Below are 57,206 nucleotides of genomic sequence, written 5' to 3'. Positions count from 1 at the left end.
ATTGCCTGTTCGGCATCTGCGGCAAATTTTAGGTCGGTACGGTTGATGCGCGCACTTTGGCGGGCGAGGAAAGCATTGGCGATTTCGTTGACGTCGGCGCCACGCTCGCGCAGGGCCGGCAGTTTCAACGCGATCACGTGCAGACGGTAATAAAGGTCTTCACGGAACTGGCCGATTTTCGCCAGGCTCTTCAGGTCGCGGTGGGTCGCGGCGATCAAACGCACATCGACCTTCTGCGACTGCACCGAACCAACGCGGCGAATCTCGCCTTCCTGCAATACACGCAGCAGGCGAGCCTGGGCTTCCAGCGGCAATTCGCCGATCTCATCGAGGAATAGCGTGCCACCGTCCGCCGCTTCCACCAGACCGGCACGCCCGGCGCTGGCGCCAGTGAACGCGCCTTTCTCGTGGCCGAACAGTTCGGACTCGATCAGGCTTTCCGGGATGGCCGCGCAGTTCACCGAGATCATCGGCGCCTTGGCGCGTTTCGACAGGTTGTGCAGGGCGCGGGCAACCAGCTCTTTACCGGTGCCGGACTCGCCCTGAATCAGAACATTGGAATCGGTCGGCGCCACTTTGCGGATCTTGCTGTACAGGTCCTGCATCGGTGGACAGGAGCCGATGATGCCGATTTCGCCGTTGCTGTTGTCGACGGCGGCTTTGCCGCTGCCATTGGCGGTTTTACCGGTAACAACTTCACCGGCAGCAGGCGCCGACTGACGGTCTCGCAGAATCCGCGCGACAGCCTGAAGCATTTCATCGTGGTCGAAAGGCTTGGCGATGTAGTCCACCGCGCCCATCTTCATCGAGTCGACCGCCGAGCGCAGGCTGGCGTAACTGGTCATGATCAGCACCGGCGTGCCCTGGCCAAGCTTGATCAGCTCGGTACCCGGCGCACCCGGCAGGCGCAGATCGCTGACGATCAGATCGAACGTAGGAATGGTGAAGCGTTCTTGTGCTTCCTGCACTGAACCGGCTTCGCTGACCTGGTACTGGTTACGTTCCAGCAGGCGGCGCAAGGCGGAGCGGATAATTGTTTCGTCTTCGACGATCAAAATGTGCGGCATTGATTCGATACTCTCGACGGTCTCAGTTCACAGCGGACGTCGCTTCGACATGACGCGGTAAGGTCACCCGGATACGGGTGCCGCGTTGGCTTTGTACATCAGCCGGGCTGTCGATGGTGATTTGTCCATAATGCTCTTCAACGATGGAATAGACCAGTGCAAGGCCCAGACCGGTGCCTTCGCCAGGATCCTTGGTGGTGAAGAAGGGTTCGAACAATCGATCCATGATGTTCTTCGGAATACCACTGCCTTCGTCCTCGACGATCAGATCGACCGTGTGTTCGCCGGCTTCGCTCTTGACCCGCACCGCACTGCCCGCAGGCGACGCGTCACGGGCGTTGGAGAGCAGATTGATGAGGACCTGGGCGAGTCGCTGTGGATCACCTTCGACCCAGTGATCCGGATCGCACAGGTTGTAGAACTGCACTTCGAAATTGCGTCGGTTCAGGGCCAGCAGGCCGATGGCGTCCTGGGCCACTTCCGCCAGACAAACGGGCTCGTCGCTGTGCTGATGGCTGCCGGCATGGGCAAAACTCATCAGCGACTGAACGATGCGAGACACGCGTTTGGTCTGCTCGAGGATCTGCCCGCTGATTTCCGTCAGCTCGCCATCGTCTTCGCGTTCTTCGCGCAGGTTCTGCGCCAGACAGGCGATGCCGGTGATCGGGTTACCGATTTCGTGGGCCACACCGGCCGCGAGACGACCGATGCTCGCCAGGCGCTCGGAGTGCACCAGTTTGTCTTCGAGCATCTGGGTTTCAGTCAGATCTTCCACCAGCAACACCAAACCACTGTTACCCGGCGCCAACGGCTCGTCGATTGCGGCTTTGTGCAGGTTCAGCCAGCGGGTCTGGCCATCGAGTGCCAGGTGCTGTTTGTGCAAATGCTCGTCAGGCAAGTTGATGAAGCCTTGCAGCAATTCTTTCCACGGATTGCCGATGGTGCTCAGGCGGGAACCGACCACCCGTTGCGCGGCGATCCCGGTCAGCTCCTCCATGGCCTTGTTCCACATCAGGATCTCTTGATCCTTGGCCAGCGAGCAGACGCCCATCGGCAATTCCTGCAGGGTCTGGCGGTGGTAGCGGCGCAGGGCGTCGAGCTCGGCGGCCAGACCTGTGAGGCGCGAGTGGTAATCCTCGAGGCGGCTTTCGATGAAGTGAATGTCTTCGGTGACATAGTTTTCGCCGCCGGCCTTGTACGGCAGGAAGGTTTCGACCATGTCCTGCGCCACACTCGGGCCCATCAGGCCCGAAAGGTTGGCTTCGATACGGTCGCGCAGACGGCGCAAGGCGTAAGGGCGGCGTTCATCGAATGGCAGATAAAGGTCACGCAGCGCCTGTTCGACTTCTTTCTGAGCAGCCTTGGCACCCAGTGGTTTGGCCAGTTGCGTGGCGAATTCCTGTGGCGAGGCAGCGTGCAGTTCCCGGCGTTGCGGGCGGCGCACGTTATCCACCGCGCAGGCTTCGGCGGCGCTGGCTTCTTCGGGACTGGCGTTGGTGAACAGCGAGATCAGGGTGAACATCAATACGTTGGCGGCCAGTGACGCGATGGCAGCCATGTGCCAGCTGGTGTCGTCCAACACGTAGATCATGTTCAGCAGCGGAATGTAGAAACCCTGCAGATTGCCGACCAGCGGCAACAGCATGGTGATCACCCAGACCAGAATCCCCGCCAGCAAACCGGCAATGAAGCCGCGACGGTTGGCGGTCGGCCAGTACAGCACCGACAGCACGCCCGGCAGGAATTGCAGGGTCGCTACGAAGGCCACGATGCCCAGGTTGGCCAGATCCTGCCCGGCGCCGAGCAGCAGATAGAAGCAGAAACCAGCCATGATGATCGCGACGATCAGCGCCCGGCGCGTCCACTTCAGCCAGCGGTAGATATTGCCTTCGGCCGGTGGCTGATAAAGCGGCAGCACCAGGTGGTTAAGGGCCATGCCCGACAACGCTAGGGTGGTGACGATGATCAAGCCGCTGGCCGCCGACAGGCCACCAACGTAGGCGAGCAATGCCAAAGGCTTGCTGTTGGCGGCAATGCCGATGCCGAGGGTGAAGTATTCCGGATCGGTCGTGGCGCCAAGCTTGAGGCCGGCCCACAGGATCAGCGGCACCGCCAGACTCATCAACAACAGGAACAGCGGCAGGCCCCAACTGGCACTCACCAGTGAGCGCGGGTTGAGGTTCTCGGTAAAGGTCATGTGATACATGTGCGGCATCACGATCGCCGAGGCGAAGAACACCAGCAGCAACGTGCGCCACGGGCCTTCCTGCAACGGCGTGTGTAACGCGGCGAGGGCGGTCTGGTTTTGCAGCAGCCAGAGTTCCAGCTGTTGCGGGCCGTCGAACACGCCATAGAGGGCGTACAGGCCAACGCCGCCGAGGGCGATCAGTTTGATCACCGACTCAAAGGCAATCGCGAACACCAGCCCTTCGTGTTTCTCGCGGGTGGCGATGTGGCGCGAGCCAAAGAAGATCGTGAACAGAATGATCAGCGCACAGAATGCCAGCGCCACGCGGCTTTGAATCGGTTCACCGGTGAGAATGCCGATGGAGTCGGCCACTGCCTGAATCTGTAATGCCAGCAGCGGCAAGACGCCGATCAGCATGAAAATCGTGGTCAGTGCCCCGGCCCAAGTGCTGCGAAAACGAAACGCAAACAGATCCGCCAGCGACGACAGTTGATAGGTGCGGGTGATTTTCAGAATCGGATAGAGCAACACCGGCGCCAGCAGAAATGCGCCGGATACGCCGAGATAACTGGAAAGAAAGCCGTAGCCGTACTGGTAGGCCAGGCCCACCGTACCGTAGAACGCCCAGGCACTGGCATAGACCCCCAGCGACAGGGTGTAGGTCAACGGATGGCGAATGATCGCCCGCGGGATCATGCCCCGTTCGCTGATCCAGGCTACGCCGAACAGCACCGCCAGGTAGGCGGCGCTGACCAGGATCATCTGGGTCAGGCTAAAGCTCATCGGCATCTTTTTGGCTCTGCAGGATGAAGGTCACGACAATCAGGATCAGCCAGAGCAGATAGGGGCGATACCAGGCGCCCGTAGCGTCGATCCACCAATCCATGATGGCGGGAGAAAACAGATAGATCCCCACGACCAAAAGCAGGACCAAGCGATAGATGTACATCCCGGCCTCTCTTTTTTATGCGCGTGCCCGAAAACGTGCGGCGATGGTAACGGATGGCGGCGCGACTGCAAGTGTCGTCATAGCAGTTGCGCTTCGGGCAGGGTCAGTGTGCGCGGGATCTTGCTGGCATCCCAATGGGCGCTGCCCCAGTTGAGCAGTTCCTGCGGCGACGCATGTGCCAGTTCGGCGCCGGGGTTTTGCCCCAGTGCGCGCAAGGCCCGCAGCAGCAACGGCGTGGCTTGGTCGGCTTCCAGCGGCGGCGAGCGGTAGGACTTGCCGAGCTTGTTGCCGTCCGGCTGGGTGATCAACGGCAGGTGCAGATAACGCGGCTGACGCAGGCCCAACAGTTCTTGCAGATAGAGCTGGCGTGGCGTGGAGTCGAGCAGGTCGGCGCCGCGTACGATGTCGGTAATGCCTTGCCAGGCATCGTCGAGCACCACGGCCAATTGATAGGCATAGAGGCCGTCGCGACGGCGAATCACGAAATCGCCGACATCACGGCCCAGATGCTGTCGGTATTCGCCCTGCACCCGGTCGATGAAGTGGTATTCCAGCTCCGGCACGCGCAGGCGGATCGCCGCGTCCTGCTGGTCGTGTCCGGCATTGCGGCACAGCCCCGGATAAATCCCGTCATAGGGCTCCAGCTGTTTGCGCGAGCAGGTGCAGGCGTAGGCCAGGCCATGATTGAACAGGCTGTTGAGCACTTCGGCATACGCGTCGTGCCGATCACTTTGGCGCACCATCTCGCCGTCCCATTCGAAACCGTAGCTTTCCAGGGCCTTGAGGATCGCCGCTTGCGCACCGGGTTCTTCACGGGGCGGATCGAGATCTTCCATGCGCACCAGCCAACGTCCGCCAACCGAACGTGCATCAAGATAAGAGGCGAGGGCGGCAACCAGCGAACCGAAGTGCAGGTGGCCACTTGGGGTTGGGGCGAAACGGCCGATGTAGGCGGGTGATGTCTTGGCAGTCATTGGGCGAAACTACTTTTCAGGGCGTGCGCAGGTCAACTTGTAGGAGTGAGCCTGCTCGAGATAGCAGTGTGACAATCAACATCATTATTGACTGATCTACCGTGATCGCGAGCAGGCTCACTCCTACACAGGCAAAAGGCAGAAACAAAAACGGAGCGTTCGCACGCTCCGTTTTTCGTTCAGGTCGAGATTACTTGCCGACCTGCTTTTCCTTGATTTCAGCGAGGTTCTTGCAGTCGACGCACATGTCGGCTGTCGGGCGGGCTTCGAGGCGCTTGACGCCGATCTCGATGCCGCAGGATTCGCACCAGCCGTAATCTTCGTTCTGGATCAGATCAAGCGTCTTGTCGATCTTCTTGATCAGCTTGCGCTCGCGATCACGGGCGCGAAGCTCCAGAGCGAATTCTTCTTCCTGGCTGGCACGGTCGGCCGGGTCAGGGAAGTTGGCCGCTTCGTCTTTCATGTGGTCGACAGTACGGTCGACTTCCTGCATCAAGTCCTGCTTCCACTTGTTCAGGATCTTGGTGAAGTGGGCGCGCATCGGAGCGCCCATGTACTCTTCGTCTTTGGCCTGAACATAAGGTTCGAAACCGCTGACGGTCGGATTAGCCTGTTGCTTTGCTTGGGTGGGCATGAAATGGACCGCCTCTACTCTTGTAATCCATTGCGCAGGATTGCTCCATCACCGACACCTGCCGGCCCTGCGGCTGCAAGCGGGCGAACTTACCAGATCAATTCGGCCTGCGCTACTCCCGGATGTCGAGGCCCCGGCGGGTGGCGCTTGCAAATGTTTGGCAAGCCGTGTCTGGCGGTGTGGGAGACCTGTTCAATCACTGATTTTAGTCAATCCTGGAGGGTACGCGTGTGTCATTACATTCCAGAGTTCTTGAGGCTGTGACCGCTACGGGTTCTCGCTCGTTCCGGCAGATGGGTAGAATCGTTTCTTTTCCCCCGTCGAAGGAAGGCCAATGGCTCAGCCCTACAGTGCGCGCAGTCGTGCGATCGAACCGTTCCATGTGATGGCGCTGCTGGCGCGGGCCAACGAGCTGCAGGCTGAAGGCCACGATGTGATCCACCTGGAAATCGGCGAGCCAGACTTCACCACGGCCGAGCCGATCATTCGTGCCGGGCAAGCGGCGCTGACGGCGGGCAAGACCCGTTACACCGCGGCGCGCGGTATTCCTGAACTGCGCGAGGCGATTTCCGGGTTTTATCAATCGCGCTATGGCCTGAATATCGACCCACGGCGGATTCTGATCACTCCGGGCGGCTCCGGCGCTTTGTTGCTCGCCAGCGCGTTGTTGGTCGATCCCGGCAAACACTGGCTGTTGGCAGACCCGGGCTATCCGTGCAACCGGCACTTCTTGCGCCTGGTCGAAGGCGCGGCGCAGCTGGTTCCTGTAGGGCCTGACGTGCGTTATCAACTGACCCCAGATCTGGTCGAGCGCCATTGGGATCACGACAGCGTCGGTGCATTGGTGGCCTCGCCGGCCAACCCGACCGGCACGATCCTGACCCGAGATGAGCTGGCCGGGTTATCCACAGCCATCAAGGCGCGGCACGGACATCTGGTGGTGGACGAGATCTATCACGGCCTGACTTATGGCACCGACGCGGCGAGTGTGCTGGAAGTCGATGACAGCGCTTTTGTCCTCAACAGTTTCTCCAAATACTTCGGCATGACGGGTTGGCGTCTCGGCTGGCTGGTAGCCCCGGATGCGGCGGTCAGTGAGCTGGAGAAGCTCGCGCAGAACCTCTACATCAGCGCGCCGAGCATGGCCCAGTACGCCGCGCTGGCCTGTTTCGAGCCGGCCACCATTGCGATTCTCGAAGAGCGCCGCGCCGAGTTCGGACGTCGTCGTGACTTTCTCCTTCCGGCATTGCGCGAGTTGGGGTTCAACATCGCCGTTGAGCCAGAAGGTGCTTTCTATTTGTATGCAGATATCAGCCGGTTCGGCGGTGATGCCTTCGCGTTCTGTCGTCATTTCCTCGAAACCGAGCACGTTGCGTTTACCCCGGGGCTTGATTTCGGTCGCTATCAGGCCAGTCACCATGTGCGTTTTGCCTACACGCAAAACCTCCCGCGCCTACAGGAAGCAGTCGAGCGAATCGCCCGTGGCTTGAAGAGTTGGCAAGGCTGATGCGCTTTTATCCTCCTCTGGAAGAGGCGCGGCTGATTCGACGTTACAAGCGTTTTCTCGCCGATATCGAAACCGTTGGCGGCGAGATGCTGACCATTCACTGCCCGAACACTGGTTCGATGCTCAACTGTCAGGTCGAGGGTGGGCAGGTCTGGTTCAGTCGCTCCAACGACCCGAAGCGCAAGTTGCCCGGCACCTGGGAAATCGGCGAAACCCCACAGGGTCGGTTGTTTTGCGTGAACACGGGGCGCGCCAACGGGCTGGTGGAAGAAGCCTTGCAGGCCGGTGTCATCACCGAGTTGAACGGGTTTACCGCGTTGAAGCGCGAAGTGGCTTACGGACAGGAAAAAAGCCGCATCGATTTCCGCCTCGAATACCCCAGCGGCCCCGCTTATGTAGAAGTGAAAAGCGTCACCTTGGGCTTCGATGGCACGGCAGTGGCGGCGTTTCCCGATGCCGTGACCCAGCGCGGTGCCAAGCATCTGCGTGAGCTGGCGCATCTGGCGCGGGACGGGATTCGCGCGGTGCAGTTGTATTGCGTCAATCTCACCGGGATTGAAGCGGTGCGTCCTGCGGTGGAAATCGATTCGTCCTACGCCGATGCCCTGCGCGAAGCGGTGGCCTGTGGCGTTGAAGTCCTGGCTTACGGCGTTCGGCTCAACCATGAAGAGATGGTGATCGACCGGCGACTCGACGTATTGCTCAACGGTTAAACATCGATCCACACGCCCTGTGCATCTTCGCGGCAATCTATAGTCGTCAGCGCCTGCCCGGCGCAGGGCCCGGACACGCACTCGCCATCCTCGATCAGAAACAGTGCGCCGTGGGTGGCGCACTGGATCAGGCTGTTGCTCGGGTCGAGAAACTGGTCCGGGTGCCATTCCAGACCCACACCGCGATGCGGGCAGCGATTCAGGTAGACATACGCCTGACCGTTGCGGCGCACGGCAAACAGTTTTTTACCGTCAATATCAAAACCGCGACTGCCGGCCTCGGCCAGATCGGCGCCCGCGCACAGAAACTTCATGGCTATCCTCTAATGTCGGCTCGTGTCCGGATATGTCCGAGCTTGACGTTTAAATGCAAACAATTATCAAATGGCGGCCTTCACCCGCAGGCGCCTGCCAGATGCCGAGGATACTTGGCCTGTCATCCTGACGCCCGGGAAACCTTGATCAAGGAAGCTGTGTATGCGCCTGAGTACCCGCGTCGCTGTGCTCTGTGTCGGACTTTTCGCCAGCCACATGACGGCAGCGGCCGACCTGCCGCAACGCTGGGTCAGTGCTGGCGGTGCGCTGTCGGAGTGGGTCAGTGCGTTGGGCGGCGAGTCAAAACTGGTCGGCGTCGATACCACCAGTCAGCATCCCGATTCTTTGAAGGCGCTGCCGAGCATCGGTTATCAGCGCAGCCTTTCCGCCGAGGGCATTCTCAGTCTGCGTCCGGACATCCTCATCGGCACAGAAGAAGTCGGTCCGCCCCCCGTGCTTGCCCAAGTGAAGGCGGCCAAGGTTCAGGTGGAGTTGTTCTCGGCTCAGCCGGATCTGCCAACGCTGGAAAAAAACGTCACTCATCTTGGGCAGTTGCTCGGCGCTGAAGAGCGGGCCACTCAGTTGCTGCAAAGTTATCAACAGCAACTCGACGCGCAGAAAGCGCGGGTGACTGAAGCGCAGTCCAAGCAGAAATCGCCGGGCGTGCTGCTGTTGCTGGGAAATGCCGGGGGCAAACCGCTGATCGCCGGCAAGGACACCGCCGCCGATTGGCTGCTGCAACAGGCGGGCGGGCATAACCTGGCGACTCACACCGGCTACAAACCGTTTTCCGTGGAATCTCTTGCGAGTCTTGATCCTGAAGTGCTGGTGTTTGCCGATCGTGCGTTGACCGGTGATGCGGCCAAGGCTGCACTGTTCAAGGAAAACCCGATTCTCAATTCAAGCCGTGCGGCCAAGGACGGACGTGTGCTTGAGCTCGATCCGACCTTGTTGGTCGGCGGGCTCGGGCCGCGACTGCCGGCGGCGTTGAAAACCCTGTCTGACGGTTTCTACCCAACCAAGAGTGGCCAATGACCACACTGCTCAAACCTCGTGGCCTGTTCATCGGCCTGACACTCCTGTGTCTGCTGGCAATCTGGTTGTCGCTGGCGCTGGGGCCGGTCAGCCTGCCGTTGTTCGATACGTTGCGTGCGGCGTTGCGCCTGATTGGCGTACCGCTGGCTCCGGAAGGGCTGGAGCAGGCTGAGCTGATTCTCGGGCAGATTCGTCTGCCGCGAACGTTGCTCGGGTTGGCGGTCGGCGGTGTACTGGCTTTGTCCGGTGTGGCGATGCAGGGATTGTTTCGTAATCCTTTGGCGGATCCGGGGCTGGTCGGGGTTTCCAGTGGCGCGGCGTTGGGCGCGGCGATTGCGATTGTCGGCGGCTCGTTTTTTGGCGGTTTACCGGAATGGTTCGGGCCTTATCTGTTATCGGTGTGCGCGTTCCTCGGTGGGCTAGGGGTGACGGCGCTGGTTTATCGCCTCGGCCGGCACAACGGGCAAACCCATGTCGCGACCATGTTGCTGGCGGGGATCGCGCTGACCGCTCTGGCCAGTTCGGCGGTCGGACTGTTCACTTATCTGGCGGACGACGCGACCCTGCGCACGCTGACCTTCTGGAACCTCGGCAGTCTCAATGGCGCCAGTTATGCGCGGTTGTGGCCATTGCTGATCATCAGCGCCGGCGTTGCCTTGTGGTTGCCGCGCCGGGCGAAAGCGCTGAATGCCTTGCTGCTCGGCGAGTCCGAGGCCGGGCATTTGGGGGTTGATGTCGAACGGCTCAAGCGTGAATTGGTGTTTTGTACGGCGCTGGGTGTCGGCGCGGCAGTGGCTGCAGCGGGGATGATCGGCTTCGTTGGGCTGGTGGTGCCGCATCTGGTGCGCTTGCTCGCAGGCCCCGATCATCGAGTATTGCTGCCGGCCTCGGTGTTGGCCGGGGCTAGTCTGTTGTTGCTGGCTGATCTGGTGGCGCGTCTGGCACTGGCACCGGCGGAATTGCCGATCGGGATCGTCACGGCGTTTATCGGCGCGCCGTTCTTCCTTTATTTGCTGCTGCGAGGGCGTGCCTGATGTTGCGTGCGCAAAATCTGCATATCCGTCGCGGCCGCAAGACTGTTCTCAGCGAGGTCACCCTGCAACTCGAACCGGGCGAAGTGCTCGGCGTGCTGGGGCCGAACGGCGCCGGTAAAAGTACTTTGCTTGGTGCCTTATGCGGTGAACTGGCGCCAAGTGAAGGCGAGGTCTCGCTTGATGGCCAGTCGTTGGCACATTGGACGGGCACGCAACGCGCTCGACGATTGGCCGTGTTACCGCAGGTTTCGACCCTGGATTTCGCCTTTCGCGTTGAAGAAGTGGTCGGCATGGGGCGTTTGCCTTATCAAAGCGGTCGAGTGCGTGATGACGAGATTGTCGTCGCAGCATTGGCGGCGGCGGATGCCGGGCATCTGAGCGGGCGCAGCTATCTGGCATTGTCGGGCGGTGAGCGCCAGCGCGTGCATCTGGCGCGGGTGCTGGCGCAACTCTGGCCGGGGCAGGTCGGGCAGACATTGCTGCTGGATGAGCCGACGTCGATGCTTGATCCGCTGCATCAACACACGACTTTGCAGGCCGTACGCGAGTTTGCCGATCGCGGCGCGGCAGTGATGGTGATCCTGCATGATCTGAATCTGGCTGCGCGTTATTGTGATCGCGTGTTGCTGCTTGAGGGCGGGCGACCGGTTGCGCTGGACACGCCGCAGCAAGTGTTGCGGCCGGACACGCTCAAAGCCGTGTTCGGTCTCGAAGTATTGGTGCAGCCGCACCCGGAGCGTGGGCATCCGCTGATCATCGCCCGCTGACTTTCTCATTGAGGTGATTGCATGCGAGGAATGTGGCTGTTGGCGGTGTTGTTGCTCGCGGGGTGTCAGCATGTTGCCGCGCCACCGCCAGTCAGTGGCGAGATTCGTGACCTGCACAGCGGTCAGGTGCTGACCGCGCAGCAACTGCTCACACGTCTTGCTGAACTGCAGCGGCTGATCATCGGCGAGCAGCATGACAACGCCGATCACCACGCCGCGCAGTTATGGCTTTTGCAGTCTCTTGGCAAACAGCGGCCGCAAGGCAGCCTGTTGTTGGAAATGCTCACGCCTGATCAGCAGCCGAAGGTTGATGCGCTAAGCCAGTCTGCGTCTCAGCCCGACAACCTTCCTGACGCATTGGCCTGGCAGAAAGGTTGGGACTGGAGTCTCTATGGGCCGATTGTTCGCTTCGCCCTCACACAGCCGTATCCGTTGCTGGCGGCGAATCTGGATAACAACGAAATCCGCAGCTTTTATCGCAATCCATCCGTTATGCCGGGGGAGCGCAGCAATGCTCAATCGGTGAAAACTGTTTTGCTGGAGCAGATCAGCGATTCCCACTGTGGCCTGCTGCCTGAGTCGCAGATGCCGGCGATGCTGGCGGTTCAGCAACAACGCGATCGGCGCATGGCCGAGCGTTTATTGGCTGCGTCCACACCGTCGTTGCTGCTGGCGGGTGCCTGGCATGCACGCAAGGATGTCGGGGTGCCGCTGCATGTTGTGGATCTGGGCGCTACCCAGGCTCCTGCAGTGCTGATGCTGGCGGAGCAGGGCGCCGAGGTTACGGCGGCAATGGCCGATTACGTCTGGTACACCCCGGCCATGCCCAAGCGTGATTACTGCGAAGAAATGCGCAAACAGTTCGGCAAGTGACTTTTCCACAGGCAAAAAAAGACCCGGTTAAAACCGGGTCAAATAACCGTGATTAGCCTGATGAGGAGATAATCTGAGAGTCCGAACCAAGGGCTTTTCAGAATATCGACTGATCTCGCGACCAGTTGTGATAATCATAGCGATTCTCATTACCGAGTCAACCTCTGTTTTTTCATTTGCCTGATTTAATCTCGGGATTGGCCGGAATGCCCCGGAAAACGGGGACTTAAAACTGGGTTTTGACCGCAGTCAGTTGAGTGATCTGGCCGTTGAGCTGGCTGATGCGCCGCGCCATGCTTTCGATCAGGCTGTGGGCGATCTTCGGATTGCTGCGGGTCATGCTCAAAAACTGATCACCGGGAATCAGCATCACCGTGCTCGAATCACGAGCAATTACTGTGGCATTTCGTGGCTCCCCGGTGAACACCGCCATGGCTCCAAAAATCTCATCCTTGGGCACTTCGCCGACCTTATGTCCATCGACAAAGGCTTCGGCATGCCCGTCGATGATGACAAACACGTGATCGGCGGCATCGCCCTGGTGGATCAGCACTTCACCGGCCTCGACCCGTTTGAAACCGTTGGTACTGCGAAACTCCCGCGGTTTCAGTTCGGCCACGGCGTGGGCGAGGAGTGCCATTTGGCCCAGCAGGTACTCGAGAAATTGGTTCGCCCGGTTGGCGTCAGCATACAAATGCCCGAACACATCGCTGCGGCGATAGGGCAACAAGCGCAACGGTCCTTCATTGCACAGACGGCAATCGACCCAAGCGTCACCCTGTTGTAGGCCGATCAAGTCACCTTCCTGCCAATAGAACAGTGCTCGTACACCGATGTACCCGTTGATTACGCCTTCCGTCAGCAGAAACAACTGATCGCCGGGCAACTGCGCCATCAAGTCATCGGTCGTCTCCAGTTCAATCACCGGGCCGCACGGCACGAGGTCTTCCAGCCACTGCGCAGGAAAATTCTGCAAACGGTTGATCACTGAGTCGGCAAATGCCGATTGTTCCCCAAGCAGGTACATGACGGTCAGCGCCCGTTCAGTTCTTGTGACGTGAGGAAATGGCTTCGAGTTGCTTGTTCAAGGCGTCCTTGCGCTCGGCGGGGATGTCGTTCCAGTGAACATCCATCAATGCGCCTTCGATCGCATACAACAACACCTTCGATGCGCGAAACCCGCGGGTACGCACGGCCCGGTAGGCGTCCACCGCGCCCAGGCGACGCAAGTCCGAGGCGCTGTGGATGCCCACGGCATGCAGCCATTGCGCCGACGTCTTGCCAAGATTCTTCAGGTGTTGCAGTTCATCATTCATCAAGCCTCCTTGCGACGGCCGAATGGTGCGTGGGGCGAGCTTCTCAGGAGTGTAGCCATCAGTAGGAAAAGCGTGGTTGTTTGGTCGGATTCAACGCAAACGCTTCTAAGAAAGGTCGCAATTTTCAGCAGGATAGGCGGGCGGGGCGGGATGCCATGGCGCGGGAAAAATCCGCGCAGCAAGCAGTCCAGCGCAAAGCGGGGGCGCTGGACACATCGGGCAGAAGCGTTTAGCGAGTGCGATAACGCAGGCGTGTACCGAAGTTCATCGACATCAGAATCTCGTCAGCGCTCAGCTCCGGCGGAAAGTACGCACCGGAAATCTGTGCGTGGGCCAGGCTTGCACCTTCCAGCGATGCGTTGCGGAAATCAATGCCACGCAAATCGGCGGAACGGAAATACGCGTCCCGGAAATCCACGCCATCGGCGTTCAGTTCACGCAGGTCGAGGCCACGGAAGTCGCCGCCGACCATATCGATCGGCCCGTCTTGCGGGCGTTCCTTGTTGAAACCTGTGATGTCATCTTTGTGCAGCAAGGCATACAGCGGGGTATCGAGAAGTTTCGGCTGGCTCATGTCACATCACCTGTTGGTTTTATGGCGCCAGTATAGTGCCACTATTTGACGGCCGTGAAGCCGGCGAGGGCTTCACGGCCGAAATAGTTTCTTACAGGCCTGGCAGGCGTTGGCGGATTTGCGCGACCACGGTGTCCAGTGTGCCGGATTCATTGGTCTGCACGCGTTTGCTGCGCAGGATTTCTTCCGGCGTCAGCGCTTCGCGATTGGCCTGCTGAGCTTCGATCACTGCCAGCGTGGCGTCGGACGGATCCTGTTTGTCTGCCTGACGAATCGCCAGCCAGCTCTCGATCACCGCTTGTGGCGCGTTGCAGTCGAGAATCAGGAACGGCGTGCCGGTGGCTTCGGCGACTTGAGCCGCGCTGTCACGTTGCTCGCGCTTGAGGTAAGTGGCGTCAATCACCACCGGGAAACCGGCGTGCAGGATCACGTCAGCGATTTCATGCAGGCGCGCGTAGGTCTTGGCGCTGGCGTCGGCACTATAAATGCCGGCCTGTACATCATTGGCGACGGTTTGTTCGCCGAACAGACGCTTGCGCTCAACATCGGAGCGCAGGCGGATCGCCCCCAGCGCTTCGACCAGACGCATGGCCACGTGGCTCTTGCCGACAGCGGAAACGCCGTGGGTGATCGCCATGAAGCGCGAAGGAATGGTGCTGTAGCTTTCCGCCAGGTTGGCGTAGTTGCGGTACTGGCGCAGGGTGGTGGCGCGCTGCACCGGGGTCGCGTCTGCCGGCATGCTGAACAGCGCTACTTTTGCGCGAACCAGTGCGCGGTAGGCTTTGTAGAAGTTCAGCACTTCCAGGCCTTGATAGTCGCCAGTCAGTTCCAGGTATTGGCTGATGAAGCGGCGGGCCAGGGATTTCAGGCCGCGATCTTCCAGGTCCATTGCCAGGAAACCGGTGTCGGCCCAGACGTCAGTGAAGCGGAACGGTTCGTTGAATTCGATGCAGTCGAAGATCACCACTTTGCCGTCAATGACAGTAGCGTTACCCAAGTGAATATCGCCGTGGCACTCGCGGGTGAAGCCTTCGGCCTTGCGCTGGGCGAACAGTGGCTTGAGACGCGCAAAGCTGCTTTCGGCCCAGGCTTTCAGGGCTTCAAGTTGCAGCAGGTCATTTTTGTCGCTGAGGAACGGCAGGATCTGTTCGAAGTTTTGCGATACCGGCGCCATCACGCTGTCCGGGGTGCCGGCGTCGTGCTCGGCCGGGACTTCCGGGGCGGTGAGGTGGAAATGGGCGATCTGCTCGGCCATTTCATCGATGTGCTGGGTGGTCAGCTCGCCATTGGCTTGCAAGGTGCTGAGCAAACCGGTCTGCGGGAACTGACGCATTTTCAGCACGTATTCGATAGCCGGGCCGTCGCCGCCCAGTTGTGGGGCTTCGACGCTGCCGGTGACAGGCAACACCTCCAGATACAAATCGTCGGTCAGGCGCTGGTTCAGACGCAGTTCTTCGCCGCAAAAGTGTCCGCGTTGTTCGAGATTGGTGAAGTCGAGGAAGCCGAAATTCACGGGCTTCTTCACTTTATAAGCAAAGGGACCGGTGAGGATCACCCACGAGATATGGGTTTCGATGACCTGGAACCCTTCGACGGGGTGCGGGTAGAGGGCCGGGTTTTGCAGGGCAGCGATCAGTGACTGGCTCACGGGCGATCCTTCAGAGACTGGGGGAAATTCGAGGTCGCCATTATGGCCGCTCGCCAGCCCGACGCAAACCTCGGAGCGCTCCTGTTGAGTATGAATAAAGTGCGTATAATCCGCCGCCATGACTCGAACTCGATCCCCCCGCACTCCTAAAAAACCACCTGCCAAGGGCCTGCGCCCATGGTTGGGTTGGGCCATTAAACTCAGTCTGGTCGGCCTTGTGGTGCTGGCCGGCTTCGCCGTTTACCTCGATGCCGTGGTGCAGGAGAAGTTCTCCGGCAAGCGCTGGACCATCCCGGCCAAGGTCTACGCGCGCCCGCTTGAGCTGTTCGTCGGACAAAAGCTCAGCAAGGACGATTTCCTCACCGAACTCGATGCCCTCGGCTACCGCCGCGAAGCCGTGAGCAATGGCCCTGGCGCCGCTGCCGTCAGCGGCAACACCGTCGATCTGAATACCCGTGGCTTCCAGTTCTATGAAGGTCTGGAGAAAGCGCAGCCGGTGCGCGTGCGCTTCTCGGGCGATTATGTCGCCGAGCTTTCAGCCACCAATGGCTCCAAGCTGTCAGTGGTGCGCCTGGAACCGGTGTTGATCGGCGGGATTTATCCGAAGAATCTTGAAGACCGCATTCTGATCAAACTCGATCAAGTGCCGCCATATCTGCTGGAAACCCTGGTTGCGGTTGAGGATCGGGATTTCTACAGTCACTGGGGCGTGTCGCCGAAGTCGATTGCCCGCGCCATCTGGGTCAACACGTCCGGCGGCAAGATGACCCAGGGCGGCAGTACGCTGACCCAGCAGTTGGTGAAAAACTTCTACCTCACCAACGAACGCAGCCTGTCCCGCAAGCTTACCGAAGCGATGATGGCGATGCTGCTGGAGCTGCATTACGACAAGAAGGAAATTCTTGAGGCCTACCTCAACGAAGTCTTCGTCGGACAGGACGGCCAACGCGCGGTGCACGGTTTCGGTCTGGCCAGTCAGTTCTTCTTCGGTCAGCCTCTGTCCGAGTTGAAGCTGCATCAAGTCGCGATGCTGGTGGGAATGGTCAAAGGCCCGTCCTATTACAACCCGCGGCGCAATCCCGAGCGTGCGCTGGAACGTCGTAATCTGGTGCTCGATGTGCTTGAGCAACAAGGCGTCGCAACGGCGGAGCAGGTCGAAGCAGCGAAGAAAATGCCACTGGGTGTGACCACTCGCGGCAAGCTGGCCGACAGCTCGTTCCCGGGCTTTATCGATCTGGTCAAACGCCAGTTGCGTGAAGACTACCGCGACGAAGACTTGACCGAAGAAGGTCTGCGGATCTTCACCAGTTTCGACCCGATTCTGCAGATGAAAGCCGAGGCGTCGGTCAACGACACCTTTAAGCGTCTGTCCGGGCGCAAAGGCTCCGATGACGTTGAAGCGGCGATGGTCGTGACCAATCCGGAAACCGGCGAAGTCCAGGCGATGATCGGCAGCCGACAGGCAAGCTATGCCGGCTTCAACCGGGCACTGGATGCGGTACGACCGATCGGCTCGTTGATCAAGCCGGCGGTGTATCTCACTGCGCTGGAAAAACCGAGCCAATACACCCTGACCAGCTGGTTGTCGGATGATCCGTTGTCGGTCAAGGGGGCGAACGGTCAAGTGTGGAAACCACAGAACTACGATCGTCGTTCCCACGGCACTGTGTTCCTCTATCAGGGCCTGGCGCATTCCTACAACCTGTCGACCTCGCGTCTGGGCCTGGAAGTGGGCGTGCCCAATGTCCTCAAGACGCTGGGGCGCCTGGGTGTGACGCGCGAGTTTCCGGCATTCCCGTCGATGTTGCTGGGTGCCGGCGGCATGACCCCGATCGAAGTGGCGACCATGTATCAGACCCTCGCCAACGGTGGTTTCAATACGCCGATGCGCGGGATTCGCAGCGTGCTGACCGCCGAAGGCGAGCCGCTCAAGCGTTATCCGTTCCAGATTCAGCAGCGTTTCGATCCGGCGTCCATTTACCTGATCCAGAACGCCATGCAGCGGGTCATGCGTGAAGGCACCGGCAGCTCGGTTTACAACGTGCTGCCCAAGACCCTGACACTGGCCGGCAAGACCGGTACCAGTAACGACTCGCGTGACAGCTGGTTCGCCGGTTTCAGTCAGGATCTGCTGGCGGTGGTCTGGCTGGGACGCGATGACAACGGCAAGACGCCATTCACTGGTGCTACCGGTGCGTTGCAGGTCTGGACAAGTTTCATGCGCAAGGCTGACCCGCTGCCGCTGGACATGCCACAGCCGGACAACATCGTCCAGGCGTGGGTCGATTCGCGTACCGGGCAAGGCTCTGATGCCAACTGCCCGGGGGCGGTGCAGATGCCGTATATTCGCGGCAGCGAACCACCACCCGGCGCTGCCTGTGCAAGCGAAACGCCTGCTTCCGGCGAGTCGGTGATGGATTGGGTCAAGGGCTGGATGAATTAAGCAAAGAGGGTTTCAAGTGAACAAGTGGTTGATTCCAGCGGTGACTGCCGTGGCTTTGCTCAGCGGCTGCTCTACCGTACAGCGTGGTTCGATTCCGGTGGTTGATTCGGGCACGGCTGTGTCCAACAGCGAACGTATTTCGGCCAATGGCGGCTTCCGTCAAACCACGGTCAAGCGTCCTGCGCAGGGCCAGACTCAGGCCATACCGCAAGGTGATACTGGCGTTGTGGTGATGGTGCCGGGCGGCGGCGCGGCAACATCGGCGCCGATCAGCTCTTCGCCGATCGTGCCGGGCCCGGCATCCGGCGGCATCACGCCGGGGCCGTACAACCCTTCGCCAGTCGAATCGGCACCGATCAACTCCGGCAGCTACAGCATGCCTTCGACGCCGAGCGGCATTCCTTCGGCCAGCAGCGGCGGCGGTCTGTCGGCGGACGAGCAACTGGACGGTCCGGTACTCGCCTTGCTGACGACTGCCCAACAGCAACAGGCCGGTGGCGACCTCAACGGTGCGTCGTCCAGCCTGGAGCGCGCGCAGCGTGTTGCCCCGCGTGAGCCGCAAGTGCTTTATCGCCTGGCGCAGGTGCGTATGGCCCAAGGCGATGCGCCGCAAGCCGAGCAGTTTGCCCGTCGGGCACTGACCATGGCCAACGGCCGTCCGGACTTGCAGGCCAGCCTGTGGGAAATCATCGCTCAGTCCCGTGAGAAACAAGGTGATTCCGCCGGCGCTGCGCAGGCTCGCCAGAAGGCCAAGGTTTCGTTGTGATGGATAGTCGTTTCCCGAAAATCGCCGATCAGCTGTTGCTGATTGAGCGAGAGCTGCGCACGCAGGGTTGGTGGGATGAAGTTCAGCCGTCGGTAGAAGCCTTGAGCAGCGTCGAGCCATTCTCGGTCGACACGCTGGACTTCGAGCAGTGGCTGCAATGGATCTTCCTGCCTCGGATGAAGATGATCCTCGAGCAGGATCTGCCTTTGCCGAACGCCTCGGGCATTCAGGAAATGGCTGAAATGGTCTTCGCCCAGCGCAATATGCAGGGCAAGGATCGGCAGCTTCAGTTATTGCTCAAACAGTTTGATCAGTTGATTACTGCTTCGCGCTGAACCGGAAGCTGCCAGTTGTTACTGGCAGTTTTCCGCAATCTGCTTCTGCGCTTCGACGATGCGCTCCTGACGTTGTGCATCGCTCAGCCGCCGCAACTCCCCCTCAACTTCCTCCCGCAAACGCGGATTGTTGTGCAATTGCGCAAGATTCGTACGTGCCTGCTCGCAAAACGCCTTGAGCTGCGCTTGTTGATCGGCGACTTGCTTCTTGACCTTGTCGTCGATGGCTTTCTGATCGCCCATCACGCCGCCACCTGGCATCGGCGCCGGTTTTGCCGCAGGCGAGGAGGGCGTCTGCAGGGTAGTGGACGGCTGGCCTTGGGGAGGTTGTGCATCAAAGTGAGTGACACCTTGGGCATCGACCCATTTGTAGATCTGAGCGGCCGTGCACCATGTGCTGAGGCCGATCAGCAGGGTTAACAGAAGCATTCGCATGCTGATTCCTTGGCAAAATTGCGCAATTGACACTAACAGAGTAGCTGTTTTCAGGTTTTTTCTTGCGTTCTCATGTGCTTACCCACAATTAAGCACATAGACGGCTTGACTTGGAGAGGGCGAAACAGAAGAATCCAAAGTCCGCTGTAGAGGGACTGCCAGAAGCAGACCCACTCGGTAGATCATGAGGCGCACATCCGCGCCGACCTGTTACACCCGCAACGCGTTACCTCGCGCTGGGTGGGAAAGGCCCGCAACACTTGGGACGATCCCAATACTTGCTCAGTCAGTGCTGACGTAGTCGGCGACCACCGTCGCTCATGCTCTGCCGAGAAGTAAACCTATTAAGACCCGTCCCATTTTTCGTGGGCGGTATTCTGGCGTTTTAGAGGTGAACAACGTGGAGCTTTTATCTGGCGGTGAGATGCTCGTCCGCTTCTTGCGTGACGAAGGCGTCAAATATATCTACGGGTACCCGGGTGGTGCTCTCCTGCATGTTTACGATGCCCTGTTCAAAGAACCGGAAGTGACTCACATTCTGGTTCGTCACGAGCAAGCGGCTACCCATATGGCTGATGGCTACGCCCGTGCCACCGGTAAAGCCGGCGTGGTATTGGTGACTTCCGGTCCAGGCGCCACAAACGCCATCACCGGTATTGCCACCGCCTATATGGATTCGATTCCAATGGTGATCATTTCCGGTCAGGTGCCTAGCACCATGGTCGGCACCGACGCGTTCCAGGAAACCGACATGATCGGTATCTCCCGGCCGATCGTGAAGCACAGCTTCATGATCAAGCACGCTTCGGAAATCCCGGAAGTCATGAAGAAGGCCTTCTACCTGGCGCAATCCGGTCGTCCGGGTCCGGTCGTGGTCGATATTCCGAAAGACATGACCAACCCGGCCGAGAAGTTCGAATACATCTTCCCGAAGAAAGCCAAGCTGCGCTCCTACAGCCCGGCCGTTCGCGGTCACTCGGGGCAAATCCGCAAGGCGGCAGAAATGCTCCTGGCGGCCAAGCGCCCTGTGCTGTACTCCGGCGGGGGCGTGATCCTGGGCAACGGTTCCGCACCGCTGACCGAACTGGCGAAAATGCTCAACCTGCCAGTGACCAACACGCTGATGGGCCTGGGCGGCTTCCCTGGCACCGATCGTCAGTTTATCGGCATGCTCGGGATGCACGGCAGCTACACCGCCAACCTGGCGATGCACCATGCCGACGTGATCCTGGCTGTCGGTGCGCGTTTCGACGATCGCGTGATCAACGGCGCGGCGAAGTTCTGCCCGAACGCCAAGATCATCCACATCGACATCGACCCGGCTTCGATTTCCAAGACCATCAAGGCTGACGTGCCTATCGTTGGTCCGGTCGAGAGCGTCCTGACCGAAATGGTCGCGATCCTCAAGGAAATCGGCGAGACCCCAAACAAGGAGTCTGTGGCCAGTTGGTGGAAGCAGGTTGATGAATGGCGTGGTGATCGCGGCCTGTTTCCTTACGACAAGGGCGACGGCAGCAAGATCAAGCCGCAGACCGTGATCGAAACCCTGTGCGAAGTGACCAAGGGCGATGCCTTTATCACCTCCGACGTGGGTCAACACCAGATGTTCGCTGCGCAGTACTACACGTTCAATAAGCCTAACCGCTGGATCAACTCCGGTGGCCTGGGCACCATGGGCTTCGGTTTCCCAGCGGCCATGGGTATCAAGTTGAACTTCCCGGAAGACGACGTTGCCTGCGTCACCGGTGAAGGCAGTATCCAGATGAACATCCAGGAACTGTCGACCTGCCTGCAATATGGCTTGCCAGTAAAAATCGTCATCCTGAACAACGGTGTTCTGGGGATGGTGCGTCAGTGGCAGGACATGAGCTACGGCAGCCGTCACTCGCACTCGTACATGGAATCGCTGCCTGACTTCGTCAAGTTGGCTGAAGCCTACGGTCACGTTGGCGTACGCATCACCGATTCGAAAGATTTGAAGTCGAAGATGGAAGAAGCGTTCGCCATGAAGGATCGCCTGGTCGTGATCGATATTTCGGTAGACACCAGCGAGCACGTCTACCCGATGCAGATCAAAGACGGCTCGATGCGCGATATGTGGCTGAGCAAGACGGAGCGTACTTAATCATGCGGCACATTATTTCCTTGCTTCTGGAAAACGAACCCGGCGCTCTGTCTCGCGTAGTCGGCCTGTTCTCGCAGCGCAACTACAACATCGAAAGCCTGACCGTGGCCCCGACCGAAGACCCGACTCTGTCGCGTCTGACGCTGACCACCGTTGGCCACGATGAAGTCATCGAGCAGATCACTAAAAACCTGAACAAGCTGATCGAAGTGGTCAAGCTGGTGGACCTGTCGGAAAGTGCTCATATCGAGCGCGAACTGATGCTGGTCAAGGTCAAGGCCACTGGCGCCCAGCGCGCCGAGATCAAACGCACCACCGATATTTACCGTGGACAGATCGTCGATGTCAGCGCCAGCGTGTATACCGTTCAATTGACCGGTACCAGCGACAAGCTCGACAGCTTCATTCAGTCCATTGGCACCGCATCGATTCTGGAAACCGTCCGCAGCGGCGTGACCGGCATTGCCCGCGGCGACAAAGTACTCAGCATCTAAACCAAATTAGCGAATGGCCTGAACGGCCAGGATATATAGGGGAAATTCATGAAAGTTTTCTACGATAAAGACTGCGACCTGTCGATCATCCAGGGCAAGAAAGTTGCCATCATCGGTTACGGTTCCCAGGGCCACGCCCAGGCGTGCAACCTGAAAGATTCCGGTGTCGACGTTACCGTTGGTCTGCGTAAAGGTTCGGCCACCGTTGCCAAAGCTGAAGCTCACGGCCTGAAAGTGACCGACGTTGCTTCCGCTGTTGCTGCTGCCGACCTGGTCATGATCCTGACCCCGGACGAGTTCCAGTCCTCGCTGTACAAAAACGAAATCGAGCCGAACATCAAGAAAGGCGCCACCCTGGCCTTCTCCCACGGTTTCGCGATCCACTACAACCAGGTTGTTCCGCGTGCCGATCTCGACGTGATCATGATCGCGCCGAAAGCCCCGGGCCACACCGTGCGTTCCGAGTTCGTGAAGGGTGGTGGTATCCCTGACCTGATCGCGATCTACCAGGACGCTTCGGGCAACGCCAAAAACGTTGCACTGTCCTACGCTGCCGGTGTTGGCGGCGGTCGTACCGGCATCATCGAAACTACCTTCAAGGACGAGACTGAAACCGATCTGTTCGGCGAACAAGCCGTTCTGTGTGGCGGTACCGTTGAACTGGTCAAAGCCGGTTTCGAAACTCTGGTTGAAGCTGGCTACGCGCCGGAAATGGCCTACTTCGAGTGCCTGCACGAACTGAAACTGATCGTTGACCTCATGTACGAAGGCGGTATCGCCAACATGAACTACTCGATCTCCAACAACGCTGAGTACGGCGAGTACGTGACCGGTCCGGAAGTGATCAACGCCGAATCCCGTCAGGCCATGCGCAACGCCCTGAAACGTATTCAGGACGGCGAATACGCCAAAATGTTCATCAGCGAAGGCGCAACCGGCTACCCTTCGATGACCGCCAAGCGTCGTAACAACGCCGCTCACGGTATCGAAATCATCGGCGAGCAACTGCGCTCCATGATGCCGTGGATCGGTGCCAACAAGATCGTCGACAAAGCCAAAAACTAAGTCGTCGTCCCTTGTACGAAAAACGCGGCCTCGGCCGCGTTTTTTCGTTTGAGGCGGTGGTTCTGGTATAAAGCTGCATCGTTTGTGGCCGAACCGTCGTCCCAGACACCTGTCGAATTTTTTCCAAACCGTTGCAAGGTAATGTCCATGAGCGAACGTCCCGAAGAGCCGAACAAGGCTTCTGACGCCGAAAGCCTGCTGCCTATCGATGAACACATCGAAGAAGGGCACGACGCAGAAGGTCGTAAAGTCCGGCATCGTGGTATCTATCTGCTGCCGAATCTGTTCACCACTGCGAACCTGTTCGCAGGGTTCTACTCCATCATCAACTCGATGAGTGCCCAGGCTGCGTTAAGCGCCGGGGACTCGGTGAACGCGAGCAAGTATTTCGCCTTCGCTGCCATCGCTATTTTCGTCGCCATGGTGCTCGACGGCCTCGATGGTCGTGTTGCGCGCATGACCAATACGCAAAGCGCTTTCGGCGCCGAGTATGACTCGCTGTCCGACATGGTTGCTTTCGGCGTGGCACCGGCGCTGCTGGCCTTTGGCTGGGCGCTGGGTGATATGGGCAAGGTCGGCTGGATGGTCGCCTTCATCTATGTAGCGGGTGCGGCCCTGCGTCTGGCGCGCTTCAACACTCAGGTTGGCACTGCCGACAAGCGCTACTTCATCGGTCTGGCCAGTCCGGCAGCCGCCGGCGTGGTGGCGGGTATTGTCTGGGCGTTCAGCGATTACGGGATCCAGGGCTCGAAGATGTCGTTCCTGGTCGCGCTGATGGTGGCCGCTGCCGGCATGCTGATGGTCAGCAACATCAAGTACAACAGCTTCAAGGAGCTGGACTTGAAAGGGCGTGTGCCTTTCGTTGCGATTCTCGCGGTGGTGTTGGTGTTTGCCGTGGTCTTCAGCGATCCACCGCGCATTCTGCTGCTGGTGTTTCTCGCTTATGCGGCCTCCGGCCCAGTGCAATACCTCCTGCATCTTCGTCGCCACAAAAACGCCGAGTGATGTAATTTCCCGCATACTCCGCAGTCTATGGGTACATCTGTCCTCCAAAGCTGCGGAGTTGTCATGTTGATCAAAATCCCCAAAGCATCTGACTGCCATGAGTCGGATGTCACGTCTGAATCGATTTATCTCTCTCGTCGCCAATTGCTTGGAGCCACTGCCGCCGGTATCGCCGTCAGCAGCTTGCCGCGCTGGGCAAGTGCAGACGAAGCCGCTCGATATGCTGATGTCGAGGCGGGTAAAGCGCCAGCCTGGTTTACCGAGAAGCTTCCCTCTACTAAGTGGGGAGCGGTCAACGTCAAGGATGAGGCGATCACCCCTTATAAAGACGCGACTCACTACAACAACTTCTATGAGTTCGGTACTGACAAAGGTGACCCGGCGGCGAATGCCGGGGCGCTGAAAGCCGAACCCTGGAGTGTTGTGGTAGACGGGGAGGTGGGTAAGCCAGGGCGTTATGCGCTGGAAGACTTCATGAAGCCGTATCAGCTGGAAGAGCGCATCTATCGCCTGCGCTGTGTTGAAGCCTGGTCGATGGTTATTCCGTGGATCGGTTTTCCTATCTCGGCGCTGCTCAAGCAGGTCGAGCCTACCTCCAATGCCAAGTACATCCGTTTCGAAACGCTGCAGGATCCCAAGAGCATGCCCGGACAGCGCTCTGGTTTTGCCCTGATCGACTGGCCTTATGTAGAAGGCTTGCGTCTGGATGAGGCGATGAATCCATTGGCGATTCTGGCTGTGGGCATGTATGGCCGGGAATTGCCGAATCAGAATGGCGCACCGCTGCGTTTGGTTGTGCCTTGGAAGTATGGGTTCAAGAGCGTCAAATCCATCGTGCGGATCAGTTTGGTCAGCGAGCAGCCGAAGACGACATGGCAGAGTATTGCGGCGGATGAGTACGGGTTTTATGCGAACGTGAATCCTACAGTCGACCATCCGCGCTGGACGCAAGCACGGGAGCGCCGGTTGCCGAACAGCCTGTTCAAGCCGAATGTGCGCGATACCCAGATGTTCAACGGCTACTCGGATGAAGTTGCTTCTTTATATACAGGGCTCGATCTGCGGAAGAATTACTGATGCGATATCCGGTCTGGCGAGTGGGTGTTTTCATTGCAGCGGCGATCTGGCCTTTGCTGTGGTTCTATCAAGCCTTCGAGGATTTGCTTGGGCCGGATCCTGGCAAGGTCCTGGTTGATCGGCTCGGACTCGGGACGTTGGTGTTGTTGCTGATTACTTTGAGCATGACGCCTATGCAAAAATTGACCGGCTGGGCGGGGTGGATCGCAGTACGTCGGCAATTGGGGCTTTGGTGTTTTGCCTATGTGGTTCTACATCTATGTAGCTACATGGCATTTATTCTCGGGTTCGATTGGTCGCAGCTTGGCGTTGAGCTGCGTAAGCGGCCATACATTATTGTCGGTACGTTAGGTTTTCTCGGGTTGCTGGCGTTGGCGGCGACTTCCAATCGTTACAGTCAGCGCCGTCTAGGCGTGCGCTGGAAGAAGCTGCACCGTCTTGCCTATGTGATTCTGGGGCTGGGTTTGCTGCATATGCTTTGGATCGTGCGTGCGGATCTCCGGGAGTGGGCTATCTATGCCTTTATAGGTGCTCTGCTTCTTTTGCTGCGTGTGCCACCCGTTACTCGCCGAATCCCGCGTTTAATGGCTAAAAAACAGATTCTGCAAGAAAAGCGAAATTAGTGGTTGACGGCAGATTCTGGAAGTCTATAATTCGCCCCACTTCCGGCGCAGTCGAAACGGAAAACTCCTTGAGATTCAATGAGTTATACGGTTTTCGGTAGCGGGTTGCTTCAGTTCATCGAAGCCTGGAAGGAGTTGAAAGAGCGGTGATGTTTGGCTCTTTTAACGGTTCGATCTTCTCGGTCGAAAGCGGAGAAAAAGAGGTGTTGACAACAGCGAGTAACGCTGTAGAATTCGCCTCCCGCTAACGAGAGATCGGAAGCGCAAGTGGTTGAAGTTGTTGAAGAATTCTTCGAAAACTTCTGAAAATAATCACTTGACAGCAAATGAGGCTGCTGTAGAATGCGCGCCTCGGTTGAGACGAAAGATCTTAACCAACCGCTCTTTAACAACTGAATCAAGCAATTCGTGTGGGTGCTTGTGGAGTCAGACTGATAGTCAACAAGATTATCAGCATCACAAGTTACTCCGCGAGAAATCAAAGATGTAACCAACGATTGCTGAGCCAAGTTTAGGGTTTCTTAAAAACCCAAAGATGTTTGAACTGAAGAGTTTGATCATGGCTCAGATTGAACGCTGGCGGCAGGCCTAACACATGCAAGTCGAGCGGATGAGAGGAGCTTGCTCCTGGATTCAGCGGCGGACGGGTGAGTAATGCCTAGGAATCTGCCTGGTAGTGGGGGACAACGTTTCGAAAGGAACGCTAATACCGCATACGTCCTACGGGAGAAAGCAGGGGACCTTCGGGCCTTGCGCTATCAGATGAGCCTAGGTCGGATTAGCTAGTTGGTGAGGTAATGGCTCACCAAGGCGACGATCCGTAACTGGTCTGAGAGGATGATCAGTCACACTGGAACTGAGACACGGTCCAGACTCCTACGGGAGGCAGCAGTGGGGAATATTGGACAATGGGCGAAAGCCTGATCCAGCCATGCCGCGTGTGTGAAGAAGGTCTTCGGATTGTAAAGCACTTTAAGTTGGGAGGAAGGGCATTAACCTAATACGTTAGTGTTTTGACGTTACCGACAGAATAAGCACCGGCTAACTCTGTGCCAGCAGCCGCGGTAATACAGAGGGTGCAAGCGTTAATCGGAATTACTGGGCGTAAAGCGCGCGTAGGTGGTTTGTTAAGTTGGATGTGAAATCCCCGGGCTCAACCTGGGAACTGCATTCAAAACTGACAAGCTAGAGTATGGTAGAGGGTGGTGGAATTTCCTGTGTAGCGGTGAAATGCGTAGATATAGGAAGGAACACCAGTGGCGAAGGCGACCACCTGGACTGATACTGACACTGAGGTGCGAAAGCGTGGGGAGCAAACAGGATTAGATACCCTGGTAGTCCACGCCGTAAACGATGTCAACTAGCCGTTGGGAGCCTTGAGCTCTTAGTGGCGCAGCTAACGCATTAAGTTGACCGCCTGGGGAGTACGGCCGCAAGGTTAAAACTCAAATGAATTGACGGGGGCCCGCACAAGCGGTGGAGCATGTGGTTTAATTCGAAGCAACGCGAAGAACCTTACCAGGCCTTGACATCCAATGAACTTTCCAGAGATGGATTGGTGCCTTCGGGAACATTGAGACAGGTGCTGCATGGCTGTCGTCAGCTCGTGTCGTGAGATGTTGGGTTAAGTCCCGTAACGAGCGCAACCCTTGTCCTTAGTTACCAGCACGTAATGGTGGGCACTCTAAGGAGACTGCCGGTGACAAACCGGAGGAAGGTGGGGATGACGTCAAGTCATCATGGCCCTTACGGCCTGGGCTACACACGTGCTACAATGGTCGGTACAAAGGGTTGCCAAGCCGCGAGGTGGAGCTAATCCCATAAAACCGATCGTAGTCCGGATCGCAGTCTGCAACTCGACTGCGTGAAGTCGGAATCGCTAGTAATCGCGAATCAGAATGTCGCGGTGAATACGTTCCCGGGCCTTGTACACACCGCCCGTCACACCATGGGAGTGGGTTGCACCAGAAGTAGCTAGTCTAACCTTCGGGAGGACGGTTACCACGGTGTGATTCATGACTGGGGTGAAGTCGTAACAAGGTAGCCGTAGGGGAACCTGCGGCTGGATCACCTCCTTAATCGACGACATCAGCTGCTCCATAAGTTCCCACACGAATTGCTTGATTCATTGAAGAAGACGATAAGAAGCAGCCCGAAATTGGGTCTGTAGCTCAGTTGGTTAGAGCGCACCCCTGATAAGGGTGAGGTCGGCAGTTCGAATCTGCCCAGACCCACCAATTTTGTGTGGGAAACGCCTGTAGAGAATACGGGGCCATAGCTCAGCTGGGAGAGCGCCTGCCTTGCACGCAGGAGGTCAGCGGTTCGATCCCGCTTGGCTCCACCACTACTGCTTCTGAAGTTTTGAAAGCTTAGAAATGAGCATTCCATCAGTATGATGATGAATGTTGATTTCTAGTCTTTGATTAGATCGTTCTTTAAAAATTTGGGTATGTGATAGAAAGATAGACTGAACGTTACTTTCACTGGTAACGGATCAGGCTAAGGTAAAATTTGTGAGTTACTCTGAATTGAGTATTATCGAATTTTCGGCGAATGTCGTCTTCACAGTATAACCAGATTGCTTGGGGTTATATGGTCAAGTGAAGAAGCGCATACGGTGGATGCCTTGGCAGTCAGAGGCGATGAAAGACGTGGTAGCCTGCGAAAAGCTTCGGGGAGTCGGCAAACAGACTTTGATCCGGAGATGTCTGAATGGGGGAACCCAGCCATCATAAGATGGTTATCTTGTACTGAATACATAGGTGCAAGAGGCGAACCAGGGGAACTGAAACATCTAAGTACCCTGAGGAAAAGAAATCAACCGAGATTCCCTTAGTAGTGGCGAGCGAACGGGGACTAGCCCTTAAGTGGCTTTGAGATTAGCGGAACGCTCTGGAAAGTGCGGCCATAGTGGGTGATAGCCCTGTACGCGAAAATCTCTTAGTCATGAAATCGAGTAGGACGGAGCACGAGAAACTTTGTCTGAATATGGGGGGACCATCCTCCAAGGCTAAATACTACTGACTGACCGATAGTGAACTAGTACCGTGAGGGAAAGGCGAAAAGAACCCCGGAGAGGGGAGTGAAATAGATCCTGAAACCGTATGCGTACAAGCAGTGGGAGCCCACTTTGTTGGGTGACTGCGTACCTTTTGTATAATGGGTCAGCGACTTATTTTCAGTGGCGAGCTTAACCGAATAGGGGAGGCGTAGCGAAAGCGAGTCTTAATAGGGCGTCTAGTCGCTGGGAATAGACCCGAAACCGGGCGATCTATCCATGGGCAGGTTGAAGGTTGGGTAACACTAACTGGAGGACCGAACCGACTACCGTTGAAAAGTTAGCGGATGACCTGTGGATCGGAGTGAAAGGCTAATCAAGCTCGGAGATAGCTGGTTCTCCTCGAAAGCTATTTAGGTAGCGCCTCATGTATCACTGTAGGGGGTAGAGCACTGTTTCGGCTAGGGGGTCATCCCGACTTACCAAACCGATGCAAACTCCGAATACCTACAAGTGCCGAGCATGGGAGACACACGGCGGGTGCTAACGTCCGTCGTGAAAAGGGAAACAACCCAGACCGTCAGCTAAGGTCCCAAAGTTATGGTTAAGTGGGAAACGATGTGGGAAGGCTTAGACAGCTAGGAGGTTGGCTTAGAAGCAGCCACCCTTTAAAGAAAGCGTAATAGCTCACTAGTCGAGTCGGCCTGCGCGGAAGATGTAACGGGGCTCAAACCATACACCGAAGCTACGGGTATCATCTTAGGATGATGCGGTAGAGGAGCGTTCTGTAAGCCTGTGAAGGTGAGTTGAGAAGCTTGCTGGAGGTATCAGAAGTGCGAATGCTGACATGAGTAACGACAATGGGTGTGAAAAACACCCACGCCGAAAGACCAAGGTTTCCTGCGCAACGTTAATCGACGCAGGGTTAGTCGGTCCCTAAGGCGAGGCTGAAAAGCGTAGTCGATGGAAAACAGGTTAATATTCCTGTACTTCTGGTTATTGCGATGGAGGGACGGAGAAGGCTAGGCCAGCTTGGCGTTGGTTGTCCAAGTTTAAGGTGGTAGGCTGGAATCTTAGGTAAATCCGGGATTCTAAGGCCGAGAGCTGATGACGAGTCATCTTTTAGATGACGAAGTGGTTGATGCCATGCTTCCAAGAAAAGCTTCTAAGCTTCAGGTAACCAGGAACCGTACCCCAAACCGACACAGGTGGTTGGGTAGAGAATACCAAGGCGCTTGAGAGAACTCGGGTGAAGGAACTAGGCAAAATGGCACCGTAACTTCGGGAGAAGGTGCGCCGGTGAGGGTGAAGGACTTGCTCCGTAAGCTCATGCCGGTCGAAGATACCAGGCCGCTGCGACTGTTTATTAAAAACACAGCACTCTGCAAACACGAAAGTGGACGTATAGGGTGTGACGCCTGCCCGGTGCCGGAAGGTTAATTGATGGGGTTAGCTAACGCGAAGCTCTTGATCGAAGCCCCGGTAAACGGCGGCCGTAACTATAACGGTCCTAAGGTAGCGAAATTCCTTGTCGGGTAAGTTCCGACCTGCACGAATGGCGTAACGATGGCGGCGCTGTCTCCACCCGAGACTCAGTGAAATTGAAATCGCTGTGAAGATGCAGTGTATCCGCGGCTAGACGGAAAGACCCCGTGAACCTTTACTATAGCTTTGCACTGGACTTTGAATTTGCTTGTGTAGGATAGGTGGGAGGCTTTGAAGCGTGGACGCCAGTTCGCGTGGAGCCAACCTTGAAATACCACCCTGGCAACTTTGAGGTTCTAACTCAGGTCCGTTATCCGGATCGAGGACAGTGTATGGTGGGTAGTTTGACTGGGGCGGTCTCCTCCTAAAGAGTAACGGAGGAGTACGAAGGTGCGCTCAGACCGGTCGGAAATCGGTCGTAGAGTATAAAGGCAAAAGCGCGCTTGACTGCGAGACAGACACGTCGAGCAGGTACGAAAGTAGGTCTTAGTGATCCGGTGGTTCTGTATGGAAGGGCCATCGCTCAACGGATAAAAGGTACTCCGGGGATAACAGGCTGATACCGCCCAAGAGTTCATATCGACGGCGGTGTTTGGCACCTCGATGTCGGCTCATCACATCCTGGGGCTGAAGCCGGTCCCAAGGGTATGGCTGTTCGCCATTTAAAGTGGTACGCGAGCTGGGTTTAGAACGTCGTGAGACAGTTCGGTCCCTATCTGCCGTGGACGTTTGAGATTTGAGAGGGGCTGCTCCTAGTACGAGAGGACCGGAGTGGACGAACCTCTGGTGTTCCGGTTGTCACGCCAGTGGCATTGCCGGGTAGCTATGTTCGGGAAAGATAACCGCTGAAAGCATCTAAGCGGGAAACTTGCCTCAAGATGAGATCTCACTGGAACCTTGAGTTCCCTGAAGGGCCGTCGAAGACTACGACGTTGATAGGTTGGGTGTGTAAGCGCTGTGAGGCGTTGAGCTAACCAATACTAATTGCCCGTGAGGCTTGACCATATAACACCCAAGCAATTTGCGTCGAAAGGCCAAGTTGCGGTGTGTGAAGACGAAACGAACCGAAAGTTCGATGTTCACAAAACACCGAAAGCTGTCACATACCCAATTTGCTGAAGCGAGGCCAACAGGTCACGACTCAGTACCCGAATTTCTTGACGACCATAGAGCGTTGGAACCACCTGATCCCATCCCGAACTCAGCAGTGAAACGATGCATCGCCGATGGTAGTGTGGGGTTTCCCCATGTGAGAGTAGGTCATCGTCAAGATTAAATTCCGAGACCCCAATTGCGAAAGCAGTTGGGGTTTTGTTTTGCCCGTAGGAAAGTTTTTTGCTTAGCCTGCGAACAAATTTGCACAGTTATTTTCCAATCAGAACACTAGAATAGCCCCACCTTTTTCGGAGCCAGAGCCTTTATGTCAGAGTCGGTTGACGCCCCCGGGCTGTCAGATTTACCGCTGGAAGACTTGGTGGCCTGTCACGAGTGCGATTTGCTGATGCGCAAGCCAAAACTTGCCCACGGTGAGAAGGCCCTCTGTCCACGCTGCGGTTACGAGCTATACGCCCACCGCCATAACGTGGTGCAGCGTAGCCTTGCCTTGGTAATCGCGGCACTGCTGCTCTACGTACCAGCGAACTTTTTACCCATCATGGAGCTCAATCTACTCGGGCAATCGTCGCAGGACACTGTCTGGAGCGGTGTGGTCGGTTTGTTCAACACGGACATGCAAGGTGTATCGATCGTCGTATTCCTGTGCAGCATGGCCATACCGTTAATCAAATTGCTTTGCCAGTTGATCGTATTGCTAACAATCCGCTTCAACATCGGTCGCAGCTACGGTTTGTTGCTCTACCGCATTTACCATCACCTCAAAGATTGGGGAATGCTTGAGGTCTACCTCATGGGCGTACTGGTGGCGATCGTCAAACTGGCGGACATGGCGGCCATTACTGTCGGTTTCGGCCTGGTGTGTTTCATTGCGTTGTTGTTGGTACAGGTCTGGCTGGAAGTGGTGATGTCACCGCATCAGATCTGGCAGGCGTTATCTGGAGAGGATGCTCATGCGGGCGATTGATGCGGGCATTCTGATTTGTACCGAATGCCACGAATTGAACAGGCAGGAAGCGGACACCGATGAGCAAACCTGCACTCGATGCGGTGCATTGGTTCATGCTCGGCGTCCAAACAGTCTGGCCCGAACCTGGGCTCTGCTGATCACGGCGGCAATTATCTATATTCCGGCCAATGTGTTGCCGATCATGACTGTCAGTTCTTTGGGGCAAGGCGATCCGAGTACCATCATGTCCGGTGTGATCCAGTTAGTGCAGCACGGCATGATTCCAATTGCTGCCGTGGTGTTCATCGCCAGTATTCTGGTGCCGACTTTCAAACTGGTCGGGATCGCCCTGCTGCTGTTTTCGGTGCAACGACGTCAGCCGTTGTCGGCCCGTCAGCGCATCTGGATGTACCGCTTCATCGAGTTCATCGGTCGCTGGTCGATGCTCGATATTTTTGTGATCGCCATTCTGGTGGCGGTCGTCAATTTCGGCCGGCTTGCCAGTGTCGAAGCCAATCTTGGCGCCATCGCTTTCGCCACCGTGGTGATTCTGACGATGCTTGCCGCAGTAACTTTCGATCCCCGACTGATTTGGGATAACACGGAGTCGGACGACGACCATGACTGATTTGCCCGTAGCGAAAACCCGACCGGCCTCGAACTGGTCTGCCATTTGGGTACTGCCTCTGATTGCGCTGATCATCGGCGGTTGGCTCGGCTGGCGTGCCTATTCCGAAACCGGTATCGAGATCCAGGTTCGCTTCGAAAGCGGCGAAGGCATCCAGGCCAACAAGACCGAGGTCATGTACAAAGGCATGTCGGTCGGTAAGGTGAAGGCGCTCAAACTCGACGACGAAGGCAACTCCAAGGGAGTGATTGCCACGGTCGAGATGAACAAGGACGTCGGGCAGTACCTCAAGACAAGCACTCGCTTCTGGCTGGTCAAACCCAGCGTGACCTTGGCGGGTATTACCGGTCTGGAAACCCTGGTGTCCGGTAACTACGTGGCCATCAGCCCCGGCGAAGGCGAGCCTGCGCGCAAGTTCAAGGCGCTCGCCGAAGAGCCGCCGCTCTCCGACGCCAAACCCGGTCTGCACCTGACGATCAAGGCTGATCGCCTCGGTTCGCTGAATCGCGGGAGTCCGGTGTTCTACAAGCAGATCAAGGTTGGCCAGGTGAAAAGCTACCTGCTTTCGGAAGATCAAAGCACGGTCGAACTCAAAGTCTTTATCGAGCCGACCTACGCCAAACTCGTGCGCAAACACACGCGTTTCTGGAACGCCAGCGGCATCAGCATCGATGCCAATCTGTCCGGAGTAAAAGTGCGTAGCGAATCCTTGGCGAGCATTGTTGCCGGCGGTATCGCATTCGCAACGCCTGAGAACCGCAAGGACAGTCCTCCGACCGATCCAAGCCTGCCGTTCCGTCTCTATGAAGACTTCGATGCCGCCGCTGCCGGGATTCGGGTCAAGGTCAAACTCAGCGACTTCGAAGGCCTGCAGGCCGGCCGCACGCCGGTGATGTACAAAGGTATTCAGGTCGGCAACATGAAAGCGCTGAAAGTTGATCCGGATTTGAACAGCGCCACAGCCGAGCTCACCCTTGATCCATTGGCTGAGGACTATCTGGTCGATGGCACTCAGTTCTGGGTGGTCAAACCGTCGATTTCCCTCGCCGGTATCACCGGGTTGGAAGCGCTGGTGAAAGGTAACTACATCGCTGTACGCCCGGGCGACAAAGGTGCGGCACCGAAACGCGAATTCGAGGCCAGGCCAAAAGCGCCGCCGCTGGATCTGCGTTCGCCGGGCCTGCACCTGGTGTTGTTCACCGATGCCCTCGGCTCAATCGATGTGGGTAGCCCGATTCTGTACAAGCAGGTCAAGGTCGGTTCGGTGCAAAGCTACCAGTTCTCCAAGACCAAGAAGCAATTGGTCATCGGTGTGCACATCGATAAGGAATACGAAAACCTGGTCAATGCCTCGACCCGTTTCTGGAATGTCAGCGGTATCACACTGACCGGTGGTTTGACGGGCGGGATTCAAGTGAAGAGCGAGTCATTGCAGACGTTGATGGCCGGCGGTATCGCCTTCGAAACGCCGCAGGCCAAGGCTCCATTGCAGAAGCGCATCCCGCGTTTCCGTCTGTTCGCCAACCATGACGACGCCAATCAAAAGGGCGCCGTGGTGACGATCAAGGTTGATCGCGCCGACGGTTTGCGCAGCGGCACACCGGTTCGCTTCAAAGGCCTGGATGTCGGCAAGATCGACAGTGTCGACCTGACTGACGATCTGCAATCGGTCATCCTCACCGCGCGTATCACTGAAGTGCCGGAGAAGATTGCCCGGGTTGGCAGTCAGTTCTGGGTGGTCAAGCCGGAGTTGGGATTGATGAAGACATCGAACCTGGAAACCCTGGTGACCGGGCAATACGTCGAAGTGCAACCGGCGGCAAAAAACCTCGGCCCGCAGAAGAACTTCGTGGCACTGGCCAATGCGCCGGAAGTGGCTAAGCAAGAGGCAGGTTTGAGTCTGGTGTTGAGCGCGGCTCGCCGTGGCTCGCTGAAACCGGGTGTGCCGGTGACTTATCGTGAAATCACTGTGGGTAAGGTCACTGGTTATGAACTGGGTCAGACCGCCGACCGGGTGTTGGTACATATCCTGATCGAGCCGAAGTACGCGCCGTTGGTGCGCAGTGGCAGCCGGTTCTGGAATACCAGCGGTGTAGGCTTCGATATCGGTCTGTTCAATGGTTTGACGGTACGCACAGAGTCGCTTGAGACGGCGATCCAGGGTGGCATTGCCTTCGCTACACCGGATGGCGAGCGCATGGGTAATCCGGCGCGTCCTGAGCAGACGTTCCCGTTGTTCGACAAGTTTGAGGATGAGTGGCTGACTTGGGCGCCGAAGATTTCGCTGGGTAAGTAAGCTTGCGGCGACTGCTCGCGATAGGGCACTAAAAATCAGCACAAACCCCAAGCCATAAAAAAGGGCCGCGATCCAAACAGATCGCGGCCCTTTTTATTGCCTTCAGTTAATGCCGATCAAACCGCATCCATCTGCGGTTCATCCGCTTCAACATTCAGCGTCGCCTTCACCACATCATGGCGACGGATGTACTTCCAGTCCGCCTCGTCAATGTAGATCCCCGCCGGGCCGCTGCCACCTTCCAGGTCGATGGCGACACTGGCGCAGACCTGCGGCTTCACGCTCGCCAGAATCGGCACAAAGCCTAGTTGCAGGCTGGTTTCCAGCAATGCGGCCTGGTTCTTCTCGTCGATGTCCGCCGCCTCGTCGAGGTAGTACGGCAGGCGTACGCGACCGGCCAGATCGCGATCCATCAAGTGCAGCAACAAGTACATGTTGGTCAGCGCCTTGATGGTCATGGTGGTGCCGTTGGACGCCGCGCCGTCGATGTCGGTGTGAATCACCGGTTGACCGTTAACCTTGGTGATCTCGAACGCCAGTTCGAACAAGTCCTTGAGGCCGAGCTGGTTGTGGTTTGCCGCCACCAGCCGTGCCAGGTATTCCTTGGCTACTTCGTTCTTGTTGTCCTGCTCGGCGCTTTGGCTCAGATCGAACACTGACAGTGTTTCGCCTTCTTCGTACTGACCGGCGCTGTGGATGATCTGGTCGATGTGCTTGAGCGCTTCCTTGTTCGGCGCCAGCACAATGCGGAAGCTCTGCAGGTTGGAGACCTGACGCTTGTTGATCTCGCGGTTGAACAGCGCCAGTTGATGCTCGAGGCTGTCGTAGTCGCTGCGGATGTTACGCAAGGTCCGGGCGATGTCGGTGACCGCTGCACGACGGGCCTTGCCCAAGGTCAGGGCTTCGTCGGTACGGTGTGCATAGGCGTTGATCAGCAGTGACAGACGGCGCTCCATGTCGTCTTCGCTGTCGAACTTGGCCACGCCTTTGAGGCGCACTTGCGCATACAGCGCTTCGATCTGGCCATCGGCGCGCAGCAGGCCCTGCCAACTGTCCTGGTAGTCGTTGAGCAGCGGCAGCAAGTTGTCCATCGAATCGTCGACAGGGTCCATGAACGGCGTACCGAACGGCAGATCCGCCGGCAGCAGTTGACGGCGGCGCAGAGCGTCGTCGAGGGTGCGTTGCTTGGCTTCCATGTCCGCGATCTGCCGGCCGACCAGTTGCAGCTTGGCCGACAGTTGCTGGACGCGCTCGGTGAAGGCATCACTGGAGCGCTTCAGTTCATCCTGCGCGCCTTCCATTTGTGCCAGTTGTTCGAGCTTGTCGCCTTCTTCGGCGCTCAAGGTCTGGGTGCGACGGAAGTCTTCCAGGGCTTTCTGCGCATCCAGCACTTGCTGGTACAGCGCTTCGGTCTGGGTCTTGCTCGCGGCGCGGTCGGCGGCCACGGCTTGCTGGGTTTTCAGTTGCTTGAGCTCTTTTTCCAGACGCTCTTTCTGATCACGCAGCGCGGCGCGGTCGGCCAGCGCTTGCAGGGCCGGCGGCTCGATGTGCGAGATGTCGATCGACAGCCCCGGCACTTCGAAGCGTTCGCCCTTGAAGCCATCAAGGATCAATTCAACCGATTTGACCCACTCGCCATCCTCGTCGAGGGTGATGCCGTGTTCGCCCAGCGGCAGACTGAACAGTGCGCTGTTGAACAGACGCATCAAACGCTCGACGTCCTGTTGCGAGAACTCTTCACGCAGTCGCGCATAGCTGTTGTTGTCGGCGTGATCGAGTTGCTGCTTCACCGACTTCAGGCGTTTTTCCAGATCGCGCAGACGCTCTTCCAGATCTTCGGCGCTGAACTGACGGGATTGCGCCAGGGCGCCGGCCAGTTCGTCGTGGGCGTCTTTGGCCGCCAGCAGTTGCTGCTCCAGCACTTTGACGTCGTCGACCAGCGCGAAACGGTTTTTCAGTACCGACAGCTCGCCGAGCCAGCGCTGGATACCGGAGATTTCCCGCTCCAGACGCATCAGTTCCTGAGTGCCGCCACGCTGATTGTTTTGCAGAGCGTCCTGCTCGCCACGGTAGTGGTCGGCCTGAATGGTCAGCTCTTCTTTGCGCGCACTGGCGTAGTCCGACCAGGTGCCAAGCAACGAGTCGAGCAACGGCGACAGGCGATGCAATTTGCCGCGCAGCACGTCGCGTTGTTTCACGCCGTTGGCCAAGGCTTCAACCAATGGGCCAGCGGCAACCAGCGAGTTGTAGTCCTGTTCCATACGACGTACGTCGCGGAACGCTTCTTCGCACGCGGCGATGTAGTCGACGCTTCCGGAACGCAGGCTGTGTTCGAAGGCATCGAGGAACAGCTGCTTGAGTTTGGCCGCAGTGATTTCGCGCATGTGCAGCAGGTTGATGAACAGCGCGCGGAAGGTCTTCAGGCTCTGCTCGCTGGTGGAACGCAGCGGGATCAGGGTCAGATCCAGCGGGATCGATGTGTGACCGCCGACCAGCAAACGACGCAGTTCGTCAGGTTTGAGCTCGTAGGCTTTCAGGCCTTCGCGCTCAAGGTTGCTGAACAGCTCTTTCTGACGCAGGCAGGTGTCGTTTTTCTGGTAATGAGCCAGATCGAGTTTGCCCGCGTAGGCGAAGAACTGGTGACCGAAACCGCCGCCCGGGCCGCGACCGACCACGCCGATCACGTGCGGGCCGTGGGGCAGGTTCACTTCAACCAGGATGTAGCTGGTGTCGGAAGCGAAGTAGAAACGCCGCGATTGTTCCAGGCTGTACTTGCCGAAACTCATGTCCGACATGCGCGCCAGAATCGGGAACTGCAAGGCGTTGATCGACGCCGATTTACCGAGGTTGTTCGCGCCGTAAACCGACAGTGGTTCTTCGAGCGGAAACAGGCCGAGGCTGTAACCGGCGGTGTTCAAAAGGGCAAAGCGGCGGATGCCGTAGCGTTCCTGGCTCATGCGTCGGACTCCTGTTCTTCGGCAATGGCGCGGGCCAGTGCGTCTTCTTCGCTTTCTTCATCAAATTCGGAAAGATCGAGCGGATCGTCGGTTTCGAGGAATTTCGCCTCGGCGGCTTCGTCGATCAGCACTGGCGCCGGCAGCGGCAGAACGCTGTGGACGCTGGCGGCCAGATCGCGGTCTTGCTGCACCGACAGGCACACGTCGAGGAAACGGTGCATCGGTGGCAGGAACCGGTAGACGCCGTTTTCTTCGCCAGCGAAACCCAGTTGAGTCATGCGGCGCATGATTTTTTCTTCCAGCTCTTCAACCGTCTGCACTTCGGCCTGAATAAACAGGTCGCGGTACTTCTCCAGCAACGACGGCAGTTCTTCGCGGCCGAGGCTGCCGCCGTCGAGCACGGCGATCGGGTCGCGGCCCTGGTCGGCCAGATGCTCGACGAGGATGAAGGTGAACAGCGCCAGACGCTGGGCAGTCTTGTTCACCGCCGCCGCGGCCATGTCCGGCACGAAGTAGTAGAAACCACGGGTGTCGCAGACCAGTTCAAAACCCAAGGCCTTGAACAGCGTGCGGTACTGATCCTGGAAGTTCGAAAGTTGTGTGTACAGCTCCGGGTCGCGGCGGCTGACGTGGTAGCCCTTGAACAGTTCGCGGAAGATCGGCGCCAGTTGGGACAGTTCGGAGAGATCAAGATGCATTGGGGATGCTCGCAGAATCCTCGGCGGCGGTGTCGCGGGCCGAGAGCAGGGCGAAGGAGCGCAGGCTGACCTGGTGCTCGTGAGTGTGGTATTCGCGGCGTTCCAGACGCTCGCGCTTGAAGCGTTTTTCCCGCGACAGGCGCGAGAACCAGTAGAGCAATTCGTCGGTGGCGCCGTCCGGTTCCTGCTCCAGCAGCCAGGTCATCAAGTCCGGCATCGGCAGGGATTCTTCGCAACGATCGACCATCTCGCGCACGGTGCGCGGCGCACGTGGGGCCTCGCCCTTGTGAGTCTTGTGCGCCTTGGGGAAGCGCGCCGGTTTCGGCTCGAATCGCGCCAAAGCGTAAACGTAGGCTTCAACTTGACTGGCGCTGCCGAGGAAGGTGCTTTGCGGCCGGGTGAACAGTGGCATCGCGGCTTGTGGCACGGCGTCGATGCCTTTGCGGCGGATCGCCGCCAGGGCCAGCGCGGCGCCACGGGTCACGGCGTTGTGCCGACGGGCTTCTTCACGCAGCGGCAGCAGGAGTTCGCGGGCGTGACGCAAGGTCAGTTGGGCGCTGGTCTGCATTTCGAGGATGCGCGCGTGGGTGCGCAGCAGCATGTCGTCATCGACCAGATGGCCGAGGCGCTGCTGTTCGCTGAGCATCTTCAGCAGCACGGTTTCGACCTTGCGCACGCCTTGTTCGAAGGCGCCGTCGGCGTTCACCAGATCGATCATCGGCTCGACGTATTCGTCCCAGGTCGCCAACACTTCGGCGTAACGCTGACGCAACGGAATCTGCCGGTCGCTGGTCTTGGCGCGTTCAGCCACGGCCACCAGCGCCTGTTCGTCGTTGTCGAGCTTCTTCAATACGTCGCGCACGCGCATATCGAGAAGACGCAACTGACGGGCGAGGTCGTTGCCGTCGCGGATGTCGAACGCGTCCTGGATGTAACCGGCCAGACGTTCGAGGTGGCGCAGATAGGCTTCGATTTCCAGGCACAGGCCCAGACGGTGCTCACGGCGCAGGTAGGCGAGGAAGTCGTGGATCTGCGCGTTCAGCTCGAAACGGTTCGGGCTTTTCGCCACGGGCACCAGGATATCGAGGCGAATCCACACGTCGAGCAGGCTGGTGATGTCCTGCGGCGTGCTGTCCAGTTGTTGGGCGGCCAGTTGCGTGCGCAGTTCGTTGAGGCTCAAGGTGCCTTGGTCGAAGTGCTCGCACAGTGGCTCCAGAAGTGCCCAGTGTTCAGCGAGGGCGCGCAAGACGCGCTTGGGTTCGATCATCGGAATGGCCGGCTGGTTGGCGATTAAAAGCCGCGATTGTACTGCATCACGAAGGATGCGATTCACTCTCGGGACGGGCTGTCGCTTTTGTTTAGGTCAAGACTATCGATCAACAGCGGGCGATCTTTAGCGAAGGGCGGTAGAATCAGCGCACTTTCAGTTATCCACAAGTGGCCGACCCTTGCTTATCGAGTCCCGCCGCCGCGCCTATTTGAACGCCATGCAGGTGGTCAATTGGCTGCCGCGCACCGAATTGCCCTTCGCCGCCCCGTCGCGGCCCGAGCTGCTGGACATGCCCGAGCCTGAGGTTGAGGTGCCGGTGGTGCTGGCTCCGCAGGCCGAAGCTCCGGTGCAAGCGGCTGGAGCGCGTCCGGTCGAGCGGGCGAAGATCGAAGTGCCGCGCCCCTCGCTGGCGAGCACCCGCACCGGCGCCAAACCGGTGGAAGAAGTCGACGACACACCGGTGGTCGCCAAACCAGCCCCTGTGCCGCCACCGCGTTTCGCCCTGCAATTGCTGCGTGCCGGGCGTTGTCTGCTGCTGGTGGAGTTACCCACAGGCGAACCCTTCCAGAGTCGCGACCCCGCTTATCTGCTGCTCAAAGACATGCTGCGCGCCGCCGGTCTGCCGGATGCGCCGCAGATCGTTGGTGAACCAGTGCGTTGGCCGTGGCTCAATCGCGGCACGATGGATCAAGGCCCGGACGCGGCGCGCGACTTTGTGCAGGGTTTCCTTTCTGTGCAGATGGAAGCCGCGCCTTGTGCCTGCCTGTGGCTGATCGGCCTGCCGGCAGTGCGTTTTGCCGGTGAGGCGGACGCCGAAGCGTTCAATCGTGAATTGCAGATCGAAGGCCTGGGCTCGGCCTGGGCCCTCCCGGGTCTGGAATTATTAATGGAAGAGCCGCAGCGCAAAGCCGCTGTGTGGCAAGCCATGCGTCGGCTGATGGCGCGCTGGAAAGAATCGAATGAGTGAAGCTGTATCGTTCCGCCCGATGACCGAGGCGGATCTGGACACCGTGCTGAAGATTGAATACGCGGCGTACAGCCATCCATGGACCCGCGGAATTTTTCTCGACGGCTTGGGCAAGTACCAGATCTGGCTGATGTTCGAAGGTCAGCAGCAAGTCGGCCACGGCGTGGTGCAGATCATTCTTGATGAGGCGCATCTGCTCAATATCACGGTGAAACCGGAGAATCAGGGGCGTGGGCTGGGGCTGACGTTGCTGGAGCATTTGATGTCGCGGGCCTATGCCGCCGAGGCTCGCGAGTGTTTTCTCGAAGTGCGCGACAGCAATACCGCGGCGTTCAAGTTGTATGAGCGTTATGGCTTCAACGAGATTGGCCGGCGTCGGGATTACTATCCGGCGGTGGGTGGGCGTGAAGATGCGGTGGTCATGGCCTGCACCCTGGTTGATTAATCCTTAAAAGCATCGCGGGCAAGCCCGCTCCCACAGGTTTTAGTGTCGTATTCATAATTTGAGTACGATTCAGATCCCTGTGGGAGCGGGCTTGCCCGCGAAGGCGTCCTTTCAGGCAACACAAATCAGCGGTTGCCATCAATCGGATCGCGCCGCGCCAGTTCCGCCTCATCCAGGCCGTTACCGCCGCCGATGTCATCTTCATCGACCACGCTCAAATCCCAATCCGCCGGATGGTTTTCACCCGCTTCTGCGGCATCCCGGGCACCATCTTCATGAATCAGCGTTTCCGGGCTCATATCGTCGTCGGTCGGCTCATGGTCGCTGACTGATGCTCCCGTCATGCCCGCCTCATGCACACGTTCCTCTGGCATCAGCTGTTCGCGCTCACGCTCGGGCAATTCATCGCCAATGTTTGCGCTGGGCTGTTCGTCTTCGTCGAAGTCCAGTTCGCGCATCGAACCCATGCGGTCTTCGTTATCATCGATGGGCTCCGGTTGCACCGCATCGTAAGGGCGTCGTGAATCAGTCATGGCAATTCCTCATACTGTGGGCCTTACTTGGGTGGACACACCCGGCACGCGAGAATTCCAATCAAAACACTTGCGATCCTTTCGTGACCCCGACGGACGGTTGTCTGTCAAAGCTGCGCATCTTTCTTGAGGCCTTACAGCATGCATGACTTACAAGACCTGATTGATAACAACGAGCGTTGGGCTGACGCGATCACCAAGGAAGACCCGGATTTCTTCGCCAAACTCGCTCGCCAGCAAACCCCCGAATATCTATGGATCGGCTGCTCCGACGCGCGGGTGCCGGCCAACGAAATCGTCGGCATGCTGCCGGGTGATCTGTTCGTTCACCGCAACGTCGCCAACGTGGTCCTGCACACCGACCTCAACTGCCTGTCGGTGATCCAGTACGCCGTCGATGTGCTCAAGGTCAAACACATCCTGGTCACCGGCCACTACGGCTGTGGCGGTGTGCGGGCGTCGATGCAGGATCGTCAGTTCGGCCTGATCGACGGCTGGCTGCGTTCGATCCGCGATCTGTACTACGAAAAACGTGAAGAGCTGGCCAAGCTGCCAACCGAAGAAGAACAGGTCGACCGACTGTGCGAGCTCAACGTCGTCCAGCAAGTGGCCAACGTCGCCCACACCAGCATCATCCAGAACGCCTGGCATCGCGGGCAGAGCCTGTCGATTCACGGTTGCATCTATGGCATCAAGGACGGTCGCTGGAAAAGCCTGAACACGACCATCAGCGGTTTCGAACAGTTGCCGCCGCAATACCGTTTGCGTCCGGTCGGTGAGTTGTAACCCGGATTTTTCAGGGGCTGTTCAACGTGAGCATTGCCGGTGCCAGCGCTGCAGAAAGTACTGGCCCTCAATGCTCGGTGGTTCGTTGTAACCGGTGATCCACCCTCGGCAACGCGAAGACCCGCAACCGCAGGCAAACTGGCGCAGCAGTTTGTCTTCGGTGGCGGCGTAATCCATGGTCAGGCGCTCGCCCCTGTGGATATCTTTCAACGCCCACAGCCATAGTTCGCTCATGTCGAGAAACACATTTGGGTCGCAGGCGTGTTCGAGCAATCCGCAAAAGCGCGGATCGTAGATATGAATGCCGGTCAGCAATTGGCGGGTCTGTCGACAGCGATAGGGCAGCAATTGCCCCGAGACCCGGCACATGCGGCTGGTATGCAGAAACTCACGGCGCGCGGCAACCGCCACAGGGTTGCCGTGTTGATCGTGGATGACTTCGAAGTCAGCGCTGGATGGAAACCCGAGGCGCACCGGCAGTCCGGCGAAGGGGTAGATGCCTTCGGTATCGCGTGGAGCGGATCCAGCAACGGCATGGGTATTCATAACAATCCTTGTCGCAAGGGGCTGCGACTTCCTTGGTTGACGTCCTGTCAACACGGTGACACGTTTCTTTGGATCCAATCTATTCGTATAGGTATAGCCGGTCTACTGTCAGATCTGACAGTCGAGATAGACGCTTTCCCGCGTCAGTCATGACTGACACAGGAATCACGTCTGCTCGATTACAGATGTGGAGCGGGAACCGCAGCGGCTGGCAGCGGGGCTTTGAGCTGTTGCAGTTGCGCCTTGATCGGCGTGGTCGTGCACTTGGCAGCGGCCTCTTCCGGCTTCAGGTTGCGGATCGAGGTGTAGAACAGCTCGCAGGTTTTGACCTTTTGCGTCACCTGCCAGGTCTGGGTGCAGCTGTTGAGCGTGGCTTGCGGATCACTTCCCGGTTTGCTGCCCATCCCGGCCTGCCAGCAGGCGGCGCTCAAATCCTGCCCCATCACTTTCAAACCAGCAGCATCGGCTTTGGCCTGCGCATCGTCGCCGGTGTAGCTCTTGGGGTCGGCGGCGTACCAGATGTAACTCGGGTGGTTCGAACCGAGCACCGGCACGTTCACGCCTGTGCTCGGGCTGATGGTCGCCAGGCCCAGAACATTCACGGTCGGCCCGTATTGCTGCTTGATCCAGTTCCGCACGGGGGCGCCGAAAGCCACCATCGGCAGCGTCGTGCCCTTGGCGGTCTGGCTGAACTGTTTGACCAGTGTGGTCTGGTAGTCCTTGAAGTAGTCATAGACGCCTTCCAGATCGCTGCCGGCGTTGGACGGCGCGGCAATCGGGGCGATGTCGATGATGGTCTGGTAAGCAGGTGTCTGATCGGCAGGGATGCCATTGACCGTCAACAGCGTTGCCCAGCGGTCGGTGGTGTTCGAACGCAGATAATCCTGAGCCTGAGTCAGTGAGTAATCCGGCGGGAAGTGCAACAGCTCGACGCTTTTGCGATTTTCCAGGGCCATGCCCAGTGGCAGGAACAGGTACCAGCTATAGGCCCATTTGCCGTCGGCATTGAGTTTGCTCGCGCCGGTGTAAGCCAGATCACCGGCATCGAGCAGGGCGGACAGCGGTTTGTCGTACCCCTCAGGCACGCCGCTGATTTCGGCGTAAATCTGGCCGTTATCGTTCTTCACCAGCACCTTGGCATCGGTGTAACCATCGCGCTGCACGCTCTGGCTCAGATAATGGGCGACGGTCTGCTCCAGCGACCAATTGCGAAAGCAGATCACGCTGCAATTGTTGGGATAGGCGAAGAGGCGGGTGACGCGCTCGGTGCTGCCCAGTTTCAGGTCGACATCGGCGTGGGCGGCCGCGCTCAGTGTGAGCGCGGCGAGGGTAAGTCCTGCGAATTTGAACATGCTCAGATCCTTTTCAGCGTGGTTTCCCCCGATTGTTGGGGCGCTTCATATTGGATCAGCGCTGTGACACAGAGAAGCCATCATTCGCAGATTTTTACGCCGCGCCGCAGGACTCGCTCTCAGACCTGAAAATGCAGGGCGTTGGTCAAATCCCCCATGGGTTTCTGGCCTCTTGCGGTCATTGCATCATCGCGCTGCTTGAGGCCGTCGAGGGTCTCCAGTTGGAACACTCGGGTGATCAGGCGCAGGATCGATGCCGTGTCGTAAATCGTGTGATCCACCGTGCCCTTGCGTGCGAATGGCGACACCACCAAGGCCGGTACGCGTGAGCCCGGCCCCCAGCGGTCGCCCTTGGGCGGTGCAACGTGATCCCACCAGCCGCCGTTTTCGTCCACCGTGACGATCACCACCATGTTTTTCCACTGTGGACTTTCGCGCAGCACCTTCAGCGCACGCACGATGTGCCGGTCACCTGACGCCACGTCGGCATAACCGGCGTGCATGTTCAGGTTGCCCTGAGGTTTGTAGAAACTCACGGCGGGCAGCTTGCCGGCCTCGGCGTCGGCGAAGAACTTGTTGGTGCTCGACTCGTCACCCAACCCGGCATCGCGCAGGCGTTTGTTGCGCTCGGCTGGATTCTCCGGGCCTTGCTGCTTGAAGTAGTTGAACGGCTGGTGGTGATACTGAAAGTTAGGGATCTTCGGAATGCCGCCGGAATCCTTGTACTGCTCCAGCGTCGCCTGCCACGCCCCGGCGTACCACGCCCAGTCGACGTTCTTCTTCGACAGCTTGTCGCCGATGTGCTCGTGGGTCTGCGGCACCAACACGTTGGGCAGATCGGGTTTCGAGTACGCCGGACGCTCCGGGTCGCGAATCCACGTTGGCCAGTAGGGAGGGGCGAGAGTGTTGACCGCGAAACCGTCCGGCGTCAGCGCACTCGGGCCAAACTGTGGCGGGCCTGTCATGGCGCTGGCCGGTGATTGCGCCAGCGGTTTGAGCCTTGGATCGGCCGGGTCATCGCTTTGCAGCGCAGCGATTTGGCTTTTGGCTACCGAATTGGCAGCGTCCGGGTAAAACGGCGCGGTGGCGCTGATCAGGTATTGATGGTTGAGGAACGAGCCACCGAAGGCGCCCTGGAAGAAGTTGTCGCACAGCACGAATTCCTGCGCGACGTCCCACAAACGCAGGGAATAGCGACTCTGTGCGTAGTGGCCCATGGTCAAGCCGCCGGAATCGGCCCACGCGACAAAACCATCGTTCTTGCCGCCATTGATCTGCATCTGGTTCTGATAGAACACGTGCCATAAATCGCGGGTAACCAGACCAAACGGCAAGTCTTCGCCGTTCGGACCTTTGAGGGCGAATGGGGCGTTCGGCAGGTTTTCCTGAAACTGCGTGGCGCCGGGATAGGTTACGCCATCGAGGGTTTGCGGACCGATCTGCAAGACACCGCCCCAGGCGGGCGGCAGGGTTTGTAGCAGGCTGCCGTCGCGGTCGCGTTGTTGATAGTCGGCAGGTTTTAGCGCTGACAGCGGTTTCTCGACACCGGGGAAATCACCGAACAGGTTGTTGAAGCTGCGGTTCTCGGCGTAGATCACCACCACGGTTTTCACCTGATCGCGCAGGGCCTTGTCCAATTCGGCATGGGACAGTGGCCGCTCGGTCGGTTTGCCGGATTGATCGCCCGCGTTGCTGCAACCCGCCAGTGTTGCGCCGACACCGAGTACCGCGACGCCGCCGAGAAAGCGGCGGCGACTGGTGTCGGTGGGTTTATCAGATTCTGGCGAGGAGGGGTCTTTAGCGTCTGTATCGTCGTTCATGTCGCGCCCGTTTTTGCTTAAATGTTTCAGTATGTTTCGGGCGGACGCTAGCAAGGGAATGTGACGGCGGGGTTACAGCTTTGAATGCGCCGAGAATGAGTGTGGGAGCCAGCTTGCTGGCGATAGCGGTGTATCAGTCAACATTGAAGTTGCCTGACAAACTGCAATCGCCAGCGGGCTGGCTCCCACGAGGGTTCTATGTCGCCTGGCCGATCCGTTTACGGCATCACCGGCGGCGTATACGCCAATGTCGTCCCCAGCGCCCACAGCAACAGCAGCACCAGCGGCGTGTGCACCAGCAATTGCACGAACGAGAAGCCGATCAGATCCCGCGCCTTCAGACCGAGCACGCCCAGCAGCGGCAGCATGTAGAACGGGTTGATCAGGTTCGGCAGCGCTTCGGCGGCGTTGTAGATCTGCACCGCCCAGCCGAGGTGATACTGCAGATCGTTGGCCACTTGCATCACGTACGGCGCTTCGATGATCCACTTGCCGCCGCCGGACGGGATGAAGAAGCCGAGAATCGCCGAGTACACGCCCATCAACAACGCATAGGTATCGTGAGAGGCGATGCTCACGAAAAACGTCGAGATGTGATGCGCCAGGGTTTGCGCATCGGCGCCTTTGACCGTGGTCATCAGCGCGGCAATCGAGCCGTACAGCGGGAACTGAATCAGCACGCCCGTAGTGGTCGGCACCGCTCGCGCAACCGCGTCCAGGAAGCTGCGCGGACGCCAGTGCAGCAATGCGCCGAGCATGATGAACAGGAAGTTGTAGGTGTTCAGCCCGGAGATCGCGGTGATCGCCGGTTTAGTCGAGAACTCGTGGAACAGCCATCCCGCCGCCAGCAGCACCAGCACGATGATCAGCAGCGGACTGTGTTCCAGCCATTCACCCGGCCGGGTGCGTGGTTGCAGCGGAGGCAGGTTAAAGGCCGGGTCGATGCCGCAGGCCTCGGCGTCGCGCGCGGAGTTCGGCCCGGGGGCGGTGGCGTAGGCGATGATGATCGAAATCACGATCAGCGCCAGCAGCATCACGCCGGACTGCCAGAGGAAAATCGTTTCGGTGAACGGAATAACGCCAGTGATCGACAGGATCGATGGCGGCAGGCTGGCGGGGTTGGCCTGCAATTGCGCAGCCGACGACGACAAGCCCAGCGCCCACACCGCGCCAAGACCCAGATAAGCAGCGGCCCCGGCGGCACGGTAGTCCATTTTCAGATCGGTGCGGCGGGCGAGGGCGCGCACCAGCAAACCGCCGAACACCAGCGACAGACCCCAGTTGAGCAGCGACGCGACCATCGAGATCAAGGCAACCCAGGCCACGGCGGAGCGACCGTTTTTCGGGGTGCGTGCCAGGCGATCAATCAGTTTCACGGCGGGGGGCGAGCTGGCGACAACGTAGCCGCCTATCACCACGAAAGCCATCTGCATGGTGAACGGAATCAGGCTCCAGAAGCCGTCACCGAACGCCATCGCGGCAGCGGTGGGCTTGGCGCCCATGGCCAGCGTGGCCACTGCCACGATGATCACGGCCAGCGCGGCGAATACCCAGGAGTCGGGAAACCAGCGTTCGGCAAAACTTGAACAGCGCAGGGCAAAGCGTGCGGAGCGGCTATCTTCGATATCAACGGCCACGGGAGTACCTCGGATTTTTTATGGTTGTTTTTGGTCCTGAGGATGAATTGCACATCCCCTGTAGGAGTGAGCCTGTTCGCGATAGCGTCATTACATTCAACACATGTATTGACTGAATCGACGCCATCGCGAGCAGGCTCGCTCCTACAGGTATTCGACTGTGAAACTCGCCAGTTCGGACAGGCATAAACAGTAAATCAACCGCCGCCGTTTTGTGAGCAGGTTTTGCAAAACCGGGACTATGGTCTAACGGGTTGTCCATCCGCCCATTTGCGTAGACCATGGGCGCCTTGGTTTTTTGCCTGCCAGAGTTCTTTGCCATGACTGCCCAAACCACGGCCAAACCTGCGCCGTTCAGCCGCTCCGACTACAAGACCCTCGGCCTTGCGGCCCTTGGCGGGGCGCTGGAGATCTACGATTTCATCATTTTCGTGTTCTTCGCCCTGACCCTCAGCCAGTTGTTCTTCCCGCCGGAAATGCCCGAGTGGCTGCGCCTGTTGCAGAGCTTCGGCATCTTCGTCACCGGTTATCTGGCGCGGCCGCTGGGCGGGATCCTGATGGCGCATTTCGCCGACCGATTGGGGCGCAAGAAAGTCTTCAGTCTGAGCATCCTGATGATGGCGTTGCCGTGCCTGCTGATCGGGATCATGCCGACGTATGCGCAGATCGGTTATTTCGCGCCGCTGCTATTGCTGGCGCTGCGCATCCTCCAAGGCGCGGCCGTCGGCGGTGAAGTACCGAGCGCCTGGGTGTTCGTCGCCGAACACGCACCGACCGGCCATCGCGGTTATGCGCTGGGCGTTTTGCAGGCCGGGCTGACGTTCGGCTATCTGATCGGCGCACTGACCGCGACCTTTCTGGCGCAAGCCTTTACCCCGGCGGAAATCCTCGATTACGCCTGGCGCTATCCGTTCCTGCTCGGCGGCGTATTCGGCGTGATCGGTGTCTATCTGCGTCGCTGGTTAAGCGAAACTCCGGTATTCATGGCGATGGAAGCGCAACGCGAAGCGCGGGTCGAACTGCCGCTGCGTACCGTGCTGCGTGAACACCGGTTGGCGATGCTGCCGGCCATGCTACTGACTTGCGTACTGACCTCGGCAGTGGTGGTGTTCGTGGTCATCACCCCGACCATGATGCAGAAAACCTTCGGCATGACCGCTAGCCACACCTTTGCCCTGAGCGCATTGGGCATTGTCTTCCTCAACATCGGTTGCGTGATCGCCGGTCTGCTGGTCGATCGCATCGGCGCCTGGCGCACGGTCATGCTTTACAGCCTGCTGCTGCCGCTAGGCATCGCCGTGCTTTATGGCTGTCTGATCATGGGCGGCGATTGGGTTGGTCTGGCCTACGCCGTGGCCGGACTGGCGTGTGGTGTCGTCGGCGCGGTACCGTCGGTGATGGTCGGTTTGTTCCCGGCGCGTATCCGAGTGTCGGGGATCTCCTTCACCTACAACATTGCCTACGCCGCCTGGGCGAGTATCACACCGCTGTTGTTGATCGGTCTGATGCCGTGGAGCCCTTGGATCTGCGTGATCTTCTGCGCGGTGATGGGCGTAGTGGGGATTCTCAGTGCTGCGTATTTCGGCTCGCGGATGCCGCGCACGGGCCCGTGTCAGGTGGCCGGGGCTGCTTGACGCCGACCGTCCAAACTATTTTTGACTGACCGGTCTCAAACGCTCTTCAGAAAAGACTTCCAAGGCCGATGGTTAGGCTGTATCCCGCTTACTACCCTGCCCATCGGTGCTTTCCCATGTTCAACAAACGCCTGAAGCAAGAGCTGGCCGCTCTTCGTGAAGAACTCTCCAGTCTTGTACAGGTAAAGGAAAGCCTGGAGAGCGAGATGCTGGTGCTGACCCTTGAACCGGACGGACGGATTCAATCGGTCAACCAGAACTTCCTCAACGAGATGCTCTACAAGAGCCAGGACCTGATGGGTCGGGCGCTTGAGGATATCGTGCCGGCTCACGTCAAATCCGACGAATTTCACCACCGCTTCAGGAATGCCTTGACCCGAGGCGAGCACTTCGCCGGAGCCGTGCGCCTGTTGCGTGGCAATGGTGAAGAGGCCTGGTTGCGCTCGATTGCCCAGCCTGTACGTTCTTCGGATGGGCGGATCAAACATATTTCGATCTTCTCCAGCGACTTGACCCGCACCATCGAAGCCTCCCGCGAACACGAAAACCTGATCGGCGCGTTGGTGCGTTCCACTGCAGTGATCGAGTTTGACCTCAACGGCAACGTGCTGAATGCCAACGAGCGGTTCCTCAACGGCATGGGTTACAGCCTGGCGCAGATCAAAGGCAAACATCACCGTATGTTCTGCACACCCGAGGAATACAACAGCGCCGAGTATCAGAACTTCTGGCGCCGTTTGAACAATGGCGAATTCGTGGCTGAACGCTTCAAGCGGGTCGACAGCCATGGTCGTACAGTCTGGCTGGAGGCGTCCTACAACCCGGTGGTCGATGCCAACAACAAACTGTACAAAGTGGTGAAGTTCGCCACGGTGATCACCGATCAGGTCAATCGCGAGCAAGCCGTCGCCGACGCGGCCAACATTGCCTACAGCACCTCGCAGCAGACCGACAGCACCGCGCAACGCGGTACGACCGTTGTGACCGAGGCTGTCAACGTGATGCGCGATCTGTCGCGGCACATGCAGACCGCCGGTGAAGGCATCGAAGCGCTGAACGAGCAGTCGCTGGTGATTGGCACCATCGTCAAAACCATCAGCGGCATTGCCGAGCAGACTAACTTGCTGGCGCTCAACGCGGCGATCGAAGCGGCTCGCGCGGGCGAGCAGGGTCGCGGCTTTGCTGTGGTGGCCGATGAAGTGCGACAACTGGCTTCACGTACCAGCCAGGCGACCGAGGAAATCGTCGGCGTGGTGCGGCAGAACCAGGAAATGGCGCGCAACGCCGTCGCCCTGATGACCGACGGCAAGCTCCAGGCCGAACAAGGGCTGGCGCTCGCGGCGGAGGCGGGCACGGTGATCCTCGAGATTCAGGACGGCGCGCAGAAAGTGGTCGATGCGGTCGGGCAGTTCGCCAATCAACTGTCCCACTGACCTGCACTGATCCCTTGTGGGAGCGACGGTGCGACGGTGCGACGATTCGACCTGCTCGCGAAGGCGTCAGTACACTCAGCATTAATGTTGACTGATACACCGCTATCGCGAGCAGGCTCGCTCCCACAGGATCTGTGTTTCTCCAGTGGCAGCGCTACAATCTGTTCCTTTTTCCCGGAGCAGATCCCCATGAGCGATTCCCACCGCCGCCCGGTACCCCTGAACAAAGCCTACCGTTTGCTTAACCACGGCCCGACCGTTCTGGTCAGCGCCGCCCATGACGGCCAGCGCAACATCATGGCCGCCGCGTGGGCGATGCCGCTGGATTTCGAACCGCCGAAAGTCGCCGTCGTACTCGACAAATCCACCTGGACGCGGCAATTGCTCGAAGCCTCCGGCACCTTCGTCCTCAACGTGCCGTGCGTCAATCAGGCCGATATCGTGCAAACCGTCGGCAACACGTCGGGTCTGGAAATCACTCAAAACCAAGGGCAGGACAAGTTTCAGGCCTATGGCTTGCAGACCTTTGCTGGCGAGAAAGTCGAGGCGCCATTGCTCGACGGTTGCGTCGCCTGGCTCGAATGCCGCTTGTTGCCCGAGCCGCGTAACCACGAACAGTACGATCTGTTTCTCGCCGAAGTCATCGCCGCTCACGCCGATGAGCGTGTGTTCAGTGAAGGGCGTTGGCATTTCGAAGGGCATGATGGTTTGCGTACGCTGCACCATGTGGCGGGTGGGCATTTCCTGACGATTGGTGACGCGGTGGATGGCAAGACGCTAGCGATTTGAATGGTGGCTGATGGCAAAACATTGCTGAATGTTGCAAGGTAGGGGCATTGTCGAACCAATCACACGTGCCCCATGGACCTTTCCCTTTCGAGTTATCTCGCTCCGTTACTGTCGCTGGCGTTGCTATGGACAGTTGCGGTGGTCACACCCGGCCCGAATTTCTTCAACATCGCTCAACTCGCAGTCAGCCGCTCCCGCCGTCATGGCGTGGTAGCGGCGCTCGGCGTTGCCAGCGGAACGGTGTTGTGGGGACTGGCGGGCGGCCTGGGTATCCAGTCATTGTTCAGCGCAGCGCCGACCTTGTACTTGAGCTTCAAGATTGCCGGCGGCTGCTACCTGATCTATCTCGGACTCAAGCAATTCAAGCGCAAGGCGCCCATCGTCCCAGGCGCTTCAGATGCTGCGCAGCAAACGTTGCTCGGTGCTTACGGGCGCGGTTTTCTGGGCAACATGACCAACCCCAAATCGGCGCTTTTCGTCGCAACAATCTTCGCCACCGCGATGCCTGCCCATATACCGCCGTTGCTGCTGGCGCTGGCGGTGATGACCATGGCCACGTTGTCGTTCAGTTGGTATTGCAGCGTGGCGCTGTTCTTCGCCAGCCGGCGGATTGCCGGTGTTTACGAGCGGTCACGTCAATGGCTGGATCGATTGGCCGGTGGTTGTTATCTGCTGTTTGGTGCGCATCTGCTGGCTTATCGCTGAGCCGCGGTCACAGTCTGGGTTGCTGCAATCTGTATCAGATTTGCTTCATTGGCTTGATCAGGCTTTCTGCAGGAATTCCAAACAGCTCATGAAGTTTCCAGATCATTGGCAAAGTGAGTGCCCGCTTGCCATTCAACACTTCATAGACCCTGTTTGTTCGACCGATAGCCGGAGCGAGATCCGCGGCTGACAGGCCTGACTGTTCCATCCGGAATTTGATGGCATCGATTGGATTGGGCAAATCCAGTGGAAACTGTTTGGCTTCGTAGGCCTCAATGAGAGTGATCATGATGTCGAAGTAATCACCTTCAGGGGTACCCGGTTCTGGCTCGTTGTCGAAGAGTGCAGACACGTTATTGAGCGCCGCACGGTAGTCTTCTTCGTTATGAATCGGACGTATGTTCATGGGTTACTCCATTTCGACGGTATCAGCGTCGATTGCATCGTACTGCTTGTGGGTGCCGACGAATTTTATGTATATGGCGCCGAAGCGGTAGGCCACGGCTACGATCAGGCGAAAGTCATTGCCCTTGATGTTGAACACCACTCTGCGGCTTTTCAGAATGCTCGCAGAAGCAAAATGTGCCTTGATGTCCGAGGGCGTTGACCAGCTTGATTTTCTCGCTTCATCTATCCACGCCAACAGTGGTTGCTCTGAGTCCGGATACCGTTCCCAAAAATTTTTGAGCTGACTGACAGCGATAATTCTCATGACGCGATCCTAGTCCCGCTATGGGACTGATGCAAGGCTGTTGGCGTTCGGTGGATGTACGGTTCAAATATTTGTGTGTTCATAGATGCCAGCAGATCCCGAAAGTATTGTTTGCGGAACGGTCACTTACTCTATCCGTGGCAGCAAATTTTCGGGGTAGGAAAAGGCGACGGAATGCTAGTGAACACAATCTGTTAGCCACAAAAAAGGCCTACCTCCCGGTAAGCCTTTTCCATTCACTGCGTAGCCTCAATCCCCCAACGCTTCCCCTTCACGCCGTGGATCCGCGCCACCCGCCAACGACACATTCCCTTGCGCATCCTTGACCCGCACGACGGCCTGGGTGCCGCTGGTCATGTCGATTTCATTCACGCTGTGGCCCTTGTCCTTCAGCGCCTGAATCAGCGCCGGGCTGAACTGGCCTTGTTCCAGTTCGGTCGGGCCGTTGCGGCTGCCGAAGTTGGGCAGGCTGATAGCGCTTTGCGGGTCGAGGTTCCAGTCGAGCAGGCCGACGGTGGTTTTCGCCACGTATTCGATGATCTGCGAGCCACCCGGTGAGCCGACGCTTGCGAGGAATTCGCCGCTGTTGCGGTCGAAGATCAGCGTCGGCGCCATCGACGAGCGTGGTCGTTTGCCGGGTTCGACGCGGTTGGCGACTTTCTGCCCGTTTTCTTCGGGGATGAACGAGAAGTCGGTCATCTGGTTGTTCAGCAAGAAGCCCTGAACCATCAGGTGCGAACCGAATGCGGCTTCGATGGTGGTAGTCATCGACACGGCGCCGCCGAGGTCATCCACCGCCACCACTTGCGAGGTGGAAATGCGCAGCGGCGAGCGATCCGGTGCGTAGGCCACTTGCACGCCCGGCGGCGTGCCCGGTTTGGCGCTGCCCATGCTGCGTTCGCCGATCAGACTGGCGCGGCTGGCGAGGTAGCCTGGGTCGACGAGGCCTTTGACCGGCACTGGCACGAAGTCGGTGTCGGCGACGTATTGCGCGCGGTCGGCGTAGGCCAGGCGCTCGGCTTCGGCGATCAGGTGCACGGCTTGTGGATCGGGTTCGATGCCGGCCGGTTTGTCAGTCTTGTGGGGTTTGAGCGGGGTCAGCGAAAGACGCGGATCGCGGGTTTCCAGTGCCTGCAAGGTGCCGAGAATCTGCGCCACGGCGATCCCGCCCGACGACGGCGGCGGCATGCCGCAGACCTGCCATCGCTTGTAGTCGGTGCACAGCGGCGCGCGCTCCTTGGCCTGATAGCGCTGAAGATCGTTCAACGAAAGGCTGCCGGGGTTGGCGTGGCCCTGAACCTTGGCGACGATTTCCTCGGCGATCGGGCCTTTGTACAGCGCATCGGCGCCTTCGTTGGCAATGCGCTTGAACACCTTAGCCAGCGCCGGGTTGTGCAGGCGCGTGCCGACGGCTTTGACACTTCCGTCGTGGTTGAGAAAGTACGCGGCCATGTCCGGCGATTTACCAATCACCGGGTCTGACGCCAGCAGCGAATACAGACGCGGGGAAATCGCAAAGCCTTGCTCGGCCAGTTTGATTGCCGGCTCGAAGAGCTTCGCCCACGGCAGGCGCCCGTGTTGTTTATGCGCCATCTCCAGTGCGCGCAACACGCCCGGCGTGCCGACCGAACGGCCACCGATCTGCGCCTGCGGGAACGGCATCGGTTTACCGTCCGCTTGCAGAAACAGCTTCTCGGTGGCGCCGGCCGGCGCGGTTTCGCGACCGTCATAGGTGCGCACCTGTTTACCGTCCCACAGCACGATCATCGCGCCGCCACCGATCCCGGAGGATTGCGGCTCAACCAGCGTCAGCACTGCTTGCATCGCAATCGCCGCATCAATCGCCGAACCGCCCTGACGTAGCATCTCGCGACCGGCTTCAGCGGCCAGCGGATTCGCAGCGGCGGCCATGTGTTTGCTGGCGTGGCGGGTTTGCAGATCGGTGCGATAACCGGAGGCGGCTTCCGGCGCCAGCGGCAGGGTCGAGGAGGGCGGGGCGTTGCACGCGGTGAGGGTCAGGGCACTGATAATCAGGGTCAGGGCAGGCAGGCGAAAGCGGCTCAAGGGCAGGGCTGTAAACACGTAGGCTCTCCGTCCGTGGGATAAAAGTCTGACGGACTTTATCGACCGACCGTGAAGGACGCAAACCACCGGTGTGTTTCTCCTTCATGCCTTGGCGAATTTTCTGTAGGGTCAGTGGCAATCGTGAAGCCAGAAAAATCCACAAGAGGCCGACATGCACTGCGAGTTTCCTAGCGAGTCCAGTTACCGCCATCAGCGCGAACAGTTTCTTGCCGCAGCGACATCCGCCGGCGCGACGCTTACCTCCTACGCACACCCGCGTTGCGGGCCGTTTGGCGAACCGTTGAGCACCGATGTGGCTGTGCTCGGCAACCCGCAGGCGAAGCGGCGTTTGGTGACGCTTAGCGGTACGCATGGCGTGGAGGGTTATTACGGCTCCGACTGTCAGATCGACTGGCTGAAAACCTTCGTGCCGGGTTCGCTGCCCAAGGACGTCGCGGTGGTGATGGTTCACCTGATCAATCCCTGGGGCACGGCGTGGTTGCGGCGGGTCAATGAAGACAACATCGACCTCAACCGCAATCACCAGGATTTCACTGGGTCGCTACCGGATAACCGCGCTTACGCCGCGTTGCATGAAATTTACGCCTGCCGCGACTTGAACGGCCCCGAGCGACAACGTGCCGATGCCTTGCTGGCTGCGCAGATCGCTGAGCATGGCTGGCCGGCGGTGATGTCGATCGTCGAGGGCGGCCAGCACAGCCATCCCGATGGATTGTTTTACGGTGGCCGAGCGGCGAGCTGGTCGAATCGCACGTTGCATCAAATCATCGACGCGCATCTGGCCGGCGCTGAAACGATGATGTGCTTCGACCTGCACACCGGGGCTGGTGAGTACGGGCATCCGATGCTGTTGACCATCACTGAGGCGCCATACCCGGCGTTGGCGCAGGCCCAATCGATCTACGGCCCATGGCTCTACACCCTGCACACCGGCGCCGATACCTTGAGCGAAACCGGAGTGGCGGCGACGGCTACCGGCTACACCTCGCAGGCGTTGCTCAATGCATTACCAGGTGTGCAACTGATGCCATTCGTGATCGAGTGCGGGACGTATCCTGGAGCGGACGTGCATCGATATTTGCGTGATGACCATTGGCTGCATCTGCATGGCGATCCGCTGGATGCGACGGGAAGGGCGATCAAGTTGAATTTGCTGGGGCAGTTTTATCCGGCGGACCCGGATTGGCGGGCGATGATGGGGTTGCGGACTCGGCAGATTTGGGGGAAGGGATTGGCAGCCCTGTCGACAGAGAACCCCGAATAGGTCAGGCAGAACTCTGTGGCGAGGGGATTTATCCCCGATGGACTGCGCAGCAGTCCCATTCATTTAATGAAGAGGTGGGGGGCGCTTCGCACCCCATCGGGGATAAATCCCCTCGCCACAGGTTCGGTGCTGTTTCAAGGTA

At 58.6% G+C, this 57,206-nt stretch carries 48 protein-coding genes, 2 tRNA genes, 3 rRNA genes and 1 pseudogene (1 of these 54 running past the window's edge); 32 read left to right on the top strand and 22 right to left on the bottom strand.

The annotated features are described in order from the left end of the window. From ACA043_RS25075 to dksA, 5 genes are all read right to left on the bottom strand, one after another. Positions 1–1,067, bottom strand: the 5' portion of a protein-coding gene (locus ACA043_RS25075; protein WP_489881352.1) for a sigma-54-dependent transcriptional regulator. Its footprint begins 370 nt before the window's first position; the window shows 1,067 of its 1,437 coding nt (coding positions 1–1,067); the start codon lies at positions 1,065–1,067; the stop codon falls past the left edge of the window. 22 nt (positions 1,068–1,089) lie between these two features. Further along, positions 1,090–4,044 (bottom strand): sensor histidine kinase, encoded by a 2,955-nt coding sequence (locus tag ACA043_RS25070; protein WP_187679241.1) that lies wholly within the window; start codon positions 4,042–4,044, stop codon positions 1,090–1,092. Continuing rightward, positions 4,028–4,204, bottom strand: coding sequence for a hypothetical protein (locus ACA043_RS25065; protein WP_003176118.1), 177 nt, complete (start codon positions 4,202–4,204; stop codon positions 4,028–4,030). Before ACA043_RS25065 ends, ACA043_RS25070 begins: the two co-directional genes overlap by 17 nt. A gap of 77 nt (positions 4,205–4,281) precedes the next feature. After that, a complete protein-coding gene (gene gluQRS, locus ACA043_RS25060) occupies positions 4,282–5,178 on the bottom strand; it encodes a tRNA glutamyl-Q(34) synthetase GluQRS (RefSeq protein ID WP_401268438.1) in 897 nt (298 codons plus the stop codon). 190 nt (positions 5,179–5,368) lie between these two features. Beyond that, on the bottom strand, positions 5,369–5,812 hold the full coding sequence (dksA, locus tag ACA043_RS25055; RefSeq protein ID WP_042561095.1) for an RNA polymerase-binding protein DksA: 444 nt from the start codon (positions 5,810–5,812) through the stop codon (positions 5,369–5,371). Positions 5,813–6,146: 334 nt separating this feature from the next. On the opposite strand from dksA, the gene ACA043_RS25050 reads away from it, so the two are divergent. Together ACA043_RS25050 and sfsA are read left to right on the top strand one after the other, a co-directional pair. Beyond that, a complete protein-coding gene (locus ACA043_RS25050) occupies positions 6,147–7,319 on the top strand; it encodes a pyridoxal phosphate-dependent aminotransferase (RefSeq protein WP_497658113.1) in 1,173 nt (390 codons plus the stop codon). Beyond that, on the top strand, positions 7,319–8,032 hold the full coding sequence (sfsA, locus tag ACA043_RS25045) for a DNA/RNA nuclease SfsA (protein ID WP_497658112.1): 714 nt from the start codon (positions 7,319–7,321) through the stop codon (positions 8,030–8,032). The genes ACA043_RS25050 and sfsA overlap by 1 nt, the downstream gene beginning before the upstream one ends. Here sfsA and ACA043_RS25040 read toward each other — a convergent pair. Further along, positions 8,029–8,346, bottom strand: coding sequence for a Rieske (2Fe-2S) protein (locus ACA043_RS25040; protein WP_489881356.1), 318 nt, complete (start codon positions 8,344–8,346; stop codon positions 8,029–8,031). The two genes, sfsA and ACA043_RS25040, sit on opposite strands and share 4 nt — an antisense overlap. A 163-nt stretch (positions 8,347–8,509) precedes the next feature. On the opposite strand from ACA043_RS25040, the gene ACA043_RS25035 reads away from it, so the two are divergent. Genes ACA043_RS25035 through ACA043_RS25020 form a run of 4 tightly spaced genes read left to right on the top strand, consistent with a single transcriptional unit; the run spans position 8,510 to position 12,056 of the window. After that, positions 8,510–9,382 (top strand): heme/hemin ABC transporter substrate-binding protein, encoded by an 873-nt coding sequence (locus ACA043_RS25035; RefSeq protein ID WP_497658111.1) that lies wholly within the window; start codon positions 8,510–8,512, stop codon positions 9,380–9,382. Positions 9,383–9,432: 50 nt separating this feature from the next. Then, positions 9,433–10,416 (top strand): FecCD family ABC transporter permease, encoded by a 984-nt coding sequence (locus ACA043_RS25030; protein WP_401268507.1) that lies wholly within the window; start codon positions 9,433–9,435, stop codon positions 10,414–10,416. Continuing rightward, the gene (locus ACA043_RS25025; protein WP_497658110.1) at positions 10,416–11,183 is read left to right on the top strand and encodes a heme ABC transporter ATP-binding protein; all 768 of its coding nucleotides are present in this window, start codon (positions 10,416–10,418) and stop codon (positions 11,181–11,183) included. The genes ACA043_RS25030 and ACA043_RS25025 overlap by 1 nt, the downstream gene beginning before the upstream one ends. Before the next feature lie 21 nt (positions 11,184–11,204). Then, positions 11,205–12,056, top strand: a complete 852-nt coding sequence (locus ACA043_RS25020) for a ChaN family lipoprotein (protein ID WP_497658109.1) — start codon at positions 11,205–11,207, stop codon at positions 12,054–12,056. Positions 12,057–12,282: 226 nt separating this feature from the next. Here the strand turns inward: ACA043_RS25020 and ACA043_RS25015 are convergent, their stop codons facing one another. From ACA043_RS25015 to ACA043_RS25000, 4 genes are all read right to left on the bottom strand, one after another. After that, the gene (locus tag ACA043_RS25015; protein ID WP_187679248.1) at positions 12,283–13,083 is read right to left on the bottom strand and encodes a Crp/Fnr family transcriptional regulator; all 801 of its coding nucleotides are present in this window, start codon (positions 13,081–13,083) and stop codon (positions 12,283–12,285) included. 16 nt (positions 13,084–13,099) lie between these two features. After that, a complete protein-coding gene (locus ACA043_RS25010) occupies positions 13,100–13,372 on the bottom strand; it encodes a TfoX/Sxy family protein (protein ID WP_003228231.1) in 273 nt (90 codons plus the stop codon). 229 nt (positions 13,373–13,601) lie between these two features. After that, the gene (locus ACA043_RS25005) at positions 13,602–13,946 is read right to left on the bottom strand and encodes a pentapeptide repeat-containing protein (RefSeq protein ID WP_007909940.1); all 345 of its coding nucleotides are present in this window, start codon (positions 13,944–13,946) and stop codon (positions 13,602–13,604) included. Between the two features lie 91 nt (positions 13,947–14,037). After that, a complete protein-coding gene (locus ACA043_RS25000; protein WP_497615363.1) occupies positions 14,038–15,594 on the bottom strand; it encodes a bifunctional aminoglycoside phosphotransferase/ATP-binding protein in 1,557 nt (518 codons plus the stop codon). 118 nt (positions 15,595–15,712) lie between these two features. On the opposite strand from ACA043_RS25000, the gene mrcB reads away from it, so the two are divergent. From mrcB to ACA043_RS24985, 3 genes are read left to right on the top strand one after another with little or no spacing between them, the layout of a single operon-like run. Then, positions 15,713–18,037 carry a penicillin-binding protein 1B gene (gene mrcB / locus ACA043_RS24995; RefSeq protein ID WP_305439810.1) on the top strand — a complete coding sequence of 775 codons (2,325 nt, stop codon included), beginning with the start codon at positions 15,713–15,715 and terminating at the stop codon, positions 18,035–18,037. 16 nt (positions 18,038–18,053) lie between these two features. After that, the gene (locus tag ACA043_RS24990) at positions 18,054–18,803 is read left to right on the top strand and encodes a tetratricopeptide repeat protein (RefSeq protein WP_187679251.1); all 750 of its coding nucleotides are present in this window, start codon (positions 18,054–18,056) and stop codon (positions 18,801–18,803) included. Then, the gene (locus ACA043_RS24985) at positions 18,803–19,138 is read left to right on the top strand and encodes a YqcC family protein (protein ID WP_187679252.1); all 336 of its coding nucleotides are present in this window, start codon (positions 18,803–18,805) and stop codon (positions 19,136–19,138) included. The genes ACA043_RS24990 and ACA043_RS24985 overlap by 1 nt, the downstream gene beginning before the upstream one ends. Before the next feature lie 18 nt (positions 19,139–19,156). Here the strand turns inward: ACA043_RS24985 and ACA043_RS24980 are convergent, their stop codons facing one another. Then, a complete protein-coding gene (locus ACA043_RS24980; protein ID WP_497658108.1) occupies positions 19,157–19,573 on the bottom strand; it encodes a DUF4124 domain-containing protein in 417 nt (138 codons plus the stop codon). Positions 19,574–19,973: 400 nt separating this feature from the next. Between ACA043_RS24980 and ACA043_RS24975 the strand changes: the two genes are divergently transcribed. From ACA043_RS24975 to ACA043_RS24910, 14 genes are all read left to right on the top strand, one after another. Continuing rightward, the gene (locus tag ACA043_RS24975; protein WP_187679254.1) at positions 19,974–21,698 is read left to right on the top strand and encodes an acetolactate synthase 3 large subunit; all 1,725 of its coding nucleotides are present in this window, start codon (positions 19,974–19,976) and stop codon (positions 21,696–21,698) included. Between the two features lie 2 nt (positions 21,699–21,700). After that, the gene (gene ilvN, locus ACA043_RS24970; RefSeq protein WP_003176102.1) at positions 21,701–22,192 is read left to right on the top strand and encodes an acetolactate synthase small subunit; all 492 of its coding nucleotides are present in this window, start codon (positions 21,701–21,703) and stop codon (positions 22,190–22,192) included. A gap of 48 nt (positions 22,193–22,240) precedes the next feature. Next, on the top strand, positions 22,241–23,257 hold the full coding sequence (ilvC, locus tag ACA043_RS24965) for a ketol-acid reductoisomerase (RefSeq protein WP_003228216.1): 1,017 nt from the start codon (positions 22,241–22,243) through the stop codon (positions 23,255–23,257). Between the two features lie 147 nt (positions 23,258–23,404). Beyond that, complete coding sequence (gene pssA, locus ACA043_RS24960) at positions 23,405–24,262, top strand: CDP-diacylglycerol--serine O-phosphatidyltransferase (protein WP_187679255.1); 858 nt, start codon at positions 23,405–23,407, stop codon at positions 24,260–24,262. A 63-nt stretch (positions 24,263–24,325) separates the two neighbouring features. Further along, complete coding sequence (gene msrP / locus ACA043_RS24955; RefSeq protein WP_497658107.1) at positions 24,326–25,339, top strand: protein-methionine-sulfoxide reductase catalytic subunit MsrP; 1,014 nt, start codon at positions 24,326–24,328, stop codon at positions 25,337–25,339. Further along, complete coding sequence (gene msrQ, locus ACA043_RS24950) at positions 25,339–25,962, top strand: protein-methionine-sulfoxide reductase heme-binding subunit MsrQ (RefSeq protein ID WP_401272190.1); 624 nt, start codon at positions 25,339–25,341, stop codon at positions 25,960–25,962. Before msrP ends, msrQ begins: the two co-directional genes overlap by 1 nt. Positions 25,963–26,503: 541 nt before the next feature. After that, a 16S ribosomal RNA gene (locus tag ACA043_RS24945) occupies positions 26,504–28,040 on the top strand. Positions 28,041–28,122: 82 nt separating this feature from the next. Further along, a tRNA-Ile gene (locus ACA043_RS24940) sits at positions 28,123–28,199 on the top strand. 31 nt (positions 28,200–28,230) lie between these two features. Next, a tRNA-Ala gene (locus ACA043_RS24935) sits at positions 28,231–28,306 on the top strand. Between the two features lie 250 nt (positions 28,307–28,556). After that, positions 28,557–31,450, top strand: a 23S ribosomal RNA gene (locus tag ACA043_RS24930). A gap of 151 nt (positions 31,451–31,601) precedes the next feature. Continuing rightward, positions 31,602–31,717: ribosomal RNA gene (gene rrf, locus ACA043_RS24925) — 5S ribosomal RNA — on the top strand. Together the 16S, 23S and 5S rRNA genes with 2 tRNA genes alongside form the textbook arrangement of a ribosomal RNA operon. A gap of 148 nt (positions 31,718–31,865) precedes the next feature. Then, positions 31,866–32,525 carry a paraquat-inducible protein A gene (locus tag ACA043_RS24920; RefSeq protein WP_401271400.1) on the top strand — a complete coding sequence of 220 codons (660 nt, stop codon included), beginning with the start codon at positions 31,866–31,868 and terminating at the stop codon, positions 32,523–32,525. Then, positions 32,512–33,135: a paraquat-inducible protein A gene (locus ACA043_RS24915; protein ID WP_187681336.1), complete on the top strand. Its 624-nt coding sequence runs from the start codon at positions 32,512–32,514 to the stop codon at positions 33,133–33,135. The genes ACA043_RS24920 and ACA043_RS24915 overlap by 14 nt, the downstream gene beginning before the upstream one ends. Next, the gene (locus ACA043_RS24910) at positions 33,128–35,431 is read left to right on the top strand and encodes a PqiB family protein (RefSeq protein ID WP_497658106.1); all 2,304 of its coding nucleotides are present in this window, start codon (positions 33,128–33,130) and stop codon (positions 35,429–35,431) included. The genes ACA043_RS24915 and ACA043_RS24910 overlap by 8 nt, the downstream gene beginning before the upstream one ends. Before the next feature lie 116 nt (positions 35,432–35,547). Here ACA043_RS24910 and mksF read toward each other — a convergent pair whose 3' ends face one another. Genes mksF through mksB form a run of 3 tightly spaced genes read right to left on the bottom strand, consistent with a single transcriptional unit; the run spans position 35,548 to position 40,353 of the window. Continuing rightward, positions 35,548–38,388, bottom strand: a complete 2,841-nt coding sequence (gene mksF, locus ACA043_RS24905) for an Mks condensin complex protein MksF (protein WP_497658105.1) — start codon at positions 38,386–38,388, stop codon at positions 35,548–35,550. Continuing rightward, positions 38,385–39,086 carry an Mks condensin complex protein MksE gene (gene mksE / locus ACA043_RS24900; protein ID WP_187681333.1) on the bottom strand — a complete coding sequence of 234 codons (702 nt, stop codon included), beginning with the start codon at positions 39,084–39,086 and terminating at the stop codon, positions 38,385–38,387. Before mksE ends, mksF begins: the two co-directional genes overlap by 4 nt. Next, on the bottom strand, positions 39,076–40,353 hold the full coding sequence (gene mksB / locus ACA043_RS24895; RefSeq protein WP_187681332.1) for an Mks condensin complex protein MksB: 1,278 nt from the start codon (positions 40,351–40,353) through the stop codon (positions 39,076–39,078). The genes mksE and mksB overlap by 11 nt, the downstream gene beginning before the upstream one ends. A 220-nt stretch (positions 40,354–40,573) precedes the next feature. Here mksB and ACA043_RS24890 point away from each other — a divergent pair, with 220 nt between their 5' ends. Continuing rightward, entirely contained in the window at positions 40,574–41,323 is a 750-nt protein-coding gene (locus ACA043_RS24890; RefSeq protein ID WP_497659678.1) for an energy transducer TonB, read from the top strand. Beyond that, positions 41,316–41,768, top strand: a complete 453-nt coding sequence (gene rimI, locus ACA043_RS24885; RefSeq protein WP_187681331.1) for a ribosomal protein S18-alanine N-acetyltransferase — start codon at positions 41,316–41,318, stop codon at positions 41,766–41,768. Before ACA043_RS24890 ends, rimI begins: the two co-directional genes overlap by 8 nt. Before the next feature lie 125 nt (positions 41,769–41,893). On the opposite strand, the gene ACA043_RS24880 is transcribed toward rimI, so the two are convergent. Then, a complete protein-coding gene (locus ACA043_RS24880; RefSeq protein WP_497658104.1) occupies positions 41,894–42,301 on the bottom strand; it encodes a serine kinase/phosphatase in 408 nt (135 codons plus the stop codon). A gap of 141 nt (positions 42,302–42,442) precedes the next feature. Between ACA043_RS24880 and can the strand changes: the two genes are divergently transcribed. After that, positions 42,443–43,087 carry a carbonate dehydratase gene (gene can, locus ACA043_RS24875; RefSeq protein ID WP_401271417.1) on the top strand — a complete coding sequence of 215 codons (645 nt, stop codon included), beginning with the start codon at positions 42,443–42,445 and terminating at the stop codon, positions 43,085–43,087. 21 nt (positions 43,088–43,108) lie between these two features. Here can and ACA043_RS24870 read toward each other — a convergent pair whose 3' ends face one another. The 4 genes from ACA043_RS24870 to ACA043_RS24855 form a co-directional block, all read right to left on the bottom strand. Further along, a complete protein-coding gene (locus ACA043_RS24870) occupies positions 43,109–43,633 on the bottom strand; it encodes an SET domain-containing protein-lysine N-methyltransferase (protein ID WP_489881022.1) in 525 nt (174 codons plus the stop codon). A 179-nt stretch (positions 43,634–43,812) separates the two neighbouring features. Further along, a complete protein-coding gene (locus ACA043_RS24865; protein WP_497658103.1) occupies positions 43,813–44,985 on the bottom strand; it encodes a hypothetical protein in 1,173 nt (390 codons plus the stop codon). Between the two features lie 119 nt (positions 44,986–45,104). Then, entirely contained in the window at positions 45,105–46,805 is a 1,701-nt protein-coding gene (locus ACA043_RS24860; protein ID WP_497658102.1) for an acid phosphatase, read from the bottom strand. Between the two features lie 218 nt (positions 46,806–47,023). Next, positions 47,024–48,442, bottom strand: a complete 1,419-nt coding sequence (locus ACA043_RS24855) for a short-chain fatty acid transporter (protein ID WP_497658101.1) — start codon at positions 48,440–48,442, stop codon at positions 47,024–47,026. Positions 48,443–48,762: 320 nt separating this feature from the next. Here ACA043_RS24855 and ACA043_RS24850 point away from each other — a divergent pair, with 320 nt between their 5' ends. From ACA043_RS24850 to ACA043_RS24830, 5 genes and pseudogenes are all read left to right on the top strand, one after another. Beyond that, a complete protein-coding gene (locus ACA043_RS24850) occupies positions 48,763–50,076 on the top strand; it encodes an MFS transporter (RefSeq protein WP_187678068.1) in 1,314 nt (437 codons plus the stop codon). A 68-nt stretch (positions 50,077–50,144) separates the two neighbouring features. Beyond that, a pseudogene (locus ACA043_RS24845) lies at positions 50,145–50,969 on the top strand (PAS domain-containing protein); the annotation flags it as partial. Next, complete coding sequence (locus ACA043_RS24840; protein ID WP_410457997.1) at positions 50,949–51,509, top strand: methyl-accepting chemotaxis protein; 561 nt, start codon at positions 50,949–50,951, stop codon at positions 51,507–51,509. The pseudogene ACA043_RS24845 and the gene ACA043_RS24840, both read left to right, overlap by 21 nt. A gap of 189 nt (positions 51,510–51,698) precedes the next feature. Next, entirely contained in the window at positions 51,699–52,298 is a 600-nt protein-coding gene (locus ACA043_RS24835; protein ID WP_187678066.1) for a flavin reductase family protein, read from the top strand. 72 nt (positions 52,299–52,370) lie between these two features. Beyond that, complete coding sequence (locus ACA043_RS24830) at positions 52,371–53,003, top strand: LysE family translocator (RefSeq protein ID WP_497658100.1); 633 nt, start codon at positions 52,371–52,373, stop codon at positions 53,001–53,003. A 34-nt stretch (positions 53,004–53,037) separates the two neighbouring features. On the opposite strand, the gene ACA043_RS24825 is transcribed toward ACA043_RS24830, so the two are convergent. The 3 genes from ACA043_RS24825 to ggt all read right to left on the bottom strand — a co-directional run bounded on the left by ACA043_RS24825 (position 53,038) and on the right by ggt (position 55,797). Beyond that, a complete protein-coding gene (locus ACA043_RS24825) occupies positions 53,038–53,409 on the bottom strand; it encodes a helix-turn-helix domain-containing protein (RefSeq protein WP_401271435.1) in 372 nt (123 codons plus the stop codon). 3 nt (positions 53,410–53,412) lie between these two features. Further along, positions 53,413–53,715: a type II toxin-antitoxin system HigB family toxin gene (locus tag ACA043_RS24820; RefSeq protein ID WP_401271437.1), complete on the bottom strand. Its 303-nt coding sequence runs from the start codon at positions 53,713–53,715 to the stop codon at positions 53,413–53,415. Positions 53,716–53,964: 249 nt separating this feature from the next. Continuing rightward, a complete protein-coding gene (gene ggt, locus ACA043_RS24815) occupies positions 53,965–55,797 on the bottom strand; it encodes a gamma-glutamyltransferase (protein ID WP_497658099.1) in 1,833 nt (610 codons plus the stop codon). 154 nt (positions 55,798–55,951) lie between these two features. Between ggt and ACA043_RS24810 the strand changes: the two genes are divergently transcribed. Further along, positions 55,952–57,064: a DUF2817 domain-containing protein gene (locus tag ACA043_RS24810; RefSeq protein ID WP_497658098.1), complete on the top strand. Its 1,113-nt coding sequence runs from the start codon at positions 55,952–55,954 to the stop codon at positions 57,062–57,064. Positions 57,065–57,206: the final 142 nt, after the last annotated feature.

The organism is Pseudomonas sp. LBUM1648 (genome assembly GCF_059716145.1).
This window is presented reverse-complemented; position numbering and strand designations above follow the sequence as displayed.

What these genes read in the sequence shown, in the direction of transcription:
- ACA043_RS25070 (WP_187679241.1), bottom strand. Translation starts at nt 4,044, where the DNA reads ATGCCGATGAGCTTTAGCCTGACCCAGATGATCCTGGTCAGCGCCGCC.
- ACA043_RS25065 (WP_003176118.1), bottom strand. Translation starts at nt 4,204, where the DNA reads ATGTACATCTATCGCTTGGTCCTGCTTTTGGTCGTGGGGATCTATCTG.
- gluQRS (WP_401268438.1), bottom strand. Translation starts at nt 5,178, where the DNA reads ATGACTGCCAAGACATCACCCGCCTACATCGGCCGTTTCGCCCCAACC.
- dksA (WP_042561095.1), bottom strand. Translation starts at nt 5,812, where the DNA reads ATGCCCACCCAAGCAAAGCAACAGGCTAATCCGACCGTCAGCGGTTTC.
- ACA043_RS25050 (WP_497658113.1), top strand. Translation starts at nt 6,147, where the DNA reads ATGGCTCAGCCCTACAGTGCGCGCAGTCGTGCGATCGAACCGTTCCAT.
- sfsA (WP_497658112.1), top strand. Translation starts at nt 7,319, where the DNA reads ATGCGCTTTTATCCTCCTCTGGAAGAGGCGCGGCTGATTCGACGTTAC.
- ACA043_RS25040 (WP_489881356.1), bottom strand. Translation starts at nt 8,346, where the DNA reads ATGAAGTTTCTGTGCGCGGGCGCCGATCTGGCCGAGGCCGGCAGTCGC.
- ACA043_RS25035 (WP_497658111.1), top strand. Translation starts at nt 8,510, where the DNA reads ATGCGCCTGAGTACCCGCGTCGCTGTGCTCTGTGTCGGACTTTTCGCC.
- ACA043_RS25025 (WP_497658110.1), top strand. Translation starts at nt 10,416, where the DNA reads ATGTTGCGTGCGCAAAATCTGCATATCCGTCGCGGCCGCAAGACTGTT.
- ACA043_RS25020 (WP_497658109.1), top strand. Translation starts at nt 11,205, where the DNA reads ATGCGAGGAATGTGGCTGTTGGCGGTGTTGTTGCTCGCGGGGTGTCAG.
- ACA043_RS25015 (WP_187679248.1), bottom strand. Translation starts at nt 13,083, where the DNA reads ATGTACCTGCTTGGGGAACAATCGGCATTTGCCGACTCAGTGATCAAC.
- ACA043_RS25010 (WP_003228231.1), bottom strand. Translation starts at nt 13,372, where the DNA reads ATGAATGATGAACTGCAACACCTGAAGAATCTTGGCAAGACGTCGGCG.
- ACA043_RS25005 (WP_007909940.1), bottom strand. Translation starts at nt 13,946, where the DNA reads ATGAGCCAGCCGAAACTTCTCGATACCCCGCTGTATGCCTTGCTGCAC.
- mrcB (WP_305439810.1), top strand. Translation starts at nt 15,713, where the DNA reads ATGACTCGAACTCGATCCCCCCGCACTCCTAAAAAACCACCTGCCAAG.
- ACA043_RS24985 (WP_187679252.1), top strand. Translation starts at nt 18,803, where the DNA reads ATGGATAGTCGTTTCCCGAAAATCGCCGATCAGCTGTTGCTGATTGAG.
- ACA043_RS24980 (WP_497658108.1), bottom strand. Translation starts at nt 19,573, where the DNA reads ATGCGAATGCTTCTGTTAACCCTGCTGATCGGCCTCAGCACATGGTGC.
- ilvN (WP_003176102.1), top strand. Translation starts at nt 21,701, where the DNA reads ATGCGGCACATTATTTCCTTGCTTCTGGAAAACGAACCCGGCGCTCTG.
- ilvC (WP_003228216.1), top strand. Translation starts at nt 22,241, where the DNA reads ATGAAAGTTTTCTACGATAAAGACTGCGACCTGTCGATCATCCAGGGC.
- pssA (WP_187679255.1), top strand. Translation starts at nt 23,405, where the DNA reads ATGAGCGAACGTCCCGAAGAGCCGAACAAGGCTTCTGACGCCGAAAGC.
- msrP (WP_497658107.1), top strand. Translation starts at nt 24,326, where the DNA reads ATGTTGATCAAAATCCCCAAAGCATCTGACTGCCATGAGTCGGATGTC.
- msrQ (WP_401272190.1), top strand. Translation starts at nt 25,339, where the DNA reads ATGCGATATCCGGTCTGGCGAGTGGGTGTTTTCATTGCAGCGGCGATC.
- ACA043_RS24920 (WP_401271400.1), top strand. Translation starts at nt 31,866, where the DNA reads ATGTCAGAGTCGGTTGACGCCCCCGGGCTGTCAGATTTACCGCTGGAA.
- ACA043_RS24915 (WP_187681336.1), top strand. Translation starts at nt 32,512, where the DNA reads ATGCGGGCGATTGATGCGGGCATTCTGATTTGTACCGAATGCCACGAA.
- ACA043_RS24910 (WP_497658106.1), top strand. Translation starts at nt 33,128, where the DNA reads ATGACTGATTTGCCCGTAGCGAAAACCCGACCGGCCTCGAACTGGTCT.
- mksF (WP_497658105.1), bottom strand. Translation starts at nt 38,388, where the DNA reads ATGAGCCAGGAACGCTACGGCATCCGCCGCTTTGCCCTTTTGAACACC.
- mksE (WP_187681333.1), bottom strand. Translation starts at nt 39,086, where the DNA reads ATGCATCTTGATCTCTCCGAACTGTCCCAACTGGCGCCGATCTTCCGC.
- mksB (WP_187681332.1), bottom strand. Translation starts at nt 40,353, where the DNA reads ATGATCGAACCCAAGCGCGTCTTGCGCGCCCTCGCTGAACACTGGGCA.
- ACA043_RS24890 (WP_497659678.1), top strand. Translation starts at nt 40,574, where the DNA reads ATGCAGGTGGTCAATTGGCTGCCGCGCACCGAATTGCCCTTCGCCGCC.
- rimI (WP_187681331.1), top strand. Translation starts at nt 41,316, where the DNA reads ATGAGTGAAGCTGTATCGTTCCGCCCGATGACCGAGGCGGATCTGGAC.
- ACA043_RS24880 (WP_497658104.1), bottom strand. Translation starts at nt 42,301, where the DNA reads ATGACTGATTCACGACGCCCTTACGATGCGGTGCAACCGGAGCCCATC.
- can (WP_401271417.1), top strand. Translation starts at nt 42,443, where the DNA reads ATGCATGACTTACAAGACCTGATTGATAACAACGAGCGTTGGGCTGAC.
- ACA043_RS24870 (WP_489881022.1), bottom strand. Translation starts at nt 43,633, where the DNA reads ATGAATACCCATGCCGTTGCTGGATCCGCTCCACGCGATACCGAAGGC.
- ACA043_RS24865 (WP_497658103.1), bottom strand. Translation starts at nt 44,985, where the DNA reads ATGTTCAAATTCGCAGGACTTACCCTCGCCGCGCTCACACTGAGCGCG.
- ACA043_RS24860 (WP_497658102.1), bottom strand. Translation starts at nt 46,805, where the DNA reads ATGAACGACGATACAGACGCTAAAGACCCCTCCTCGCCAGAATCTGAT.
- ACA043_RS24850 (WP_187678068.1), top strand. Translation starts at nt 48,763, where the DNA reads ATGACTGCCCAAACCACGGCCAAACCTGCGCCGTTCAGCCGCTCCGAC.
- ACA043_RS24835 (WP_187678066.1), top strand. Translation starts at nt 51,699, where the DNA reads ATGAGCGATTCCCACCGCCGCCCGGTACCCCTGAACAAAGCCTACCGT.
- ACA043_RS24830 (WP_497658100.1), top strand. Translation starts at nt 52,371, where the DNA reads ATGGACCTTTCCCTTTCGAGTTATCTCGCTCCGTTACTGTCGCTGGCG.
- ACA043_RS24825 (WP_401271435.1), bottom strand. Translation starts at nt 53,409, where the DNA reads ATGAACATACGTCCGATTCATAACGAAGAAGACTACCGTGCGGCGCTC.
- ACA043_RS24820 (WP_401271437.1), bottom strand. Translation starts at nt 53,715, where the DNA reads ATGAGAATTATCGCTGTCAGTCAGCTCAAAAATTTTTGGGAACGGTAT.
- ACA043_RS24810 (WP_497658098.1), top strand. Translation starts at nt 55,952, where the DNA reads ATGCACTGCGAGTTTCCTAGCGAGTCCAGTTACCGCCATCAGCGCGAA.